At 58.0% G+C, this 57,671-nt stretch carries 51 protein-coding genes (2 of these 51 only partly in view); 20 read left to right on the top strand and 31 right to left on the bottom strand.

The annotated features are described in order from the left end of the window. Together KIK84_RS01610 and KIK84_RS01605 are read left to right on the top strand one after the other, a co-directional pair. Positions 1-1,025, top strand: partial view of a PAS domain-containing sensor histidine kinase gene (locus KIK84_RS01610; protein WP_214121233.1) — the 3' portion only. 844 nt of this gene lie to the left of the window's left edge; only the last 1,025 of its 1,869 coding nucleotides appear in the window; its start codon lies beyond the left edge, outside the window; the stop codon is at positions 1,023-1,025. Positions 1,026-1,140: 115 nt separating this feature from the next. Next, on the top strand, positions 1,141-2,229 hold the full coding sequence (locus KIK84_RS01605) for a PA0069 family radical SAM protein (protein ID WP_349815891.1): 1,089 nt from the start codon (positions 1,141-1,143) through the stop codon (positions 2,227-2,229). Positions 2,230-2,236: 7 nt separating this feature from the next. Here KIK84_RS01605 and KIK84_RS01600 read toward each other — a convergent pair whose 3' ends face one another. Next, positions 2,237-3,670, bottom strand: coding sequence for a hypothetical protein (locus KIK84_RS01600; protein ID WP_214121231.1), 1,434 nt, complete (start codon positions 3,668-3,670; stop codon positions 2,237-2,239). Positions 3,671-3,725: 55 nt separating this feature from the next. Between KIK84_RS01600 and KIK84_RS01595 the strand changes: the two genes are divergently transcribed. Then, the gene (locus tag KIK84_RS01595; RefSeq protein WP_214121230.1) at positions 3,726-4,538 is read left to right on the top strand and encodes a YdcF family protein; all 813 of its coding nucleotides are present in this window, start codon (positions 3,726-3,728) and stop codon (positions 4,536-4,538) included. A gap of 167 nt (positions 4,539-4,705) precedes the next feature. Further along, a complete protein-coding gene (locus KIK84_RS01590) occupies positions 4,706-7,615 on the top strand; it encodes an HD domain-containing phosphohydrolase (RefSeq protein WP_214121229.1) in 2,910 nt (969 codons plus the stop codon). 7 nt (positions 7,616-7,622) lie between these two features. Here KIK84_RS01590 and KIK84_RS01585 read toward each other — a convergent pair whose 3' ends face one another. Next, positions 7,623-8,924 carry a hemolysin family protein gene (locus tag KIK84_RS01585; RefSeq protein WP_214121228.1) on the bottom strand — a complete coding sequence of 434 codons (1,302 nt, stop codon included), beginning with the start codon at positions 8,922-8,924 and terminating at the stop codon, positions 7,623-7,625. Positions 8,925-8,948: 24 nt separating this feature from the next. On the opposite strand from KIK84_RS01585, the gene KIK84_RS01580 reads away from it, so the two are divergent. Beyond that, positions 8,949-9,803: a symmetrical bis(5'-nucleosyl)-tetraphosphatase gene (locus tag KIK84_RS01580; RefSeq protein ID WP_214121227.1), complete on the top strand. Its 855-nt coding sequence runs from the start codon at positions 8,949-8,951 to the stop codon at positions 9,801-9,803. Here the strand turns inward: KIK84_RS01580 and KIK84_RS01575 are convergent. The 10 genes from KIK84_RS01575 to KIK84_RS01530 form a co-directional block, all read right to left on the bottom strand. After that, positions 9,784-11,223, bottom strand: coding sequence for a DEAD/DEAH box helicase (locus KIK84_RS01575; RefSeq protein WP_214121226.1), 1,440 nt, complete (start codon positions 11,221-11,223; stop codon positions 9,784-9,786). The genes KIK84_RS01580 and KIK84_RS01575 overlap by 20 nt on opposite strands. Before the next feature lie 540 nt (positions 11,224-11,763). Next, positions 11,764-12,746 (bottom strand): IS5 family transposase gene (locus KIK84_RS01570; protein ID WP_214121225.1). Its coding sequence is split into 2 segments (ribosomal slippage): positions 11,764-12,167 and positions 12,167-12,746, totalling 984 coding nucleotides; the frame shifts between segments, so codons are not numbered across the junction. 53 nt (positions 12,747-12,799) lie between these two features. Then, entirely contained in the window at positions 12,800-13,834 is a 1,035-nt protein-coding gene (locus KIK84_RS01565) for a hypothetical protein (RefSeq protein WP_214121224.1), read from the bottom strand. 5 nt (positions 13,835-13,839) lie between these two features. After that, positions 13,840-14,412 (bottom strand): dCTP deaminase, encoded by a 573-nt coding sequence (gene dcd, locus KIK84_RS01560; RefSeq protein ID WP_214121223.1) that lies wholly within the window; start codon positions 14,410-14,412, stop codon positions 13,840-13,842. After that, complete coding sequence (gene guaD, locus KIK84_RS01555) at positions 14,409-15,782, bottom strand: guanine deaminase (RefSeq protein ID WP_214121222.1); 1,374 nt, start codon at positions 15,780-15,782, stop codon at positions 14,409-14,411. The genes dcd and guaD overlap by 4 nt, the downstream gene beginning before the upstream one ends. Positions 15,783-15,800: 18 nt before the next feature. After that, positions 15,801-16,898, bottom strand: coding sequence for a BMP family ABC transporter substrate-binding protein (locus tag KIK84_RS01550; protein WP_214121221.1), 1,098 nt, complete (start codon positions 16,896-16,898; stop codon positions 15,801-15,803). Positions 16,899-16,974: 76 nt separating this feature from the next. Next, positions 16,975-18,969 (bottom strand): site-specific recombinase, encoded by a 1,995-nt coding sequence (locus KIK84_RS01545; RefSeq protein ID WP_214121220.1) that lies wholly within the window; start codon positions 18,967-18,969, stop codon positions 16,975-16,977. Positions 18,970-19,181: 212 nt separating this feature from the next. Further along, positions 19,182-19,511 (bottom strand): RNA-binding regulator, encoded by a 330-nt coding sequence (rbp, locus tag KIK84_RS01540; RefSeq protein WP_214121219.1) that lies wholly within the window; start codon positions 19,509-19,511, stop codon positions 19,182-19,184. 54 nt (positions 19,512-19,565) lie between these two features. Then, positions 19,566-19,835 carry a translation initiation factor IF-1 gene (gene infA, locus KIK84_RS01535; protein ID WP_214121218.1) on the bottom strand — a complete coding sequence of 90 codons (270 nt, stop codon included), beginning with the start codon at positions 19,833-19,835 and terminating at the stop codon, positions 19,566-19,568. A 7-nt stretch (positions 19,836-19,842) separates the two neighbouring features. After that, positions 19,843-20,109, bottom strand: coding sequence for a DUF6566 family protein (locus KIK84_RS01530; protein WP_214121217.1), 267 nt, complete (start codon positions 20,107-20,109; stop codon positions 19,843-19,845). A gap of 391 nt (positions 20,110-20,500) precedes the next feature. Here KIK84_RS01530 and KIK84_RS01525 point away from each other — a divergent pair, with 391 nt between their 5' ends. From KIK84_RS01525 to KIK84_RS01500, 6 genes are read left to right on the top strand one after another with little or no spacing between them, the layout of a single operon-like run. Further along, complete coding sequence (locus tag KIK84_RS01525) at positions 20,501-21,526, top strand: ABC transporter substrate-binding protein (protein ID WP_502757534.1); 1,026 nt, start codon at positions 20,501-20,503, stop codon at positions 21,524-21,526. Between the two features lie 11 nt (positions 21,527-21,537). Next, positions 21,538-22,356 (top strand): ABC transporter ATP-binding protein, encoded by an 819-nt coding sequence (locus KIK84_RS01520; protein WP_214121216.1) that lies wholly within the window; start codon positions 21,538-21,540, stop codon positions 22,354-22,356. Then, a complete protein-coding gene (locus KIK84_RS01515) occupies positions 22,353-23,117 on the top strand; it encodes an ABC transporter permease (RefSeq protein WP_214121215.1) in 765 nt (254 codons plus the stop codon). Before KIK84_RS01520 ends, KIK84_RS01515 begins: the two co-directional genes overlap by 4 nt. Next, the gene (locus tag KIK84_RS01510) at positions 23,114-23,983 is read left to right on the top strand and encodes an urease accessory protein UreD (protein WP_214121214.1); all 870 of its coding nucleotides are present in this window, start codon (positions 23,114-23,116) and stop codon (positions 23,981-23,983) included. Before KIK84_RS01515 ends, KIK84_RS01510 begins: the two co-directional genes overlap by 4 nt. Positions 23,984-24,027: 44 nt before the next feature. Continuing rightward, positions 24,028-25,824, top strand: a complete 1,797-nt coding sequence (locus KIK84_RS01505; RefSeq protein WP_214121213.1) for a heparinase II/III domain-containing protein — start codon at positions 24,028-24,030, stop codon at positions 25,822-25,824. Positions 25,825-25,866: 42 nt separating this feature from the next. Continuing rightward, positions 25,867-27,507 (top strand): response regulator, encoded by a 1,641-nt coding sequence (locus KIK84_RS01500; protein ID WP_214121212.1) that lies wholly within the window; start codon positions 25,867-25,869, stop codon positions 27,505-27,507. Here the strand turns inward: KIK84_RS01500 and atzF are convergent. The 8 genes from atzF to KIK84_RS01460 all read right to left on the bottom strand — a co-directional run bounded on the left by atzF (position 27,480) and on the right by KIK84_RS01460 (position 37,868). Beyond that, positions 27,480-29,291: an allophanate hydrolase gene (gene atzF / locus KIK84_RS01495; RefSeq protein ID WP_250207673.1), complete on the bottom strand. Its 1,812-nt coding sequence runs from the start codon at positions 29,289-29,291 to the stop codon at positions 27,480-27,482. The two genes, KIK84_RS01500 and atzF, sit on opposite strands and share 28 nt — an antisense overlap. Beyond that, positions 29,288-32,914 (bottom strand): urea carboxylase, encoded by a 3,627-nt coding sequence (gene uca / locus KIK84_RS01490; RefSeq protein WP_214121211.1) that lies wholly within the window; start codon positions 32,912-32,914, stop codon positions 29,288-29,290. Before uca ends, atzF begins: the two co-directional genes overlap by 4 nt. 86 nt (positions 32,915-33,000) lie before the next feature. Then, positions 33,001-33,669: an urea amidolyase associated protein UAAP2 gene (locus KIK84_RS01485; protein WP_214121210.1), complete on the bottom strand. Its 669-nt coding sequence runs from the start codon at positions 33,667-33,669 to the stop codon at positions 33,001-33,003. Between the two features lie 2 nt (positions 33,670-33,671). Then, positions 33,672-34,403 carry an urea amidolyase associated protein UAAP1 gene (locus KIK84_RS01480; RefSeq protein WP_214121209.1) on the bottom strand — a complete coding sequence of 244 codons (732 nt, stop codon included), beginning with the start codon at positions 34,401-34,403 and terminating at the stop codon, positions 33,672-33,674. Further along, a complete protein-coding gene (gene nikR / locus KIK84_RS01475; protein ID WP_214121208.1) occupies positions 34,400-34,912 on the bottom strand; it encodes a nickel-responsive transcriptional regulator NikR in 513 nt (170 codons plus the stop codon). The genes KIK84_RS01480 and nikR overlap by 4 nt, the downstream gene beginning before the upstream one ends. A 5-nt stretch (positions 34,913-34,917) precedes the next feature. Next, a complete protein-coding gene (locus KIK84_RS01470; RefSeq protein WP_214121207.1) occupies positions 34,918-35,829 on the bottom strand; it encodes an ABC transporter ATP-binding protein in 912 nt (303 codons plus the stop codon). A 62-nt stretch (positions 35,830-35,891) separates the two neighbouring features. After that, positions 35,892-36,836 (bottom strand): ABC transporter permease, encoded by a 945-nt coding sequence (locus KIK84_RS01465; protein ID WP_214121206.1) that lies wholly within the window; start codon positions 36,834-36,836, stop codon positions 35,892-35,894. 33 nt (positions 36,837-36,869) lie between these two features. Further along, positions 36,870-37,868 carry an ABC transporter substrate-binding protein gene (locus KIK84_RS01460; protein ID WP_250207672.1) on the bottom strand — a complete coding sequence of 333 codons (999 nt, stop codon included), beginning with the start codon at positions 37,866-37,868 and terminating at the stop codon, positions 36,870-36,872. Between the two features lie 319 nt (positions 37,869-38,187). Between KIK84_RS01460 and pelA the strand changes: the two genes are divergently transcribed. Then, on the top strand, positions 38,188-39,774 hold the full coding sequence (pelA, locus tag KIK84_RS01455) for a pectate lyase (RefSeq protein ID WP_214121205.1): 1,587 nt from the start codon (positions 38,188-38,190) through the stop codon (positions 39,772-39,774). Positions 39,775-39,831: 57 nt separating this feature from the next. Here the strand turns inward: pelA and urtE are convergent, their stop codons facing one another. The 9 genes from urtE to KIK84_RS01410 all read right to left on the bottom strand — a co-directional run bounded on the left by urtE (position 39,832) and on the right by KIK84_RS01410 (position 48,243). Then, positions 39,832-40,524, bottom strand: a complete 693-nt coding sequence (gene urtE, locus KIK84_RS01450) for an urea ABC transporter ATP-binding subunit UrtE (RefSeq protein WP_214121204.1) — start codon at positions 40,522-40,524, stop codon at positions 39,832-39,834. Position 40,525: 1 nt separating this feature from the next. Then, positions 40,526-41,407, bottom strand: coding sequence for an urea ABC transporter ATP-binding protein UrtD (urtD, locus tag KIK84_RS01445; protein ID WP_214121203.1), 882 nt, complete (start codon positions 41,405-41,407; stop codon positions 40,526-40,528). Next, positions 41,404-42,528 carry an urea ABC transporter permease subunit UrtC gene (urtC, locus tag KIK84_RS01440; RefSeq protein ID WP_214121202.1) on the bottom strand — a complete coding sequence of 375 codons (1,125 nt, stop codon included), beginning with the start codon at positions 42,526-42,528 and terminating at the stop codon, positions 41,404-41,406. The genes urtD and urtC overlap by 4 nt, the downstream gene beginning before the upstream one ends. Then, the gene (gene urtB / locus KIK84_RS01435; RefSeq protein ID WP_214121201.1) at positions 42,525-44,108 is read right to left on the bottom strand and encodes an urea ABC transporter permease subunit UrtB; all 1,584 of its coding nucleotides are present in this window, start codon (positions 44,106-44,108) and stop codon (positions 42,525-42,527) included. The genes urtC and urtB overlap by 4 nt, the downstream gene beginning before the upstream one ends. Before the next feature lie 104 nt (positions 44,109-44,212). Beyond that, entirely contained in the window at positions 44,213-45,478 is a 1,266-nt protein-coding gene (gene urtA, locus KIK84_RS01430) for an urea ABC transporter substrate-binding protein (RefSeq protein ID WP_214121200.1), read from the bottom strand. Between the two features lie 156 nt (positions 45,479-45,634). Continuing rightward, positions 45,635-46,375, bottom strand: coding sequence for a DODA-type extradiol aromatic ring-opening family dioxygenase (locus KIK84_RS01425; RefSeq protein ID WP_250207721.1), 741 nt, complete (start codon positions 46,373-46,375; stop codon positions 45,635-45,637). 82 nt (positions 46,376-46,457) lie between these two features. Continuing rightward, entirely contained in the window at positions 46,458-47,030 is a 573-nt protein-coding gene (locus tag KIK84_RS01420) for a YceI family protein (RefSeq protein WP_214121198.1), read from the bottom strand. A gap of 53 nt (positions 47,031-47,083) precedes the next feature. Beyond that, positions 47,084-47,653 carry a YceI family protein gene (locus KIK84_RS01415; protein WP_214121197.1) on the bottom strand — a complete coding sequence of 190 codons (570 nt, stop codon included), beginning with the start codon at positions 47,651-47,653 and terminating at the stop codon, positions 47,084-47,086. Between the two features lie 26 nt (positions 47,654-47,679). Continuing rightward, positions 47,680-48,243, bottom strand: coding sequence for a cytochrome b (locus KIK84_RS01410; protein ID WP_214121196.1), 564 nt, complete (start codon positions 48,241-48,243; stop codon positions 47,680-47,682). A 121-nt stretch (positions 48,244-48,364) separates the two neighbouring features. Here KIK84_RS01410 and KIK84_RS01405 point away from each other — a divergent pair, with 121 nt between their 5' ends. Continuing rightward, positions 48,365-50,101 (top strand): type IV pilus assembly protein FimV, encoded by a 1,737-nt coding sequence (locus KIK84_RS01405; protein WP_214121195.1) that lies wholly within the window; start codon positions 48,365-48,367, stop codon positions 50,099-50,101. A 15-nt stretch (positions 50,102-50,116) separates the two neighbouring features. Here the strand turns inward: KIK84_RS01405 and KIK84_RS01400 are convergent, their stop codons facing one another. Next, positions 50,117-51,124, bottom strand: a complete 1,008-nt coding sequence (locus KIK84_RS01400; RefSeq protein WP_214121194.1) for a D-2-hydroxyacid dehydrogenase family protein — start codon at positions 51,122-51,124, stop codon at positions 50,117-50,119. 122 nt (positions 51,125-51,246) lie between these two features. On the opposite strand from KIK84_RS01400, the gene ribBA reads away from it, so the two are divergent. Genes ribBA through tolA form a run of 7 tightly spaced genes read left to right on the top strand, consistent with a single transcriptional unit; the run spans position 51,247 to position 56,628 of the window. Beyond that, positions 51,247-52,362 (top strand): bifunctional 3,4-dihydroxy-2-butanone-4-phosphate synthase/GTP cyclohydrolase II, encoded by a 1,116-nt coding sequence (gene ribBA / locus KIK84_RS01395; protein ID WP_214121193.1) that lies wholly within the window; start codon positions 51,247-51,249, stop codon positions 52,360-52,362. 25 nt (positions 52,363-52,387) lie between these two features. Further along, entirely contained in the window at positions 52,388-52,861 is a 474-nt protein-coding gene (gene ribH / locus KIK84_RS01390; protein ID WP_214121192.1) for a 6,7-dimethyl-8-ribityllumazine synthase, read from the top strand. Beyond that, on the top strand, positions 52,862-53,365 hold the full coding sequence (gene nusB / locus KIK84_RS01385; protein ID WP_214121191.1) for a transcription antitermination factor NusB: 504 nt from the start codon (positions 52,862-52,864) through the stop codon (positions 53,363-53,365). Positions 53,366-53,380: 15 nt separating this feature from the next. Then, on the top strand, positions 53,381-54,568 hold the full coding sequence (locus KIK84_RS01380) for a pyridoxal phosphate-dependent aminotransferase (protein ID WP_214121190.1): 1,188 nt from the start codon (positions 53,381-53,383) through the stop codon (positions 54,566-54,568). A gap of 14 nt (positions 54,569-54,582) precedes the next feature. Beyond that, complete coding sequence (gene tolQ / locus KIK84_RS01375; protein WP_214121189.1) at positions 54,583-55,281, top strand: protein TolQ; 699 nt, start codon at positions 54,583-54,585, stop codon at positions 55,279-55,281. Positions 55,282-55,287: 6 nt separating this feature from the next. Next, on the top strand, positions 55,288-55,725 hold the full coding sequence (locus tag KIK84_RS01370) for a biopolymer transporter ExbD (protein WP_214121188.1): 438 nt from the start codon (positions 55,288-55,290) through the stop codon (positions 55,723-55,725). Positions 55,726-55,749: 24 nt separating this feature from the next. Beyond that, the gene (gene tolA, locus KIK84_RS01365) at positions 55,750-56,628 is read left to right on the top strand and encodes a cell envelope integrity protein TolA (protein ID WP_214121187.1); all 879 of its coding nucleotides are present in this window, start codon (positions 55,750-55,752) and stop codon (positions 56,626-56,628) included. On the opposite strand, the gene dnaE is transcribed toward tolA, so the two are convergent. Then, positions 56,625-57,671: the end of a DNA polymerase III subunit alpha gene (gene dnaE / locus KIK84_RS01360; RefSeq protein WP_214121186.1), read on the bottom strand. The gene runs 2,517 nt beyond the window's last position; only the last 1,047 of its 3,564 coding nucleotides appear in the window; the start codon falls outside the window, past its right edge — the gene reads right to left on this strand; the stop codon is at positions 56,625-56,627. The genes tolA and dnaE overlap by 4 nt on opposite strands.

Below are 57,671 nucleotides of genomic sequence, written 5' to 3'. Positions count from 1 at the left end.
TGGACGCCATCTTCAACCTCAGCCCCGATGGCTTTGTGATGTTCGACGCCGACGACAACTTGGCCTTTGTGAATCCGGCCTTTGAGCGCATGACGGGCTGGGTGGGTAGCTCACCGGACATGGTGGGCAGCAGCTACACCTTGCGCGACTTTTCCGCATGGCTGTACGACCTGTGCGACGCCAAACACACCACCGTGCAAGCCATGGACACCCCCAACTGGCAAGCCCGCTTGCACCTGCTGCGCCCGCAAGCGCGGGTGCTGCAAGCCCAGTCCCAGCGCAAGGTCGATGGCCGGGGCGAGACCATTTTTTATTTCCGCGATGTGACGCACGAAGACGCCGTGGATCGCATGAAGAGCGAGTTCCTCACCGCAGCCGCCCACGAACTGCGCACCCCCATGGTGAGCATTTTTGGCTTTACCGAGCTGCTGATACGCCGCAAATACTCGCCCGAGCGCCAAGCCGACATGCTGGAGACCATCCACAAACAATCGGGCCTCTTGGTCAAGATGATCAACGAGTTGCTGGACTTGGCGCGCATCGAATCGCGCCGGGGCATGGACATGCACATCACCCCCCACCCCATCGCCGAGGTGGTGCAGGCCAGCATCCAAGCACTGCTGCTCAAGGAAGGCGACCGCCAAATCAGCGTGGAAGAACTGCCCGACCTGATGGTGCTGGCAGACCCCGAAAAAATGACCTTGGCCCTGAGCAACCTGCTGAGCAACGCGCTGAAATACTCCCCCAACGGCGGTGAAGTGCACTTGCGTGTAGGCCTGCAAGACAACGACGGCAAGCTCTACGCCATGGTGGAGATCAAAGACCATGGCATAGGCATGACCCCCGAACAACTGGCCCGCGCCTTCGAGCGCTTTTACCGCGCCGACGCCAGCGGCAACATACCCGGCACGGGTTTGGGGCTGAGCTTGGTCAAAGAGATCGTGGAACTGCACCAAGGCTTTGTGGAATTGGACAGCACCTATGGCCAAGGCACCACGGCCCGGGTACACCTGCCCGTGAAATAAGGGAGTACCCACAAGGCGGCACAAATACTGTATATAAAATCAGTACATGTGCGCCGCACCCCGTCACCCCACAGCCAAGCCAGCATCCGCCGCAGTCGCCCCCACAACCGCCCCTGTGGCCGAGGTGGTACTGCCCACCCCCAGCCTGAAAGGCAGGGGCAGCGCGGTGCAGCACGCCCATCGCTTTGCCAGCGAACAGCGCGCCCCCTGCGACGACGGTTGGCAAAGCTGGGACGCCCTGTGGCCCGAGCAAACTGGCCCCACCAGCACTGAAGTGCGCTGGGAAGACGCGCGCAGCGCCATCGTGCGCAACGACTCCCCCGACCTCGCGTTTGACCAATCCATCAACCCCTACCGGGGCTGCGAACACGGGTGCAGCTACTGCTACGCGCGCCCCACGCACAGCTATTTAGGGCTGTCACCGGGTTTGGACTTTGAGCGCATCATCATCGCCAAGCGCGGCTTGGCCGACCGCCTGCGCGACGAACTGTGCAGCCCCAGCTACCAGCCTCGGCCCATCGTCATCGGCTCTGCCACCGACTGCTACCAACCCATAGAGCGCGAGCTGCGCATCACCCGCAGCGTGCTGGACGTGCTGCAGCAAGCCCACCACCCGCTGGCGCTCATCACCAAATCCAGCGCGGTAGAGCGCGACTTGGACGTGCTAGCCCCCATGGCCCATGCAGGGCTGGCTGGCGTGTACCTGACCATTACCACGCTGGACGCAGACCTGGCCCGCCGCCTAGAGCCCCGCGCTGCCAGCCCACAGCGCCGCCTGCGCACCGTGCAAACGCTGGCCCAGGCCGGGGTGCCAGTAGGCGTGAGCGTGGGGCCGCAAATACCTTTCATCACAGAAGACATGGAGCAGGTGCTGCAAGCCGCCGCCCAAGCCGGTGCGCGCAGCGCCTTCTACACCGTGCTGCGCCTGCCGTGGGAGCTGAAAGAAGTGTTCCCGCAGTGGCTAACCCAGCACTACCCCGAACGCGCCCAGCGCGTCATGGCACGCCTGCGCGAACTGCACGGCGGCCAAGACTACAGCCACCAGTGGGGCCAGCGCATGCGCGGCCAAGGCCTGTGGGCCGATCTGCTGCGCCAACGTTTTCACAAAGCCTGCGAACGCTATGGCCTGAACCAAACCCGCACCCCGCTGGACGTGGGCCAGTTCAGGCCGGGGGAGCTGCGGGGGCAAGGGAGTTTGTTTTAGACACCTATCAGTTCTTTTCTTTTTGCAATTCGTCTTGGGCATCTAAGCCTGTATCGACTTGCTTTCTTTTTTCCTCCAAAAGCTTTTCGCTCTTTTCTGAAAGCTTTTTAGCCATGGATGAAAACCCGGGTATTTTGGCTAATCGCTCAACTGATGCTGCAAGCTTCGCACTATTTTCCAAAGCCTCCATTAATGGATGATCAGACTTCTGATAATCTGTAATAAGCTTTCCTGGATTTTCAGAGCTTACATGCAACAAATTAAAAAGCAATTTTTCACGAAGCTCATTCTTAACACTATCACTTTGTGAAAGATCACTAATTTGCTTAGAAAGGCCTGAAAAAGTTTTCCCAAGAACAGATTTATGAGTATATTCCTCAATCAATCTTTTAGATAAGTTTATCTTTTTATTTGCTGAATGAGCCAACCAAAGAATAGGAACATAGATTGGCATCATCAGAACAATCATTTTTGGAGTATCTTCAACAACCTTTAGTATATCAATGCCTTTACCAACAACAAGAAAAAAATCTACAGCAATAGGAATAAAAGAAATACATATCAAACCAATAACACACTTTATAAAAACTGCCGCATTTCTTTTTTGCTCAACAACCTCCTCTCTTTTCTTCTTATCGTAGGCATGACTAAGACCTGTAGCCAATGCCCCAGGCAGCAAATCCTCCAATTGTCGCAGAGTGTTTTTATATTCTTCACGCGATGCAGAAATAAAAGAGGAGAAATCTTTATTTGAAGAAATTTTTAAATCCTTAAAATCCTTCGAAAGATTTTGAAAACCTTCCATTAAATCATCAAAAGATTTCTTCAACTCATCCTTTAACCCATCAACATGCACATCCTCACCATCTTCATTTTTTGTATCATGCCCTATTATTTCTTTATAAACAACATCAATAAATGAATTTTTCTTTTGTGCAAATGCCAACTGCGACTGAACATTATTATAAATATCATTTATTTTTTTAGCATCTTCATTCGCAGTTACTTTGCACTCTTCTAGGCTTTTCTTTATTTCATCCAGTGCAGACAATTCAGATTGAAGAGCATCAATTTCTTTTAACTTACCAGCAACTTGATCATGCTGCCCATCAATTACATGAACCAAATTATTTGATTTTATGAGATTATCTTGAATTTGCCCTTCTTTCTCTTTAGCACTCGAACTTATACTAGCAATTGCCTTAAGCAAAGATGCAAACGCTGATTTTTCTTTTTTCAAGGATGATAAAAAATCGTTTACTTCATTTTTTCTAGCATCTATTTCGGAAGAAAATTGCTCTATAGAGTTTACAGACAGAAAAATATTATTAACCCTTTTCTCCAGCAAAACAATTTTTTCATCAAGAGCATCAGCTGCAGAGCCAGCAATCTTCTCTGGAGTTGATAAATCATTCCCATGAATATACTCATCAGTTGGCATTAGTCCCCCTTATTAATAAAGTAAAACTACAATACCATACTTTATAGCTAACGTCATGCTTCTCCACACCCTCACCCACTACCTCGGCGCTTTGCTTGAACCCATAGCCGCTGTCACAGCCCTGCTGGTGCTGGGCTGTGTGCTGCAGTGGCTGGGGCGCAGGCCGCAGCGCAAACGCTTGGCGCTGTGGGCTTGGCGCATGCAGGTGGTGGGGGTGGTGGCTTTGCTGCTGTTGGGCTGGCAGGCGGTGCCGCAGTACGGGCTGTACTGGCTGGAGTCGCGCTATGCGCTGCCCGCTACCACGCCCGATGCGGCCAGCCTGCGCCAGTACCGGGGCGTGGTGGTGCTGGGCGGTGGCACAGCCAGTGGGCGGCTGCAAGCGCAGCACCCGCAGCAGGTGCTGTTCAATGAAGCGGGCGAACGGCTGGTGGTCTCGGCCCTGGTAGCCAAAGCCCACCCCCAGCTCACGCTGCTGTACACAGGGGGTGAAGGCGATCCGCTGGGTATAGGGCCCAGCGAAGCGGAGCGTGCACGCCAGTTTTACCAAGCCATGGGGGTGCCAGCACAGCAGGTGGTGTACGAAGGTCAATCGCGCACCACCTATGAAAACGCCTTGCGCAGCGCGGAATTGCCGGGCATAGACCGCCAGCAGCCGTGGCTGTTGATGACATCCGCATGGCACATGCCCCGGTCTATGGCCACTTTCCAGAAAGCCGGCTGGAACGTGACCGCCTACCCGGTGGACTACCAAGGCGATGCACAGTTTGTATGGTACGAATACAGCCTCATTGGTGGCGCTAACAGTTGGAGCACACTGGCGCACGAACTACTGGGCATATTGGCCTACAAGTTGCAGGGCAAGGCCTAGGTATTGGCAGCTTTGCCAGCAGATTAGACTTTCTGGTCATTTGCACCAGCGATTGAATCCGGTATATTGGCTCCAACACCTGTTTCGTGTTGCATTTGTGCTCTACACCGTGGGACACCGATGCGATCATGGATCACTCTGCATGGCGGTCTACCTTTACATGCCCAATGCCTCTAGCACCACACTCCCCCTCAACACATACTCTTCGTAGCCACCGCATTCATGGGTTACCGATAAAGTTTGGTGTTTCAGGACTTGTTGTTGCAGGCATGATTTTTTTGGCTGCTGTTCTGGTATCGGTCGGTTGGTGGGGTGGACGACAAATATTGTTGGATATGGCCGAACGCTCTGCTCTTGATTCGGGCCGCATCATGACCGAGCGCTCGCGCAGCATCATTGAACCGCCTATCGCTGCATTGCGACAACTCGCGTTCGATCCAATCACGCAGGCAAAAAACCTCCAAGAGCGATTGGCCCGCATAGGGGCGTTTTCTGCCACGCTGGTGGCCAATCCTCTGGTATCGGCCGTGTACGTGGGCTACCCCAATGGGGACTTTTTTTTGATCCGATCATTGCTTAGGCAAGAACAGCGCACCGTTGTAGCGGCCCCTTCTGGGGCGCATTTTCTTGTGCAGACGGTGACGCTGCAACCTGCTGGTAAACGCCAAGGGCAATACCGCTTTTACGACAAGAATCTTCAGTTACTGCAACAGCGTGAAGAACCCCAGTACCGATTTGATCCACGCACAAGGCCTTGGTATGCGGTGGCCAATAGGGCGTTGGCCCCTTCTGTCTCGCCTCCTTACATTTTTTTCACCACCCGACAGGTGGGCATAAGCCTGTCACAACTCGCCCAAACCAGTGACGCTGTAGTGGCCATAGACATGGCCCTTGATGACATTGCCACGAACCTGAGCAATCTGCGCCTGACCCCACACAGCGAACTGGCTCTGGTGGATGAGGCCAACAAAGTGATTGCCTATAGCGACATGGGCAAAGTGCTAGAGCAAAAAGGGGACACATTTTCTTTTCGCAGTCTGGATGAATTAGGGGTGGCCAGCCTGAGCAAGTTAGTGTCAAAGAACCGACGCAATGACCAAGACGCTCTCTATGAGATAGACAACAAAGAATGGTTGGGCTTGTCGATCCCGTTTGACGTTATCAACGATCACCCCATGCATCTGCTGATCGCAACCCCAGCAGACGAGTTGCTAGGGCAACTGGCACACAATCGCAAGACACTGGTCACGCTGGCCGCTTTGTTGGTCATTGCCTTCTTGCCGTTGGGCTGGTGGGCTGGGCTACGGATTGGTCGCAGCATTGAGCGAATAGCTAGCCAAGCACGGGGCATGTCCCGATTTGACTTCAGCAAATCAAGCAGCAATCGCAGTGCACTGCGGGAAGTCAATGTGCTCTCTGAGATGGTTGACAACGTGAGCCAGACCGTGGAGGCGTTTCTGGACATCAGCGCCATTCTGAGCACCAAACCCGATGTGGAAGAAATGCTTGAGCAGGTCTTGGAGAAGTTCATCCTCGCTACGCGCTGCAATGGGGGTGCCGTCTACTTATGGAATGGCAAAACACAGCAAATGCAACGTTGCGCGATGTATGGTGACTCCAACGGGCTGAGCGATACCGTGGAATATTCGCAAGAGCTGGCATCGCAACCTATATACCAAGGTGTAGATGGCAATCACCTGCGTATGGAGTTGGTTTTACGCGGACGCAGCGGTTCATTGGAAGGCTTGTTGGTGTTATTGCATGACACCGATGCTGCGCACGAAGACCCTCGCTTTTTGGGCTTTGCACAGCGTCTCTCGGGCATGCTGGCCGTAGCGATCGAAACTCGCCAACTGATCGTGTCGCAAAAGGAACTGCTGGAATCCATCATTCGCCTGATGGCCGATGCTATCGATGCCAAAAGCCCCTACACAGGCGGTCACTGTGAGCGGGTGCCTCATCTGGCTGTTATGTTGGCAGAACGCTTGGAGACCGAACAGCAAGGCCGCTACGCAAGTTTTCACATGAACGATGACGAGCGGTACGCATTCCGACTGGCTGCTTTGCTGCACGATTGCGGCAAAGTGACCAGCCCGGAACACATTGTCGACAAGGCCACCAAACTCGAAGTGATTTACAACCGCATCCACGAAATCAGGATGCGCTTTGAGGTGTTGTGGCGTGACGCCGAACTCGAACTGCTTCGCCCAATTTCGCGCAATCTGCCGCCGCAACAATGGATGGCTATGCGCCAACAACTCGATACCCGGCATGCACAGTTGCAAGAGGAATTTGCCTTCGTAGCGCAATGCAATGTGGGCGGTGAAGCCATGTCTGCGCACGCTATTGAAAGGCTACAAAAGATCGCGCAACAGTCTTGGCAACGGCATTTCGATGACAGTTTGGGCTTGTCCGCTGAAGAAGAACGACGCCTTGCTACCACCCGAGGCAATACAGTCCCCCCAACTTTACCCATCACCGAACGCTTGTTGGCAGATCGCCCTGAGCATCTGATCGCCTGGGACGATGAACATCGCCCCGCAGTAGAGCGCAACAATCCCCGCAACACCCTTGGCTTTGATATGGATCTGCCGCTTTACCGACAGAACATGGGGGAACTGTACAACTTGACAATTCAACGCGGCACACTCACTGCGGAGGATCGTTTCGCTGTCAACAACCACATCGTGCAGACGCTGGTTATGCTCAAGAGCCTGCCGTGGCCAGAGTCACTCCAGAGTGTCCCCGACACTGCTGCCAATCACCATGAAAAAATGGATGGAACCGGCTATCCAAGAAGGCTGCACGCCGGTTCTTTGCCTCTGCAAGACCGCATCATGGCACTGGCCGATGTCTTTGAAGCTTTGACAGCCGCAGATCGGCCCTACAAACCGATGAAGACACTTTCAGAGGCACTGCGCATCATGGCCCGCATGTGCCGAGATCAGCATCTCGATACCGAGTTGTTTCGGTATTTTTTGCGCAGCCAACTGTGGCGCGTCTATGCCAGCGAGTTCCTCAAGCCAGCCCAAAACGATGCGGTAGATATAACCGCCATAGAGGCCCTGTTGAACTAGCTGGCCCTTACGCCTGCACGTCGTGCCAAGCGCGCACTTGATCCACGCGGCGGCCTTGTAGCTGCACCACCTCAAAGCGCCAGCCGGCACAGACGATTTGCTCGCCCTGCTGCAGCATGCGGCCACTCTCAGCCAGCAGCAGACCTGCCAGCGTGTTGTAGCGGCCGCGCTCTTCGTCGGGCAGCTCGCGTTCTATCTCCAGTCGGGCTTTGAGTTCGCCAATGGGCATGGTGCCATTGAGCAGCCACGAACCGTCGTCTTGCAAGGTGGCCCAAGCGTCTTCTTGTTGGTCAGGGCGCAGCTCCCCGGTAATGGCCTCCAGCACGTCGTGTGGGGTCAGCAAACCTTGCAGCACGCCGTATTCGTCCACCACGTACACCATGCGGGCCGCCTGCTCGCGGAACTGCTGTATCAACTCCATGGCGCTGAGGGTTTCGGGCACAAACACTGCAGGCTCGGCCACGGCCTCCAGCGACAAGCCAGGGTTGGTTTGCACATCCAGCAGGCGCGCCATGCTCACTTGGCCCACCACCTGCTCAAGCGACTGGCGGCACACGGGATACCACGAATGCACGTCTTTTTGGGCATGGTGGCGTATGTGATCCAAGGCTTGGTGCACGGTCAGGCTGGCGTCCATCCACGCAATGTCTTCACGCGGGCGCATGATGCTGGTGAGCGAGCGGTCATCCAAATGGAATACGTTGCGCACCATTTGGTGTTCGTGCGCTTCGATGATGCCCGCATCCACGCCTTCCTCTAGGCTGGCGGAGATTTCGGCTTCGGTGACGGTTTGACCAGCATTGGCGTTGATGCGCAGCAGTTTGAGGATGGCCTGTGTGCACATAGCCAACAGGCGCACAAAAGGACGCGCTACCTTGGCCACCCACGCCATAGGGCGAGAGACCAGGCGGGCTACGGGTTCGGGGTACATCTGGCCAATGCGCTTGGGCACCAGTTCACCAAACACAATGGTGGTGAAGGTGATGATGGTGACCACAATGGCCGTGGCAGTGATATCGGCAGTGCGCTCTGACAGCGGGGCCACGTGCTGCAGCCAGTTGCCCAAGCTTTCGCTGAAGGCGGCTTCCCCCACAATACCGTTGAGCATGCCAATGGACGTGATACCCACCTGCACGGTGGACAAGAATTGGGTGGGCTGATCCAGCAAAGCCAGTGCAGTGGCAGCACCTTTGTCGCCATCGTCAGCCATGGCTTGCAAACGCACTTTGCGGCTGGCGGTGAGCGCCAGTTCAGACATGGCAAATACACCGTTGAGCAAAGTCAGCACCACAATCAGCAGAAAATCCATACACCCTTTTTACAAAACAAAGACATGGCAATGTACCTGATTGGCGACCTGCAGGGCTGCGACAGCGCACTGCAACGGTTGCTGGACAAGCTGGACTTCTCCCCCAGCCGCGACACCCTCTACCTGCTGGGTGACTTGGTGAACCGTGGCCCAGAGTCTCTGGCTGTGCTGCGCCGACTGATGGCGCTGGGCGATGCGGCGCGCTGCATTCTGGGCAACCACGACCTGCACCTACTGGCCGTGAGCCAAGGCGTACGCCGCCCGCACCGCAGCGACACGCTGGACGACATACTGCAAGCCAGCGACCGCCCCGCCCTGCTGGACTGGCTACGCCAGCAGCCCCTGGCTCGGCTGGAACACGTAGGCAACACCCCGCTGCTGATGGTGCATGCTGGCGTATTACCCAGCTGGACTGCTACAAAAACGATAGCGCTTGCAGCAGAAGTAGCAAGCCTTCTGGCCGGAAATGATGGCATGGCGCTGCTGCAGCACATGTATGGCAACCAGCCCGACCGCTGGAGCGACGCACTAGCAGGCCCAGACCGTTGGCGCGTGATCGTCAACGCGCTCACGCGCATGCGTTTTTGCAGTGCCGAGGGGGTGATGGAGTTCCACGCCAAGATGGGCGCAGATGAGGCCCCCACTGGCTACCTGCCGTGGTTTGACGTACCAGAACGTGCCACCCGCGACGTGGCGGTAGCCTTTGGCCACTGGTCTACGCTGGGATGGTTAAACAAGCCCAATGTGTTTGCACTGGACAGCGGCTGCGTGTGGGGTGGTTGCCTCACCGCCCTGCGCTGCTGGAACGCAGGGGGAGCACTGCACACCGAAAAGATTGATGTGCAGTGCGAAGGCGCTGCTACGCCTGGGGCGGAGTGAAACTGTCAGCTGGTTTGAACAGCGCAGCCACTTTGCGCTTGGGTTTGATGTTGGGCGACAAACGGCCCGCTGCAGCGCTGCGGGTATTGGCCGGGGCAGCCTCCCAAGCGGGTTGGGCGTCGCTGCTGCTGGGTTCGTAGGGTTTGGTAAAGAAAGGGTCGAGCGACTTGGCTGGCATGCGGTAGCCGCTGTTGGCACGGCTGCTGCTGGTGTCATCCTCGCTGCGCTCGGTGCGGGCAGGCTTGCCCGAGAGGCGGCGAATGCGGTCACGCGGGGTTTCCAGCCAGTCCATCTCCAGCACGGTGGCTTTGATCTTGATGAGTTTTTCCACCTCGGCCAGCAGCTTGGTATCACCACCGTCCACAAAGCTCACGGCCAAGCCCGACGCACCTGCACGGCCTGTGCGGCCAATGCGGTGCACGTAGTCTTCGGCGTTGAAGGGAATGTCGATGTTGAACACGGCAGGCACGTCTTTGATATCCAAGCCACGTGCCGCCACGTCGGTACAAATGAGCAAATCGACCTCACCCTTTTTGAACGCGTCCAGCGCTTTGAGTCGCTCGTCCTGCGATTTGTCGCCGTGCAGGGCCGCCACTTTGTAGCCGTCGCGCTCCAGATTGCGCGTCAGGCGCGAACAACCGAGCTTGCTGTTCACAAACACAAAAGCTTGTTTGATCTGCTCGCGCTGCACGATATCGAGCAAGGCAAAGCGCTTGTCGTCCTCATCGACCTTGTAAAACTTTTGCGTCACCGTGGATGCCGTGGCGTTGGAGCGCGCCACTTCGATGGTAATGGGGTCTTGCAAGTAGCTGGAGGCCAAGCGCTTGATCTCGGGCGAGAACGTGGCGCTAAACAGCAGCGTGGTGCGCTGCTTGGGCAGGTAGCTCAGGATGCGTTGCAGGTCGGGCAAAAAGCCGATGTCCAGCATGCGGTCGGCTTCGTCCAGCACCACATATTCCACTTGGTTGAGCACCACGGTTTTGGCTTCGATGTGGTCGAGCAAACGGCCCGGCGTGGCCACCAGCACTTCAATGCCAGTTTTGAGCTCAGCCGTTTGCGGTTTCATGTCCATGCCGCCAAAGACCACCGCACAGCGCAGGTTGGTGTACTTGGAGAACAGCTTGATCTGCTGGGCCACTTGGTCGGCCAACTCGCGGGTGGGCAGCAGCACCAAGGCACGCACGGGGTGGCGCGCTGGCGAGGTGGAGCTGCTCTCGTGCTGCATCATGCGTTGCAGCAGTGGCAGCGCAAAGGCCGCCGTTTTGCCGGTGCCGGTCTGGGCTGCGCCCATCACGTCACGTCCCGTGAGCACCACGGGAATGGCCTGCGCCTGGATGGGCGTCATGGTTTGGTAGCCCATCTCGGCAATTGCGCGTTGAATGGGTTCGGCCAAGGCCAGATTGGAATAAGAGTCTGTCATGCGTCTGCGTAAGGTTGATACCGGGGGAGCCCGGATGCAACGCCCACAGCGCGCACAAGGCTCGGCCTCGTATTATCGCACCCCGTGCAATTGCAGCAGCGTTAACCCTAGTGAGTGGCATCATTTCTGCACTCTCTAAGGCCATCCTGTCGCGAATTGAAATGTTTGCGGAACTGACTGTGATGGCTGGTGCACACCACGAATAGCCCTACCGGGGTGTCATCCACGTCAGCCGAACGCTGAAGATGGCGCAAAAGACCGCGGAGGCAGCCTTGGATGCCAACTACTACGAAAGTTCAAGCATTCAGTGGTGCAGGTGGGATGCAAGTTTTCACGCCTTGAACAGCCTCAAACCTTCGAGAACACATGAAAGCAGCGGTCAACAAAGCATCTAGGGATGGTCTGCATAAGCCCCGCCACAATGCGAGTTGATGCCTGAATCTTCACATGGCGAAACCAGCGTTGAATTTGCCGCTGATTTCCCGCTCATTGGGCTCTTTGAGCCCCGTTTTCGGCTCCTTACCCATGCTGCAGGCGCACTCATGCTTGCAGCCCCTGCACCATTCGCTTGCGCGCCATCCACAGGTTGGACATCGCAAACATCACCAGCAACTGATTGGTGTTCTTGGCTAGGCCACGGTAGCGTACCTTGCGATACCCAAACTGGCACTTAATCACTCGAAACGGATGCTCCACCTTGGCACGGATGCTGGCCTTGAGTTTTTCCAGTTGCTCGCGCAATGCGTTCACAAGCTTGCTCTTGTCCATGACCTTGCGCTCACTGGGCGTCATGGCTATGAGCCAGTCCACTTCGGGATGCTGATCCTGGATTTCTTCACGCTTATGAACTCCCCGGTAACCGGAGTCGGCAAAGACAACTTCTTCCTCGCCATGCAGCAAGGCATGTGCCTGTGTGATGTTGTGCGCGTTGGCCGCTGTGGTCGGACGGTGTGTACCAAACCAGAATCAGCGTCCACACCAATGTGCGCCTTCATGCCAAAGTGCCACTGGTTGCCCTTCTTGGTTTGGTGCATCTCCGGGTCTCGCTCACCGCTGTCGTTCTTGGTCGAGCTGGGGGCGGCAATTAAGGTGGCATCGACTACGGTGCCTGTCTTGAGCATCAAGCCACGGTCAATGAGTTTGGCGTTGACGCTGGCCAAAATCTGTTGTCCCAGCCCGTGCTCTTGGAGCAGGTGTCTGAAGCGAAGAATCGTGCTCTCGTCGGGTAAGCGGCTGATGCCAGCATCCAGATGGGCAAACTCTCGGTACAGCGGTATGTCGTGCAAGGCCTCTTCCATGGTCGGGTCGGAGTGACCAAAGAACTGTTGCAGCAAGTGAATGCGCAACATCACTTGGGTGGGAAACGGCGGTCTGCCTGTCTTGCCCTCGGGTACATGCGGTGCAATCAGTGCCAGTAGCTCAGTCCAAGGAATCACCAGATTTATTTCCTCTAGAAACTCACGCTTGCGCGTGCGCTTGGTCACAAGCTCGAATCCGGTGTGGGCAAGGCTCATTTGTTTCATGGCTCTACTGTCTCATAGCGGGCAGGCACAGGGGGGAGTTTTGCAGACGTTCCCTAAGGTTTTTGGCAGTTTAATAATTCTTGCCCCCCAAAAGGGATAACCATGCTTTGATATTCCTTTTTCATTTCAGAATCAACTTCATTTCTCCAGCGCTTATACCCACGCTTAAAATAATTAAAAGAAAAAACAAGATCAACATAGTCAACAGAAATATATCTATTTGAATCACCATCAACAGGGAAGTATCGCTTAACATCGTTCGAAATAATTTTATCACCGCACACTATAGATTTTTGCGCATCAAAACGCAAAGCAAAGTCCAGCGAAGACATTTTTAAGAAATCATACTGAAACAAGAATGGAATTGTATAAACCCAAACCACAGATGAAAAAAAACACCACATCAATCGATCCATTACCAGGGACTTAATAATTTTTCTCCAACCCACCTTCTCACTCGGCAACAAAAAAACCCTAATCAAAAACAATATCTCAAAAAGAATAACAAAAATGGAAAAAACAAACCAAAAACCCAAAAACAAAAACAAAACACCTATTACTACAGAATAGAAATTTACAGAGGCAATTAGAGCAGAACTTGAAACACCAAGAAAAACATTTAACTCACTCGCCGCCTCTCCTCTTGCATGCCAAAGTATAGGAGCAATTAAAAACGAACTCAAAAGCGAGAGTGACGTCAAAAACAAACCATTAACATTTTTTAAAAAATTAAATGAGATAAAGAAAACAGAAGACAAACACAACAAAAAGCAACAGTACAATATAAAAACAAAATATTCAAAATCAGCAACTATTGCTCCACAATAACAAAATAGAACAATATAAGAAAATTGAAATAAACCAGACAGAAACAAAAGAAATAAAGATGGAATAAATTTATCGAAAAATAAGTCAAATCGATTAACAGTTATTAAAAAATCATAAGAAAAACTAGTTTTCCGAATCCATCTTCTACAATCAACCAGAAACCAAAATATTTTTTCTAAAGACCAGACAAAAAGGCACATTAGAAAAACAAAAAGCGCTCCGAGGAGCGCTGTAAAAAGCAAAGCCAGTATTTCAAGCATTCGTTTTACGCCTTGGGCAGCGTCACACCGTGCTGGCCTTGGTATTTGCCGTTGCGGTCGCGGTAGCTGGTTTCGCAGACATCGTCTTTGTCGCTCTCAAAGAACAGCACCTGCGCGCAGCCTTCGCCCGCGTAAATCTTGGCGGGCAGCGGCGTGGTGTTAGAGAACTCCAGCGTCACGTAGCCTTCCCACTCGGGCTCGAACGGCGTGACGTTGACGATGATGCCGCAGCGCGCATAGGTGCTTTTGCCTAGGCACACGGTCAGCACGTTGCGTGGAATGCGGAAGTACTCCACCGTGCGGGCCAGCGCAAAGCTGTTGGGAGGGATGATGCAGCTATCACCATGAAAATCGACAAAGCTTTTTTCGTCGAAGTTTTTCGGATCCACCACGGTGCTGTGGATGTTGGTGAAGACCTTGAACTCGGGCGCGCAGCGGATGTCATAGCCATAGCTGCTGGTGCCGTAGGAGATGACCTTGCGGCCTTCTACATGGCGCACTTGGCCAGGCTCAAACGGCTCGATCATGCCGTGTTCCTCGGCCATACGGCGAATCCAGCGATCACTCTTGATACTCATAACAGCGCAGCTCCTAAAACTGGGGCGGATTGTACGGACCCTACAGGCTTGCCATCCTTGTAGGCAATGTGGGTGTGCTCCACCAAGCGGTCGTCCCCCAGCACGATGAGGGCGAACAGCCACTCCTCCACGCTGCGGGCCTGCGCCGTACGGCGCGCCAGCAGCGGCGTGGCTTGGGGGTTGAGCACGATGAAGTCGGCCTCGCAGCCGGGCAACAAGTTGCCCACTTGGCCCTCCAAACCCAAGGCTTGGGCGGCACCCGCCGTGTGCTGCCACCACAACTGCGGCGGTGTGAGCGACAAACCCGGCTTGGCCGGGTGCTGGGCACTGGCCTGCACGGCAGTGCGCCCCACGTAATAGGCTGCCAGCATGGTGTGGAAGGGGCTGAAGCTGGTGCCCCCGCCCACATCGCTGGCCAGCCCATGCAAATAGCCCATGCGGTGGGCTCCTTCGTAGTCAAAAAAACCGCTGCCCAAAAACAAGTTGCTCGTAGGACTGATGGCAGCAGCCGTCTGGCGCTCGCGCATCAGGGCGCGGTCGTCGTCGTCAAAGTGGATGCAGTGGGCGTAGACGGCGCGCTGGCGCATCAACCCCAGCTCGGCATAGGTTTGCAGGTAGCTGCGGTGCGCGGGAAAGAGTTCGCGCACCCACGCGATTTCGTCCACGTTCTCGGCCACATGGCTTTGTATCCATACATCGGGGAACTGGGCTGCCAGCTCGCCCGCACCGCGCAGCTGCGCCTCGGTGCTGGTGGGCGCAAAACGCGGCGTGATGGCATAGCCCAAGCGGTCCACGCCGTGCCACTGGCGTATCAGCGCCTCGGTCTGCTGCAAGCTGTCCTGTGTGCCGTGGAGCAAAAAGTCAGGCGCGTGGCGATCCATCAGGCACAGGCCGGTGATGAGGCGCAAGTGCTGCGCCTTGGCCTGTGCAAACAAGGCCTGCACGCTGCTGGGGCTGCTGGTGGCAAACGTGAGTGCCGTGGTAACACCATTGCGCAGCAGTTCTGCTACAAAAAATGTAGCAACCTCAGCAGCATGGGCAGGCTCTGCGAAGCGTTTTTCTTCGGGAAAGGTGTAGTTCTCCAGCCAAGGCAGCAGGCCACTGGCGGGCGAGCCGATCACGTCCACCTGCGGGTAGTGGATGTGCATATCCACAAAGCCCGGCGCAATGACCTTGCCGGGCCAGTGCTGCACGGCTACGTGCGCGTAGTGCTCTTTCAGGTCGCTCCATGCGCCAATAGCGTGCACCACCTCCACGCCACCGGCACCGGTAGTGGTGACCAGCAGGCCATCGGTCTCGAAGTGAACGTGCGGCTGCAAGGCAGTGCTGCCGGAGACAAACCACAACAAACTGGCGCGGTAGGCGTGCATAGGGTCAGGCTTTTCTCTTCAGTGGATAGGTGGGGCTAGCACACCTTGGGCCAACCAGTTCATGGTGGCGATTTGCTCGTCGGTGAGCGATTGCCCTTTGGCGATGACGATGCGACCTGCATTGTCGCGTACATCAGCCCGCGCTGCGAAGGGCAGCAAGCGCCCTTGGGCAATGGCTTGTTGCTGGCGCAGCACCTCTTGCTGCACGGCGACTGGCACCTGCGGGCCAAAGTCGCCCACACGGATCAGGCCCTGCGCCACCCCACCCCACAGGCGGATGGGTTTCCAACTGCCATCGAGCATGGCGCGGGTGCGCTCGGTGTAGTAGAGCCCCCATTCGTGGGTAATGGCCAATATTTGCGCCTGTGGGGCCACAGCACGCATGTCCGAGTGGTAGGCCACGGCCCACTTGCCGCGCTCTTGGGCAGCCACCATCACGGCGTTGGAGCCCGTATGAAAGGCCAACACGTCAGCGCCTTGGTCCATCAGCGTCATGGCGGCATCGCGCTCGCGGCTGGGGTTGAACCATTCGTTGAGCCAAATAACCTTGACCTGCGCCTTGGGATCAACCGAGCGCATGCCCAGCGTGAAGGCGTTGATTCCCTGCAGCACCTCGGGGATAGGGAAACCCGCCACATAGCCCGCCACATGGCTCTTGCTCATGCGGCCCGCGGCGATGCCTGCCAAATAACGCCCCTCGTAGTAGCGGGCGTTGCTGGCCGCGACGTTGGGCGCGGTTTTGTAGCCCGTGACGGACTCGAACTTCACATCGGGGAACTCTTGCGCCACCTTGAGCGTAGGCTCCATATAGCCAAAGCTGGGCGTGAAGATGAGTTTGGCGCCTTGGCGCGCCATGTCGCGGATGACGCGCTCGGCATCCACCCCTTCGGCCACGTTCTCGGCGTAAATGGTCTGCACCTTGTCCCCCAAAGCGGCCTGTACGGCTTGGCGCGCCACTTCGTGCTGGTGCACCCAGCCTGCAGGGGTAATGGGTGCCACATACACAAAGCCCACCTTGACGGGTTCAGCAATGGCTGCGGGAGCAGCAAGGGCAACGGGGGGGTGCACTAGGCAAGACAAAGCGGCCACGAGCGTGGCTGCGAGGTTTTTGTACATGGTAGTCCTCTACATGGCTCCGAAACACAATGAACAAGGCCCGCCGGAGCGTGCGGGCCTTGGGGTGCGATTATGCCTAGTGGCTGTGGGAACTGCTAGGCGGGGTGTTCTGGGCCTCTTGCGGTGGCCAGACAAAATCCCGTGGACGCTGTTTGAAGCGTTGCCACACCGCCCTCAGCAAAGCCCCTCTGTCGTGCACGCGGATGCGGCGCGACTTGAGCGCCACGCGCAGCGCCAAGGAAAAGCTCACCCCCAAATTGGTCAGCCCTATCAAGAACACGCCCAAGCAATACACCAGCGCATCGCCCCAGTAGACCGCAAAGCCCAGCGCTTGGGACGCATAGGCCAAGTTGGCCGCGCCAAAAGTGATGTGCCGAATATCCAGCGGCATGCCCACAATAAAGCCAATGGTGCCCATGCACCCGAGCATGAAGCCAAAGGCAAAGTTGCCCGCCAGCGCGCCCAGGTTGTGCTCCACATAGCGGGCCACAGCGTCCAGCCTGCGCGCTCCCAGCAGTCGGCGCAGCCAGCGCACACGGCGCAAACGGTCGGGCACGCGGTTGTAGATGGCTTTGTTGTCGTAATAGCCCGATATCAGGCCCGCCATGAACAAAAAACACCCTGCTATGGCGGCGTGCACGATGGCCAAGCTGTGCCACGGATGCAGGTCGTGCAGCAGGTGGGCCGCTTTGTCGGCACTGACAAAAGAAGCCCCTTTGTACGCCGTCCAGACCATAGCGACCGACGTGGATACCAACAGTGCTACCAGCACATTGCCCACGATGGCGATGAACTGCGTGCGCGACACTTGTGCAATGGTCTCGGCCAACGCCTCGTAGCGGCCTTGCGCCAGTTTGCGCGGGTCCAAGGCAGCGGCCAGCGTGGCCGCCGTCATGGCCGGCTGCTTGGTGGCGATGGTGAAGCCACACAGGTGGATGAACACAAAACCCAGCCCGTAGTTGAGGCTGTAGCCCAGCGCCTCCCACGCTGGTGCCAAGTGCAGCGAGCCGATGTACATCTTGATGATGGCCATAAAGGCCACGAACACGCCAGCACCTGCAGCGGCGCGAAACATGGTCAAGAACTCGGCGCGGCTGCTGGCTACATAGTGCTCACCGGTTTTGCTGGCGTGCTCGGTGATTTGCAGCGAGAGCAAATCGGTCACGCTGCTAAACAGTTCGCGCACGCTGCCGCGTTGCGACTCGTAGCGCACCAGACTGACAAAAAACCCAATCCCCCCCGATTGACCACGCAGTAACTGCAGCATGGTCTGCATGCGCTCGATCATTTGTTCGGCACGGGTCAACAACCAACTCAGGCGCACGGCAGCACCAGCTTCGTGCGAGAGCTTGCGAATGCGCGCCAGCACCTCGGTGCACTGGGCCAGCAGCACCTCGGCGTGGGCGGCATCGAGCATGGGCTGGCTGGGTTCGCTCAGGCTGGTTTGCCAGCGGTGCAGCACGGTTTCTAGCTCGCGCTGTTGGGCCAAAAAGGGCGAGTCGTACTCCACCAGTTGGGGGTAGTAGCGCACCATTTCTGGCTCCAAACCCACAGCCGCTAAGCGACAGGCCAGTATGCGCAAGGCCTCACCCATTTCAAACTGCACATGGCGCTGCGCCGCAGGCGTACCGGGTTGGTCTTGCAGCACCAGCAGCAAGTCCTGCCACAGCGTCGCAGGCAAGGACTGCAACCACGGTGCATCGTGTTTGTGGGGGAATAACTCGTCGAGCAAATCGCGCAAAAAGCGCTCATCCAAAGCCGGTGGCAGCAAACGGTTGCCCACGCGGTGCCAAAGCTCGCTGAAAAAACCGGTGTTGGACAGGATGCCGCTTTCTGCCAGCAAAAAACTGTGGTCGCGCGCCACCAGCAAGCCGCCAAGGTAGCTGGCCAAGGCTTGGGCCAATTTGGGTTGGCCGCGCAACACGGCAATGAGGGTTTGCATGCGCTCTGTGGCATCGGCCACATCGCCCACGCGCGCGGGGCGCAGGCAGTTCACCAAATCCACCAGTGCAGCTGTGTCACTGGACTGGGGCTGCGCCGCAATGTGTTGAAGTACGTTGTGCAAAGCCATAAGGTCTCTGCCCTCCTTTAGCCTGATTGCGGGGGGATGACCTTAACAGATTTGTACAAAGGCATTGAGACAGCACAGATGCTATCAATTTGATAGCTGCTTCAGCTTACTGGACGGGCTGTACAGCCCGTTTTTATGCAAACTGGCTGCACCGCGCTGGGCAGCCAGAAATCCACCAGGCCTCAGAGAATGAGGCCTGCGCAGACAAGGGCTTAGTAGGAGCGACGGCCACCGCCGTTGAAACCACCACCGCCGTAGCCACCACCAAAGCCACCGCTGCGGGGAGGGCGGCTTTCTTGGGGGCGGGCTTCGTTGACGATGAGGTTGCGGCCTTCAAAAGCCTGCTCGTTGGAGCCACGGATAGCGGCTTGGGCTTCGTCAGCGTTGGACATTTCGACAAAGCCAAAACCTTTGGAGCGGCCTGTATCGCGTTCCATCATGACTTTGGCGGACAAAACAGTGCCAAAAGCGGAGAAGTGTTGGTGCAGGTTGTCGTCACGCACGTTGTAAGACAAATTGCCTACGTAGAGTTTGCTGGTCATATGAATGTTCTTTCTGTCAGTGTGAATAAGAGAGGGGGCCGCGCGCTTACTTATTTAGCGAAAGCGGCGACGTGGGGCAGCCGAAGGGGCGCCGTTGGGACGCGGGGGCAAATGGCGGAAGGTGATGCGGCCTTTGTCAAAGTCATAAGGCGACATCTCCACCGTCACTTTGTCCCCCGCCAAGATGCGGATGTGGTGCTTGCGCATTTTTCCGCCGGTGTAGGCGATGAGGCCGTGGCCGTTTTCTAGTTTCACGCGGTAGCGCGAATCAGGGAGCACCTCGTCAACGGTGCCTTGCATTTCAATCAAGCTTTCTTTGGACATGGTGCTCCTAGTTCGTGGCCATGGAGGCCGGGTGAAAGGCGATTTGCTGCTCCAGCGCGAAGCAGTTGGCTTCTTGCTGCGCGTAGCGCAAGGCAGCGTCTTGGGTGCTGAATTCGGGCACGAAGCGCATCACGCGGTCGTGCGTACTGCGGCCTTGGCCGCGGCGAATGGAGAGTGATGCTGTGAAATGCCCCGCAGGGTTTTGCCGCACAAAGGGCGAGAGCAGGTATTTGCCTACCTGCAAGCAAGTCGTTGTAGTTGTAATGGTGAACATGTTGAAGCGGACACAGGCCACTGCCCGAGCCGCGATGGAGTTGGAAAGCAACCCAGCGTTGAAAAAAAGTGGGTTGGTGTACAGCTCGCCTAAGAGGAAGAAGTTTGACGAGCCCAGTGGCTGGTGAGATCAGCCGGAGGCAGGCTATTAATGCCTTTGGGGGGAGCGATGGGCGCTATTGTACTCGCACACCGTCCAAGCCGCTTGCAAAGACGCAGCGACCCATGTACCACGCAAAAAAAGCAGGACGCAACCGGGTGTCATGTTTTGAAGATTCGTCCATGGCGGGGGCCTGAAACAGGCACCCATCTTGCTTGGTGTAGGCTGTATGGAAAACAAACAGGAGGATTCGATGCACGCACCGCACAAACGCCGCTTCATGGAGCGTTGTATGCACACCGTGGCCAGTGCAGCACTGGCCATTACCACAGGGGCTGGCTTGGGCACAGCGCACGCTGCCGACTTGCTACCCATCAAGTTCCAGCTCGACTGGCGCTTTGAAGGTCCGGCTGCACTCTTCCTGACGCCGCAGGCCAAGGGCTACTTCAAGGCGGCGGGTTTGGACGTGACCATCGACGCGGGCAACGGATCGGGTGGTGCGGTGACCCGCGTGGCATCGGGCACCTACGACATGGGTTTTGCCGACCTGGCTGCACTCATGGAGTTCCATGCCAACAACCCCGACGCCCCCACCAAACCCGTGGCGGTGATGATGGTCTACAACGCCACGCCAGCCTCGGTTATGGCACTCAAGAAATCGGGCATCAAAACCGTGACCGACCTAGCAGGCAAGAAACTGGGGGCCCCCGTGTTTGACGCCGGACGCCGCGCCTTCCCCATTTTGGCCAAAGCCAACAAGATTGGCAGCGTGCAATGGGTCAGCATGGATCCTCCGCTGCGCGAAACTATGCTGGCCAAAGGCGATGTGGATGCCATCACCGGCTTTACCTTCACCTCGCTGCTCAACTTGGAAGCGCGGGGCGTGAAAACCGAGGACGTGGTGGTGCTGCCCTACCCGCAAAACGGCGTCAAGCTGTACGGCAACGCCATCATCGCCTCGCCCAAGTTGATCAAAGAACACCCCGAAGCCGTGAAAGCTTTTCTAAGCGCTTTTGCCAAAGGCATGAAGGACGTGATGGCCAACCCTGCTGCCGCCATTGGCGACGTGAAAGCGCGTGATGGCATCATCAACACCGAGCTGGAAACGCGCCGCCTCAAGCTCGCCATAGACACCGCCATCAACACCGAAGGCGCGCGCAGCGAGGGCTTTGGCAACGTGAGCCTGCCACGCTTGGCGCTGATGGCCAGCCAAGTGGGCGATGCCTTTGCCACCAAAACCCGCATCAACCCCGACGCGGTGTGGAACGGCAGCTTCCTGCCCAGCAAGGCCGAACTGGCCATCTTGCCCAAGCCATAAGACCACACAGCATGGCGTTTATCGAGTTTGACAATGTGTGGCTGGCCTACACGCAAGCCTTGGCTGCGCAAGGCCAGTTTGCAGTGGAAGACATCAACCTGCAGGTGCAGCGCGGCGAGTTCATCGCCATCGTGGGGCCTTCGGGTTGTGGCAAAAGCACCTTCATGAAACTGGCCACCGGGCTGAAAAAACCCACACGCGGCAGCATCCGCATCGATGGGCAGCTGGTCAACGGGCCACTGAAAATTTCAGGCATGGCCTTCCAAGCCCCCAGCCTGTTGCCGTGGCGCACCACGCTGGACAACGTGCTGCTGCCGCTGGAAATCGTGCAGCCCTACCGCAGCCAGTTCAAACAGCGCAAGGCCGAGTACGCTGAACGTGCCCGCCAACTGCTAGCCAAGGTCGGTTTGGCAGGCTACGAGGACAAGTTCCCGTGGCAGCTCTCGGGCGGCATGCAGCAGCGCGCCAGCATTTGCCGCGCCCTGATTCACGAACCACAAATGCTGCTGCTGGACGAACCCTTTGGGGCGCTCGACGCCTTCACCCGCGAAGAACTGTGGTGCACCCTGCGCGACCTGCAGGCCGAGCAGCAGTTCAATGTCATTTTGGTCACCCACGACCTGCGCGAGAGCGTGTTTCTGGCCGACACGGTGTACGTGATGAGCAAAGGCCCGGGCCGCTTTATCACGCGGCGCAACGTGAACCTGCCACGCCCACGCGATTTGGACGTGACCTACACCCCAGCGTTCAGCGACATCGTGCACGAGCTGCGCAGCCACATTGGCGCTGTGCGCCAAGCCCCCACCTCCCCTGCGGAGTCCGCCGCATGAGCCCCTCCCTGTACCGTTGGGCCCCGTGGTTGCTGCTCGCCCTGTTGCTGCTGCTGTGGCAAGGCCTGTGCAGCGCCTTGGCGGTGTCCGAATTCATCTTCCCCAGCCCGTGGCGCATTGCCACCCAACTGTGGGAATTCAAAGCCACCATTGCCCTGCATGCTTGGCGCACCTTTTGGGTCACCTTGGTGGGCTTTGGCATCGCCATCGTGGTGGGGGTGCTGCTGGGTTTTGTCATCGGCAGTTCGCGCTTAGCCTATGCCGCGCTGTACCCGCTCATGACCGGGTTTAACGCCCTGCCCAAAGCGGCCTTCGTGCCCATCTTGGTGGTCTGGTTTGGCATAGGTGTGGGGCCGGCCATCCTGACGGCGTTTCTCATCAGCTTCTTTCCCATCATGGTGAACATGGCCACTGGCTTGGCCACGCTGGAGCCCGAGTTGGAAGACGTGCTGCGCGTGCTGGGTGCACGGCGCATGGATGTACTGCTCAAAATCGGCCTGCCACGCAGCCTGCCCTATGTGTACGGCTCGCTCAAAGTGGGCATTACGCTGGCCTTTGTAGGCACCACGGTGTCCGAAATGACCGCCTCCAACGAAGGCATAGGCTACTTGCTCATCTCCGCTGGATCGTCCATGCAAATGGGCTTGGCCTTTGCAGGCCTGGTGGTGGTGGGCGCTATGGCCATGGTGATGTACGAACTCTTTAGCTTGCTGGAGCGCCACACCACTGCGTGGGCGCACCGTGGACAACATAACGCATGACTTGGCACGCCCGACTCAGCCTGCACTACCAGCAGGATCGCAGCGCTTTGCGCACCCTCGCCCGCTTTAGCCACGACGGCCCGCTGCGCATTTTGCAAAGCCTGTACCCCGAAGGCGATGCCATTTGCCACAACGTCTTGGTACACCCCCCCGGTGGCTTGGTAGGGGGCGATACGCTGGACATTGCTGTGCAACTTGATAGCGGCACGCACGGCCTCATCACCACCCCGGGGGCCAGCCGCTTTTACCGCAGCGACGGCCCACTGGCCACCCAGCGCACCGTGCTGCAGGTGGCAGCCGATGCCCGGCTGGAGTGGCTGCCGCTGGAGGCCATTTGCTTTGACGGCTGCAACGCCCTCAACCACCTGGAACTGCAGATAGCCCCCGGCGGCTGCGTGCTGGGCTGGGACGTGACCGCGTTGGGCCTGCCCCATGCGCAACAGCCCTTTGTGCGTGGCAGCCTGCAGCAGCACCTAGAGCTACCGGGGGTATGGCTGGAACGTGGCCGCATCCAAGCCGACGATGCCTTGCTGATGAACGCCCCCGCAGGCTTGGCCGGGCAGCGCTGCTTGGCCACACTGTTTTGGGCCCAAGGCAGCGATATAGGGCGTGACCAGCGTGAGCAACTGCTGGACAGCGCCCGCACCGCCATAGACGTTGCCCGTGGTGCAACAGCAGCCCCCACCACTGCACCCCAGACCCCGCTGCACGCCGGGGCCACGGCAGTACACCCGCAGGTGGTGGTGGTGCGGGTGCTGACCCCCACGGTAGAGCCAGCCATGCAGTTGCTGCGCCAGATCCGCCGCCAGTGGCGTGCCCAGCACTGGGGCTGTGCTGCCCAAGACCCGCGCATTTGGGCTATGTAGAAGCGGCTAAGCTAGTGCCCCTATCGCCTAGGAAGGAGACAGGCATGCAACGACGTGCACTCTTGACCGCTTTGGCAGCGCTGGCTGCCCTCCCCCCTCTGGGAGCCCAAACAGCCACGACCAACCTGCCTCCCCACCCGCGCCTGCTGGCTACGGATGCCGACTGGACTGGCCTGCAAAGCCGCCGCCAAGCCGATCCCGACCTAGAGGCCTTGGTGCAAATACTGCTGGAACGTGCACGCAAAGACACCAAGCTGCCACCGCGCGAGCGGGTGCTAGAGGGAAAGCGTTTGCTCACCGTGTCTCGCGATGTACTGCGCCGCACCCTGCTGTGGGCGTTTGCGTGGCGCATCACTGGCGATGCGCTCTTTGCCGAGCGCGCCAAAACCGAAATGCTGCAAGCCGCCAGTTTCAGCGACTGGAACCCCAGTCACTACTTGGATGTGGCCGAAATGACCACCGCCTTGGCCATTGGCTACGACTGGCTGCACAGCGTGCTCAATCCCGAAGAACGCCAAACCCTGCGGCGCGCCATCGTGGACAAAGGCATTGCCCAAGCCCGCAATGGCCACAAAACCTTTTCCATGCTCAACAACTGGGGACAGGTGTGCATAAGCGGCATGGTGCTGGGTGCATTGGCCGTGCAAGAAGACGAGCCGCAACTGTGCTCCGACCTGCTGGCTGCCGCACAGAAGAAAGTGCACTTGGCCCTGCAAGCCTATGCCCCAGATGGGGTCTACCCCGAAGGCCCCAGCTACTGGGTCTATGGCACGTCTTACACCGTTCTGCTCGTAGCAGCCTTGCGCAGTTGTGGTTTTGGCGGTATCGACAACTGGGGCCTGTTGCAAGACCCCGGGCTGCTGCGCAGCACCGAGTTTTATGCCCAATCAATCGGCCCCACGGGCAAGCACTTCAACTTTGCCGATAGCAGCGACAGCCAAGAGCTGGCTGCGCCTTTTGTCTATTTGGTGCGCGAGTTGCAGCAACCCGATTGGCTACAGACCAAGCGCACCATGGTGCGCAGCAAACAAGGTGCCAGCGACCGCTTTGCCCCCTTGGCAGCACTGTGGTGGCCCACCAGCCAAGTGACCAGCAGTGCCAACACCACGCCCTTGCAGTTTGTTGGCCAAGGGCCGCAGCCTGTGGCCATTTGGCGCTCCTCGTGGAGCGACCCACAGGCTTGGTGGTTCGCCATCAAAGGTGGTGGTTGCGCGCACAACCACGCCCATATGGATGCAGGTGGCTTTGTGCTGGAAGCCATGGGGGTGCGCTGGGCCACAGACTTGGGCATGCAGAACTACGAAAGCCTAGAGAGCAAAAAGGTCGACCTGTGGAACATGAAGCAAGGCTCGCCACGCTGGCGGATTTTTCGCTTGGGCAACGACGCCCACAACACCCTGATGCTGGATGGGCAACTGCACAACGCTACCGGTATGGCCACGCTCCACACTCCCAGCCCAGAAGAAGCGGTACTGGATTTGAAGCCCGTCTTTTTGCCCGGCCAAGTGCAAACGGCCAGCCGCACAGCACGCTTTGCGGCCCGCAGTGTGCTGCTGCATGACCAGTTAGAGGGCACCAGCGCCGGTTTGCCCGTGCGCTGGGCCATGACCACGCAAGCCCAGATAGAAATACAAGGCGACAGTGCCCTGCTGCACCAGAACGGGCAAACCATGGAACTGCGCTTTAGTGGCAACCCCGTGCGCCTGAGCGTGCGTGATGTCGCCAACACAGGCAACCCACTCGATGCAGCCAACCCCAACACACGCCAACTGCTGGCCAGCGGGAACAGCGATGACCAAGGCCAATGGCAATTGCAGGTGGCCTTTACAGCCCGCAGCTAAGCCAAACAGAACAGCCAACTTTTGCGTAACAATTCAGGAACGATGAACGCTGATACCCACCACCATCACCACTTAGCCGACTGCAAAGCATTGGTTGTGGACTCCAACCCCACGACCCGCTCAATCTTGGTAGCCCAACTGCGGGACTTTGGTCTGGCCGAAGTGTCACAGGCCAACCGTCCTACCGATGCACGCAAACAGTTGGAATACCGACGCTTTGACTTCGTGCTGTGTGAACACCATTTCAATCAAGAAAGCATGTCCGGCCAAGACCTGCTGGACGACTTGCGCCGCAACCAGTTGCTGCCCTTCTCCACGGTGTTTTTCATGATCACGGCCGAGGCCAGCTACTCCAAAGTGGCCGAGGCTGCCGAATCCGCCTTGGACGGGTATTTACTCAAGCCACACAAAGCCTCGCAATTGGCACAACGCCTGAGCGTGGCGCGCCAGCGCAAAGTAGCGCTGCGCGATATCTTTGATGCCATTGAGGCAGAGAACTTCGAACTCGCCGCGCAACTGTGCATGGAGCGCTTTGAGACACGTGGCAAATTTTGGCTCTACGCCGCGCGCATTGGGGCTGAACTGCTGCTGCGCATTGGCAAACCCGATGAAGCCCAAGAGCTCTACCGCGCCGTGGTGGAAGCGCGCACCGTACCGTGGGCCCGCTTGGGCATAGCGCGGGCCGAGGTCGAATCGGGCAACCACAAGCAAGCCATTTCGGCGCTGCAACAACTCATCCGTGACGACTCCAGCTACACCGACGCCTACGATGTCATGGCCCGTGCCCAGTTTGAGTTGGGGCAGTTTGAGGATGCCCTGGCCACCTACAAAATCGCGGCCGATCTGACCCCCAACTCGGTTTCGCGCATCCAAAACCTGGCCCAACTGAGCTACTACCGCATGAGTCCAGCGGAGGTAGAGCCACTGCTCGACAAAACCGTGCGATCGGGCTTGGAGTCCAAGATGTTTGACCCACAGACCTTGGTGCTGCTGGGTTTTTGTCGCCTGCAGTTGGGCGATGCCAAGGGCCTGCGCATTTGCCGCGAAGACTTGGATCGCCTGCTAGAGCGCGACCCCGAATCCATACGCCTGGAGCGCATGCAATTGAGCTTGCAAGCGCTGGAAAAAATACAAACCAACGAGTTTCCGCGCGCCATTGAACTGGTAGAAACGCTGGGACGGCAACTGCGCGACCCCGACTTTGACTTTGAAGCCGCCAGCAACTTGGTGGGTCTGATGGCGCATTTGGCCCACCGCACCATCGAGTTGGAGTCCATGCACAGCCAAGTCGAAGAGCTGGGCATGCGCTTTTGCACCACACGCGCCCTGTCCGACCTGCTGGCCGCTTGCGCCAAGTCCTACCCACCCTACGTGGAGAAGATAGAAAAATGCCAAGCGCAGGTGCTGGAATACGCCGAAGTGGCCGTATCCCTGAGCATGCATGGCAACCCCACCGCGGCAGTGAACAACTTGCTCATCCACGGACGCCGCACGCTCAACACCCGCTTGCTGGACAACGCATTTCAGCTACTCAACAAGCACAAACAAAAAGTGGAAAACTACAGTGCGCAACTGGACGCGGTAGAGCGCTTGCGCAAAGAGCTGGAGCCCCCCCGCTTTGAGCGCCGCCAAGCCGGCGGCTTGGCGATGCGCATTTACCGCCGCAGTGCGGCTAAGAAGTGACGCCACCCCCCATAAGCGCTGATGTCTTCAGCGCCTTCTACTGCCAGCGGGTCGCAAGCAAAACCCTGCACCACCTGACCGCTGGCCAGCTTGACCGGGCCAATGCCCAGCGGCGCGGGGATGCCGGCCACAAAGCTGCCGAACTCGCTCGCGGGTAGCTCCCACACTTCCACTTCGATCGCCACGCCACCGCTGGCCACGTGCAGCATGCCGGGGCGGCGCGGTTCGCTACCGGGCAAGGCGTACAGCTTGTACTCAGGCGCGGACTGGGTGCACTGCAGCAAACGGGCACCGCGCTGGGTAAGCTGCCAGTTCAGCGGCAAACCTTGCAAATGCGCGCCGCACACCGCCACCTGCACCATGCCGTTGGGCATAGCAGGCGCTGCCCATGCGGGTGGCAAAGCTTGCTTGCCTGCGCTGCTAACGCGCGCGCGCTGTAAGCGGCTGCTCAGGTGCAGCAAGGGGCCGTCTTGGTGGGCGGGGGCAAACAGCGTCACCCCCCAGGGCAATCCACTGTGGGCTGCGCTTTGGAAACCCACGGGCACCGAGGTCGCGGCGTAGTCCAGCAGGTTCATGAAGTTGGTGTAGTAGCCCAAGTCCGAGTTGCGGGCGATGGGCTCGCGCAGCATTTCCTCAATAGTGAAAGCCGTGCCCGCCGTGGGCGTGACGATGCAGTCCACCTGCTGCCAGACCTTGTCGCAGCGGCGCTTGGCGTCTTTGAGGCGGTAGCCGTACTGGTAGGCATCGGCGGCGCTCCATTTTTTGGCACCGCCCACAATGGTTTGGATCACGGGCAATGCGGACTCGGGCTGGGCATCAAAAAACGCGCGGATGGCGGCATAGCGCTCGGCCACCCAGGGGCCTTCGTAGAGCAGTTTGGCGGTGTCCAAAAAGGGCTGGAAGTCCAGCTCCACCACCTCGGCCCCTAGGCTTTGCAAGGTGGCCACGCTGTCGGCAAACAGTTGCTGCGCATCGGCATTGCCAAAGAACTGCAGGTCTTGTGCACGCGGCACGCCCAAGCGGAAGTGGCTGGCGCGGCCAAAGTCAAAGCCATGGCCTTGCACGGGGCGCGCATAGCTGTCGGCATCGTCGTACACCGCGGCCACGCGCAGCACGGCCTCAGCGTCTTCAGCGGTGAGGGCGAAGATGGAAATGGTGTCCAGCGAACGGCAGGCGGGCACCACGCCGCTGGCTGACAACCAACCGCAGCTGGGTTTGTGGCCCACCAAGTTGTTGAGCGCAGCGGGCACGCGACCCGAGCCTGCCGTGTCCGTTCCCAGCGAAAAGCTGCAATAACCCAGCGCCACCGACACGGCCGAGCCCGCGCTGGAGCCGCCGGACACATAGGCTGGGTCAAAGGCGTTTTTGCACACGCCATAGGGGCTGCGCGTGCCGTTCAGTCCAGTCGCGAACTGGTCGAGGTTGGTCTTGCCAATCGGAATGGCCCCGGCGGCAATGAGCTGCTGCACCACAAAAGCATGCTGCGCGGGAACAAAGGCATAGTCCGGGCAAGCGGCGGTGGTGGGAATGCCTTGCAGGTCGATGTTGTCCTTGATGGCAAAAGGGATGCCGTACAGCGGCAAGTCTTGGGGCGATTTGCCATCCAGTGCACGGGCATAAGCGCGCAACTCGGCCTCACTCAGGCGGCGAATCCACACCGTGTGCGGGTCGCTGGCGGTGCGCGCCAAGATCGTGTCTATCAGGGCATCGACCGTCAGGCTGCCATCCAGATAGGCCGCGCGCAGGCTGGCTATATCCATGTTCATGTTCATTTCTGTGCTCATACCAGCTCCTTGATCACCAACAAATCCTGTCCTGCCGCCAAACCGGCGGCCTCCTTCACCAGCCACTGACTGACCGTACCAGCCCGGGTGGCATGGATGGGGAATTCCATCTTCATGGACTCCACAATGGCCAGCACATCGCCCGGTTGCACCGCCGTGCCCACGGGGGCCACCACCTTCCACAAGCTGCCCGCCACAGCGCTGGCCACCGCATGGCTGTCCGCTGGCAACTCCAGCGCTGGCGCGGCTGGTGCACTGGCACTGGCATCGTCCACCACCACGTCTTGGCCTGCGGCTTTCCAGCGCTCGCGCTCGGCATCAAAAGCGCTTTGTTGGCGCGCTTTGAACTGGCTGATGCTGCGCTGGTTGTCGGCCAAGAACTGGCGGTAGTCCTTCAGGCGCAGCGTGCCCGGCTCCATCTTGAGCTGGAACTTGCCGCTGATGAAGTCTTCGCGCAGCTTGAGCAGTTCGTCCTGCCCCACGGGGTAGAAACGCACTTGGTCAAAAAAGCGCAGCAGCCAGGGCTGGGTAAAGTCCTGCGTCTTCTTGTAGCGGTTCCACATCTGCACAGTGCGACCGACAAACTGGTAGCCGCCAGGGCCTTCCATGCCATACACGCACATATAGGCACCACCAATGCCCACGGCGTTTTCGGGCGTCCAAGTGCGGGCCGGGTTGTATTTGGTCGTGACCAAGCGGTGGCGCGGGTCGAGCGGTGTGGCCACGGGTGCGCCGAGGTACACATCGCCCAGCCCCATGACGAGGTAGCTGGCCTCAAACACCACCTTGTAGACATCCTCGATGGACTTCAAACCATTGATGCGGCGAATGAATTCGATATTGCTGGGGCACCATGGCGCATCAGGCCGCACGGACTGCATGTACTTCTCAATGGCCAGCTTGGTGGCGGGGTCGTCCCACGACAAGGGCAGCCACACGGTGCGCGAGTCCACTTCCATGTCATCCACGGCGGGCAGCTTGTCTTCCAGTTGCAAGAGTTGCGCAATCAAGCGGTCTTGGTCGACCACGCGCGGGTCGAAATGCACTTGCAGCGAGCGGATGCCGGGCGTCAGGTCGAGGATGCCGCGTAGCTTGCCGCGCGCCATCTGCGCCTTCACCTCGGTCATGAGGGCTTGGATGCGCAAGCGCAGCTCCAAGTCCAGCACCAGCGGCCCCATTTCGATGAGCAAATTGGCATCGCCCGACTGGCGCACCACCACCTGCGGCTTGTCCCCGTCCACAGGCACATGGCGCAACACGGGCGACAAGAGCGGCGCATGCTGGCGTGGCAGGGCTTGCTGGGCGGGCTCTGTCAGGCTGTCTAGCGCAGCGTCTTGGGCGCGCTGCATGGCATTGGCCTGCTCGCGCGTCAGGCGTACAAAGCGCACGGTGTCGCCGGGTTTGAGCTGTCCCATCTTCCACAACTCGGCCTGCACGATGGTGGCGGGGCAGACAAAGCCGCCCAAGCTCGGGCCGTCGGGGCCTAGGATAACGGGCATGTCCCCCGTGAAGTCCACCGCGCCAATGGCGTAGGCGTTGTCGTGGATGTTGGAGGGGTGCAGCCCCGCTTCGCCACCGTCGGTGCGGGCCCACTGGGGTTTGGGGCCAATCAAGCGCACCCCGGTGCGCGAGGAGTTGTAGTGCACCTCCCAGCGGGTGGCAAAAAAGCTGTCGATGTCTTGCGCGGTGAAAAAGTCTGGTGCACCGTGGGGGCCGTAGAGCACGCCAATCTGCCACTCGCGCACCAAGCGCGGCTGCAAGTTGGTAGGCAGTGCTTGGCGTTGGCGGGCGCTGGCCCAGTTGGCTGGGTGCACGCCCTGCAGGTGCAGCACATCGCCCGTGCGCAGGGTGCGGCCACCGTGGCCACCAAACTGGCCCAGCGCAAAGGTAGAGGCCGAGCCCAAATACTGCGGCACTTGCCAGCCACCCTGCACGGCCAGGTAGCTGCGCAAGCCCGCGCCTTCGGCACGGCCCAACTGCAGCACGCTGCCTGCGGGCACGGCCACGGCCTTGTACCAAGGCAGGGTCTTGCCGTTGAGCTGCGCGCCCATGCGGGCACCGGTCAGGGCCACCACGCTGTCGCAGTTAAAGCGCAGCGTGGGCCCGGCAGCGGTGATCTCCAGTGCGGCAGCGCCTTGCGCATTGCCCACCAAGCGGTTAGCCAAGCGCATGGACAGGTTGTCCATGGGGCCCGATGGGGGCACACCAATGTCCCAGTAGCCCACGCGGCCCGGCCAGTCTTGGATGCTGGACTGCACGCCCGGCTCCAGCACGTCCACGCTGTGCGGCTGGTAGTGAAACTGCTCCAGCATGCGCGTGGTCTGCAAGCCCGCCACAAAGGGCCCGTGGTCCAACACCTGCTGCAGATAGTCCTTGTTGGTCTCGATGCCCGCTACTTGCGTGGCCTGCAGCGCCGCTAAGAGCCTGCGCCGTGCGGCCTGCCGGTTGGGGCCGTAGGCAATGAGCTTGGCCAGCATGGGGTCGTAGTTGGGCGGCACGGCCGTGCCTGCCTCCACCCAGCTGTCCACGCGGATATGGGCGGGGAAATCCACCGCCGTGAGCAAGCCCGCCGAGGGTTGGAATTGCTTGTGCGGGTCTTCGGCATACAGGCGCACCTGAATGGCCGCTCCCTTGGGCTTGACTTGCAGGCTGGCCAAGGACGGCAAGTCTTTGGCGGCCAAGCGCACCATCCACTCCACCAAATCCACGCCGGTGCACTCTTCGGTCACGCCGTGCTCCACCTGCAGTCGGGTGTTCACTTCCAAAAAGTAAAACTCCTTGGTCGCCGCGTCGTACACAAACTCCACCGTGCCTGCAGAGCGGTAGTTCACCGCTTTGCCCAGCCGCACAGCCACGTCCAGCAGTTGCTGGCGCTGGCGGGCGCTCAAGCCTGGTGCGGGGGTTTCTTCAATCACCTTTTGGTTGCGGCGCTGTACCGAGCAGTCGCGCTCGCCCAGCGCGATGACTTCGCCCTGCCCGTCGCCAAACAACTGCACCTCGATATGGCGTGCCTGCTGCACGTACTTTTCCAGGTACAGGCCCGCCTCTTTGAAGTTGGCACGGGCCAGCCGCTCGACGGAGGCAAAGGCCTCGGCCAGTTCGCTGGCGCTCCAGATCAGGCGCATGCCAATGCCACCGCCCCCAGCCGTGCTTTTGAGCATGACGGGGTAGCCTATGCGCTGCGCCTCGTCGTGGGCTTGCTGCACGTCACGCAGCAGGCCGCTGCCGGGCAACAGGGGTACGCCGTTGGCCTGCGCCAGTTCGCGTGCGGTGTGCTTGAGGCCAAACGAGCGCATTTGCGCTGCAGTGGGGCCAATGAAGGCGATGCCAGCGTCCTCGCAGGCTTGGGCAAAGTCGGGGTTCTCCGACAGGAAACCGTAGCCAGGGTGGATGGCATCCACTTTCAGACGGCGGGCCTCATCCAAAATTTTGTCGGCGCGCAAATAGCTCTGGGCCGCTGGGGCGGGGCCGAGCAGCACCGCATGGTCTGCCTCCAGCACGTGGCGGGCGTGGGCATCGGCCTCGGAATAGACAGCCACGGACTGGACGCCCAGTTTTTTCAAGGTGCGCTGGATGCGACAAGCAATAGCGCCCCGGTTGGCAATCAAGACCTTTGTGAACATGGACTTTCCTTGTGCAGGCCGTCCTGCGAGGGGAGATAGCACGCCGGGTCGTCCCGGCTGCGGGATAAAGTGATGGGGCGGCAGGCTTACTGCGCATCCCATATGTACAACTGCACCGGCGTGGGGTTGTAGCCATTGCAGGGGTTGTTGAGCTGCGGGCAGTTGGAAATGAGGCAGACCACATCCATCTCGGCACGCATTTCCACATATTTGCCGGGGGCCGATATGCCATCGGCAAAGGTCAATCCGCCTGCAGCAGTGATGGGTACGTTCATAAAAAAGTTGATGTTGGGTGCCAGATCGCGCTTGCCCAGCCCCAAAGCGGCTGCGCCCTTGTCGTGGCAGCTGCAGTAGGCCAAGCCCTGCAGGAAGTTGTCGCGGCAACTGTGCATGTGGCGCTTGTCGATGGCGTAGCGCACGGTGTTGCTCTCGGAGGCGCAGGCACCACCCAGCGTGTCGTGGCGACCGCAGGTATCGGCCACGATGGTGAGCATGACCTGCCCTTCGTTGGAATACAGCTTGCTGCCAGCAGTGAGGTAGAGCGCACCTTGGCGGGCGATGGTGTCGGTGGCGCTGTAGCGTTCCTCGGGCTTGGCGGCGCTGTAAAACAGCGTGTCCACAGCCTGATTGCCTTCCAGATCGAGGATGCGCAAGTACTGCCCTTTGCGGATGGTTTTGATCCACGGCTCGCCAGCCAGGCAAGTCTCGCTCAGCACGGCGTGGCGGGGGTCTAGGGTGCTTTCAACAATGGCCATGGTCAGAGTCCTACGTAACGTTCAGTATTGGTAAAGCCGCGTTGGTTTTCGGGGCGGAAATTGCGGCAGTAGTCGTCAGTTGCCACCGGATCGGCGCGGTAGGCGCTCAGCAGTACGGGGTGGGCGTCGTAGCGCGGGCTGTGGTTGAGTGGGTGCGGCGCGGTGGAAAGGCACACCAGCGTGTTCATCTCAAAGCGCAAATCCACATAACTGCCCGCGCTGCTGTGGCCGTGCACATACTGCAGTTGCCCTGCGTCGTCGGGCTGCACTTTGCTAAACAGGTTGATGGTGGGGCCCAAGTCGCGTGGCCCGAGGCCGTACTTGCCCAGCTCAATGAGCAAGGAATCCCGCCCATTGCGCAGCATGGCGTTGCGGTCTTGTTGGTAGTGGCTATCGCCATAGCGCTGGCGCACCATGTCGGCATCGCTCACACCGCAAAAGCTGTCGTGCCAGCCCACGCTGTCGGCCACGATGGAGGCAAAGATGCGGCCCATATCGGAGTACAAACAGTGCCCCCGGCTGAGCAAGGCCGTGTGCTGGGCCTTGAGGGTGTCGGGCATGTTGTAGCGCTCTAGCTTGTCTTCGGGGTTGAAGAAGTACAGCGCACAGTTGGCGCCGCCCTCTACATCGGTAAAGCGCAGCACGGTACCGCGGCGAATCAGGCCAGACCAGTGGGTGCCCGCAGGCACTTCGTGCGTCCAGAGCAGTTTGTCGTTAGGGATAGGATTTGTCATGCGGAGGTCTCGTCGGATGAACTGGAGGGGCTTGCGGGGTGAACGGGCGGGATGATGGCGGCCATGAGTTGCAGGTGGCCCGTGATCACGCCGCGCTGGGCAATCATTTCGTTGGCGATTTGCTGCAGGTAGTGCGCAGGGCCCTGCAGCAAGATCACTTCCATGATTTGGTTGTGCGTCAGGTGCACGTGCAGCGAGCTGATCACCTCGTCAATGTGCTCGTACTGCAGGTCGGCCAGCTTTTTTTGCAACAAGCGCGTGGTGCGGTCGTACAAGAGGGTGAGCGTGCCCACCATCACGTCGTTGCCCAGCGTGCGTTTGTGCTCGACCAGCTGGTAGTTCACCATGTCGCTGATGGCTTGCGAGCGGCTGTCATAGCCCTTGCTGTTGACCATGTGGTCCAGCTCTTCGAGCAAGGCCGGGGGCAGCGAGATGCTGATGCGGCTCACGGTGCTGCCCTTTTCTTCAAGCAAGGGTTTGCGGGGTTTATCAGTCGGTTTATCCGTCATGGCACTTACTCCACGTTGTCGGCCACATCGGTCATGCGGTAGAGCTGTGGCTTGGGGGTGGACTCTTCTTCGGCGGCCAGTTCGCTGGCGGCTTTGGGCGGGTGAATGAGTGCGTCCAAGCGCTGTTTGGTGGCCAAAAACTCGGCGCTACTGAACTGCTGGGGCGAGCGCGGGCGCGGCACCGGCACTTCGATGAACTCTTGCACCTCGCCGGGGTGGGGCTTGAGCACCAAGATGCGGTCGGCCAAATAGATGGCCTCGTCCAGATCGTGGGTGATGAAGAGGATGGTGATGTCGATGTTGCGCCAGATGTCGAGCAAGTGGCTTTGCATCTTGCTGCGGGTTTGGGCATCCAAAGCGCCAAAAGGCTCGTCCATGAGCAAGATGCGCGGCTGGTTGGCCAAGGCACGGGCAATAGCCACGCGCTGGCGCATGCCGCCCGAGAGTTGGTGCGGGTAGTTATCGGCAAACTTGGTCAAGCCCACCATGTCCAGCCACTGGCGCGCTTCGCGTTCAGCGGCTTCAAAGCCCATGCCATTGGTTTGCAGACCAAACATCACATTGCGCTTGACCGACAACCACGGAAAGAGCGAATAGCCTTGGAACACCATGCCACGGTCACGCCCCGGCCCTTTGACGGGTTGGCCGTCCAGCAGCACATCACCCGCCGACTGTTTCTCCAGCCCCGCCAAGGTGCGGATGAGCGTGGACTTGCCGCAGCCCGATGCGCCAATAACGCAAACGAACTCGCGCCGGTGGATTTGAAAGTTGATATTGCGCAGCGCCTCGGTTTCCCCTTGGGGCGAGGGGTAGCGTTTGTAGAGGTTTTTCACCTCCAAAATCACCTCGCGCTGGCGGATACGGGCAAAGCGCTCGCGCACGGCCTCGCTCTGGTCTAGGTAGCTGGGCAAACTCATGGTGCTCTCTCCTGTCCTGGTGGTCTTGATCGTGGTGGCTTTAGAGGTGCTTGAAGGCCGCTTCAAGCGCGTTTTTGACCCTGATCCCAGGGGAAGAGCTTGCGCCCTAGCCAAGCCAGTACCAAGTCGCTGCCAAAGCCGATCACGCCGATGATGATGATGGCGGCGTACACGTTGTCAAAGTGCTGGTAGCGTGCCTGCTGGGTGATGAAGAAGGTGATGCCCGTGCTGGTGCCAATCAGCTCAGCCACGATGAGGTAAGTCCACGCCCAACCCAGCAAAATGCGCTGGTCCAAATAGAGGTTGGGCAAGATGCCGGGCACCACCACCGTGCTGAGTAACTTGAAGCCCTTGGTGCCCAGTGTGCGGGCAGCTTCCACCAAAGTAGCCTCCAGCTTGCGGGTGGTGTTGGCCACGATAAGCACCTGCTGGAAGAAGGTGCCAATGAAGATGATGGCAATCTTGGGGCCATCGTAAATACCCAGCACCGCCACGGCCAGCGCCCCAAAAGCTGGCGCAGGCAGGTAGCGGAAGAATTCGATAAACGGCTCGGTCAAGCGCGCCAGCGTGGGGTAGGTGCCAGCCAATATGCCCATGGGAATGCCCACAATGGACGAGAGCACAAAGCCCCAGAAAATGACCTGAATGCTGTGCCACAGGCTTTCGTGCAACCACGGCGCATTTTTTTGTTCAGGGGCTGTGGTGAAAGCGGTGTACAGCGCCCGCGCCACCGCATGCGGCGCAGGCAAATAAATGGGGTTGGCAGGCACTCCCACAGGCAAAGCCTGTCCCGCCTGCTGGGCGGTTTGCAGCTGGGTGGCAAATTCTTCTTTGTCCACCAGCATGCCCGCCTCGAAATAGTCCACACTGCCTGGCTCTTGTACCTGCACCTTGGGGTGCCATACAAACGGTACATAGCTGACCAAGCACCACAGCAGCAAGGGCAACACGAACGCCCCCACAGTCAACACGGAGCGATGGCGCCAAAAAGAGGTGAGCGCGTTCATGGTTGTGCCTTGTGCAATGGTTGTGGATCGGGATTACTTGCCTTCGTAGAAGGAAGGGTCCAAGTAGCTTTCCACCTTCTCGGCTTGCTTGTAGACGGTATTGGCCACATTGAACTTGTTCACAAAGTCGGTAGAGCCATAGATGCTCTTAAAGCCAATGCCTTTGGCGTAGATACTTTTGCCTTCAGCCACCGACAGCAAGCGTGTGCCATTGACAAAGGTTTCGTAATCCGCAGGACTCACGCCAGAGCGAGCTGCCATGATCTTGATGGCATCGGTGCGGGTGCTGGGGTCTTTGATATAGGCCACCACCTTGTCCCACACTTGCACCATCTTGAGCAAATCGGCACGGCGACTCTTGGCCACAGCGGGTTTGGCTGCCATGACGTCGTAAATCAAACCAGGCTCATCGGCTGAGGTATAGATGGCTTTAGAGCCGGGCACCGCCTTGAGAGCCTCACCCGCCACCGGTTGCCACACGCCGATAGCAGCAATGTCTTTGGCCGTAAAGACTTGCGGCAACTCATTGGTTTTGGCATTGACCAAGGTAATGTCCGCTTCCTTCAATCCTGCTTTTTTGAGGGCATTGACCAACAACAAATGGTCTACCAAACCGGCTTCTACAGCGACTTTCTTGCCTTTCAAGTCTTGCAAGGACTTGATACCGGGTTTAGCGACGATTTGGTCATTGCCACTGGAGTAGTCGGTAATGAGGAACATCACACTCTTGGCACCACCGGATCCGGTCACCAGAGCATCGCCATTGGTCATCGCCACTACATCGAGTTTGCCAGCAGCAAATGCTTCCATCGATGCGGAGTAGTCAAACCACTCGAACTTGACATCCACGCCCGCTTCTTTGAACCAACCCTTGTCAATCGCCACTTGCCACGCCACCCAACCCGGCCAGTCGCTGTACCCCACTTTCAATGGAGCTGCGTGGGCCGCCAAAGCCCCCACCGACACCAGCGTAACAGCCAAAGCCTTGGCAACGCTGCACACCACTTTTCGCATACCCAAATGAGCCAACATGGTTTGTCCTTTCGATTGCTGAATATTACTAACTACAAATTTGGTAATACCAAAACATCCAAAGCAATACGCATGCCATAGAAAAAATGGCCCTTCGAGTGAAAAAAACACGCCGAAAGGCCCATGCGCACAAAAGAATGGCAAACCGACTGGCCATATGGGTGCAAAAGCCCCAAGTTGATGCAAACCATGCCCAGATGTCTGACGAGGGCCGCATTGAAAGTTAGAAAACAAGGACTAGGGTAATTACTTCTACTGTTTTGCACCTACTGGGGTATAAATAACTCATTACACGTCAGACAACTAGGAGTATTCCCCCATGGCTCACTTTCGTGCGCACAGCGTGGTGCTTGCAGCATGCCTGCTCGCCTGCGGCGTAGTCACCGCCCAAACCTCTGTTTCCAGCACAGCGGCCCCTTCAGGGGTGTCCCCCAGCCGTGCCGATGGTGTTTTGCAAACCATTGCGTTCATCATTGGGGAGCCCAACTACTCTATCGACGGCGGCTACCAAGAGTTGGAAGAAGGCCTGTACACCAAGCCCGAGCTGCTGCCCGGCGATAAGGTGTTTGCGCCAGTGAGTGAAATTTTCGAAGCTTTGGGTGGCCACGCTCACCTGAACCCCGCCAGCAAAACCGCTAACTACACACTCAACGGACGCACGGTTCAAGTCACAGCAGGCGTTGTTGGCGCGCAAGTGGATGGCCAAACCATCAACATGGATGTAGCCCCTGAGTGGCGCAACAACAATATGTGGGTGTCGGTCTGGTGGTTGTTTGACCAATTCGGTGCCTACAGCAAGTGGGACAAAGCCCGCCAGCGCTTCAGTGCATCGCTGGTCTTACCCGTGAGCAAGAAAACAGCCGGCATTGCCAAGGGCGGCCCGGTGATGGAAGCCAACTTGGGCGACCAAAAGCCGGACTTTTGGTCATCCGCGCAAGGCACTACCGTGGCCGATGTGATTGTGGGCTACCAAAACGAAGACGGTGGCTGGCCCAAGGTGGAACGCGATACGTCACTCACCACCCCACTGAACCGCGCAGCACTGAGCGGTTTCAAGATCAAATCCACCATCGACAACGACTCCACCACCAAGCAAATCATTGCTTTGGCACGGGCTTGGAAAGCCAGCCAGCAAGCACGCTTTCGCGACAGCGCGCTCAAAGGCATTGAATACCTGCTGGCAGCCCAACACAAAAGCGGGGGTTGGCAACAGTACTGGCCCAATGCCCAAGGCTACAAAGCCCGCGTGACCTTCAACGACGATGCCGTAGCCAATGTGCTGGAAATCATGCGCGATGTGGCCCTGCGCACTGGCGACTTTGACTTTGTCAGCACCGACTTGGCACGCCGTGCCGACAAAGCGTACAAAGCCGGCGTGGACATGATTGTGCGCACGCAAATCGTGGTCAATGGCAAACGCACTGGCTGGTGTGCCCAGTACGACGAAAACACCTTGACCCCCGCCATGGGCCGTGCATTTGAACTGGCCTCCATCAGTGGTGGAGAAAGCGTGAACGTGATCCGCTTTTTGCTGAGCATTGACAAGCCCACACCCGCGGTGGTGGATGCTATTCAGAGTGCTGTGGCATGGTTGGATGCAGCCAAAGTCACGGGCATCAAGCGCGTGCGCCGCGAAGACCGCACTACGGAATACGGTTTTGACTTTGTGATCGTCAAGGACGACAAGGCCTCCCCCACTTGGGCCCGTTTTTACGACCTGAACACAGGCCGCCCCCTGTTCGCAGGCCGTGACAGCAAGCCCCGCGAGACCTTTGAAGAAGTCTCGTACGAACGCCGCGTGAAGTACAACTGGTACACCAGCGAAGCCCTGCCTTTGCTGCAAAAAGAGTATCCCGCTTGGGTTGCGCGCAACCAGCAAAAGTCGGTACTGACCAGTAGCTACTGATGGCTAAAAGCCGCACCTGCGCAAGCAGGTAGCGGCCTCTGAAGGCTGGGGGCTGGCTTAAATCGCCACCAGCTTGCGCACCTCTTTGGCCTGCATCTCACTGCCTGGGCCACTGGCAATGACAGCACCGCGTTCCATCACCACATAACTGTCGGCCAATTCTTCGGCAAAGTCGTAGTACTGCTCCACCAACAAGATGGCCATGTCACCCCGGTCTGCCAGCATGCGGATGACGCGACCAATGTCTTTGATGATGCTGGGCTGTATGCCCTCGGTCGGTTCATCCAGTATCAACACTTGGGGCTTGGCGGCCAGTGCGCGGGCAATGGCCAATTGCTGCTGCTGTCCGCCCGACAAATCGCCGCCTCGTCTGTGACGCATTTGGTCGAGCACGGGAAAGAGTTCAAACAACTCCGGCGGTATGGGCGTGCTGCCCTTTTGCGTGGCCAAGCCCATGCGCAGGTTTTCTTCTACCGTCAGGCGGGCAAAAATCTCACGCCCTTGGGGCACATAGCCCACACCCGCGCGGGCGCGCTGGTAGGGCGTCATGCCTGCAATGGCTTGCCCACCCAAGGTGATGCTGCCGGATTGGATGGGCACCAGCCCCATGAGGGACTTGAGCAGCGTGGTTTTACCCACACCGTTGCGGCCCAGCACCACCGTCACTTGGCCCATGGCGGCGCTCAGGCTCACATCGCGCAGGATGTGCGAGCCGCCGTAGTACTGATGGATATTGTTTACTTGCAGCATGTCACCGTCCTAAATACACCTCGATCACGCGCTCGTCGGCCTGCACTTCGTCCAGCGTGCCCTGGGCCAGTACCGAGCCGTCGCACAGCACGGTCACGATGTCGCTGATGGTGCGGATAAAGCCCATATCGTGCTCCACCACCATGAGCGAATGCTTGCCCTTGAGGCTAAGAAACAGCTCGGCTGTGCGGGCAGTTTCTTCGTCCGTCATGCCGGCAACGGGTTCATCGAGCAGCAGTAGTTTGGGGTCTTGCATGAGCAGCATGCCAATTTCGAGCCACTGCTTTTGGCCATGGCTCAGCTCCCCAGCAGGGCGCGTGAGATGCTCGGCCAGGTGGATGGTGTGCAGCACCTCGGCCAAGCGGTCGCTCTGGGCGGAGTCCAGTTTGAAAAACAAGGAAGACGGTACGCCTTTGTTGGTCTTGAGCGCGAGCTCCAGGTTGTGCAGCACACTCAATTGCTCAAACACCGTGGGCTTTTGGAACTTGCGGCCAATCCCCAGTTGGGCAATATCGGCCTCGCGGTAGCGCAGCAAATCGATGGTGCTGCCAAAGTAGACCGTGCCCGAGTCAGGGCGCGTTTTGCCCGTGATGATGTCCATCATGGTGGTCTTGCCTGCGCCGTTAGGGCCGATGATGCAACGCAACTCACCGGGGGCAATGTCCAAGCTCAGCCCGTTGATGGCTTTGAAGCCATCGAAGCTGACATGCACGTCCTCCAAGTACAAGATGCGGCCATGGGTCACATCGACCTCGCCCGCTTTGGCGATACGGGCAAAGCCTGCGGCACGCCCGCCCGACTCGGTGTTGCCCGTGCGCTGGGTCTGACCAGCTTGGTAAGCCTGCAAGCGCTCAGCGCCTGCTTGCATGAGTTCGGGGGTCATGACGATTGCCCTCCATGTTTGTTTTTCTTCAGCTTGGCAACCAAGCCCACCACCCCTTGGGGCAAGAACAAGGTGACGGCAATGAACAAGGCACCCAAGCAGTAGAGCCAGAACTCGGGATAGGTGACCGTGAGCCAGCTCTTGGCTCCGTTGACCAAGAATGCGCCCACGATGGGGCCGATGAGCGAGGCGCGCCCCCCCACAGCCGCCCAGACCGCCATTTCAATGCTGTTGGCCGGGCTCATTTCGCTGGGGTTGATGATGCCCACCTGCGGCACATACAAGGCTCCCGCAACCCCACACATCATGGCGCTGATGACCCAGATGGCCAGCTTGTAGCCCAGCGGGTTGTAGCCGCTGAACATGACGCGGCTCTCGGCATCGCGCACCGCTTGCAGCACACGGCCAAACTTGGACGTGACCAACCAGCGTGCGAGCAAGAAAAAGCCCAGCAGCGTGCAGGAAGTCAGGACAAAGAGCAGCATGCGCATGCCCGGCGTGGCCAACGGCACATCGGCAATGCGCTTGAAGTCGGTAAAGCCGTTGTTGCCGCCAAACCCGGTCTCATTGCGAAAGAACAGCAGCATGGCGGCAAAGGTCATGGCCTGGGTGATGATGGAAAAATACACCCCTTTGATGCGGCTGCGGAAAGCAAAATAGCCAAACACCAGTGCCACCAAACCCGGCACTGCCACCACCAGCAGCAGCGTGGCGGCAAAGCTGCTGCTCAGCGCCCAGTGCCACGGCAGTTCTTTCCAGTCCAAAAAGACCATGAAGTCGGGCAAGTCGCTCTGGTAGTTGCCATCGCGCCCGATCTGGCGCATCAGGTACATGCCCATGGCGTAGCCACCCAAGGCAAAGAATAGGCCGTGGCCCAGCGACAAGATGCCGGTATAGCCCCAGATCAAATCCATGGCCAAGGCACAAATGGCGTAGCACATGATCTTGCCTAACAGCGCTACGGCAAAGTCGCTCAGGTGGAACACACTACCCGCAGGCACCCACAGGTTGAGCACCGGGGCCACGCCGCACAACAACACCAAAGCCACCAGCCACGCCGTCCAACCCGAACGCGCCAGCAGCGGCTGGGCGGGCGGCAACACGATTGCAGAACTACTCATGCTTCAGCACTCCGGCCCTTCATGGCAAAGATGCCTTGGGGGCGTTTTTGAATGAACACGATGATGAACACCAACACGGCGATCTTGGCCAATACGGCACCGGCAAAGCCTTCGAGCAGCTTGCCCAAAATGCCCAGCCCCATGGCGGCGTAGACCGTACCTGCCAACTGGCCCACACCGCCCAGCACCACCACCATGAACGAGTCCACGATGTAACCTTGGCCCAAGTCGGGCCCCACATTGCCCACTTGGCTGAGCGCGCAGCCGGCCAAGCCGGCAATGCCTGAGCCCAGAGCGAATGCGTAGGTGTCCACGCGGGCGGTGTTGACGCCCATGCAGGCGGCAATGGGGCGGTTTTGCGTCACCCCACGCACAAACAGGCCCAGCCGCGTTTTGCTGATCAGCAGCGCCACCGCTGCCAGCACCGCGAAGGCAAAGGCCATGATGATGAGGCGGTTGTAGGGCAAAGACAGGTTGCCCAAGAAGGTGATGCCCCCACTCATCCAGCTGGGGTTTTCTACGCCCACGTTTTGCGCGCCAAACACACTGCGCACGAGCTGCATGAGCACCAGACTAATGCCCCACGTAGCCAGCAGCGTCTCCAGTGGGCGGCCGTACAAGAAACGCAGCACACTGCGCTCAAGCACCGCGCCCACCAAGGCCGATGCCATAAACGCCACGGGCAGTGCGGCGAGCAAATACCAGTCGAAAGCGCTGGGCAGGTATTTCTGGAACAAGCCCTGCACCACATAGGTGGCGTAGGCGCCAATCATCATCAACTCGCCGTGGGCCATGTTGATGACGCCCATCAGCCCGTAGGTAATGGCAAGCCCTAACGCCACCAGCAGCAAGATAGAGCCCAGGCTCAAACCCGTGAACAGCGCTCCCAGCTTGTCGCCCCAGGCCAAGCGGGCGTTCACAGCGGCCAGGCTTTTGTTCAGGGCGGCTTTGACCGCCGGGTCGGTTTCGGTTTGCAAGCGCTCACCCAGCAGCGACTTGGCATTGGACTCGGTGCTGTCAGCCAGTGCTTGCGCGGCTTCTATGCGCAGCGCAGCGTCGCGGCTTCCCAGCAAGGCCACCGCGCGCAACTGCTGCAGCACGGCGCGAATATCGGTCTGTTTTTCTTGCGCCAATGCTTTGTCCAGCAAGGACAATTTGCTGTCGTCCAGCTCTTGGCCTTGCAGCGTTTTCACCGCCTCGCGGCGCACGGCCGCCTCAGTGGAGAGCAGTTGCAACCCTGCCAGCGCAGCGTCTATCTCGCCGCGCATGCGGTTGTTGTTGACTACATCTTCGGCATCGGCCGGCACGGCAACGGCAGCACCGCTCACCGGGTCTTTGCCTTGGCCGTCCACTACGATGACAGGTTTTCCCGCCACCAGCTTGACGCTGTCGTTGGCCATGGCCTGCAAGTAGTGCAAGGTGGTGTCATCGGCTTGCGCCAGCGCGGCTTGCAAGGCAGCCACGCGGGCATCGTTGTCACCGCTTGCAATGGCTTTTGCTTCTGCAAGGCTTAAGGAATAAGCTTGGCCAGCTATCAAAAATATAGCAAGCGAAAGAACAAGGTTGCGAATCACTGGCATACGCCCAGGTCTCCTGTGTGGCTCCACCATGGATGTGCAGCAACCGCTGCGATCTCCAACAGACCGCAGCGGTGCTTCTTTAGGAGCTAGATGCGATCCAATGCTTACTTCTTGACAGGCTCGTCAGGCTTGCCAGCATTGCCTTCGATGTAGGGGCTCCAAGGCATGGCTTTGACAGGGCCGGGGGTCTTCCACACCACGTTGAACTGGCCATCGGCCTTGACTTCGCCAATGAACACAGGCTTGTGCAAGTGGTGGTTCTTTTCGTCCATCTTGGCGGTAAAGCCAGAAGGGGCTTTGAAGGTCTGGCCCCCCATGGCGGCAATGACCTTATCCACATCGGTGGACTTGGCTTTCTCCACCGCTTGCTTCCACATGTTGATGCCGATGTAGGTGGCTTCCATCGGGTCGTTGGTCAAAGGCTTGTCTTTGTGACCAGCAATGCCCTTGGCCTTGGCGTATGCGCTCCACTTCTTGATGAACTCGTCGTTGGTAGGGTTCTTCACGCTCATGAAGTAGTTCCAAGCAGCCAAGTGGCCGACCAATGGCTTGGTGTCTACGCCGCGCAGTTCTTCTTCACCCACGCTAAAGGCCACCACAGGAACGTCTTTGGCCTTGAGACCTTGGTTGCCCAGCTCTTTGTAGAACGGCACGTTGGAGTCGCCGTTGATGGTGGAGATCACAGCAGTTTTCTTGCCTTCGGAAGAGAACTTCTTGATCTTGCCGATGATGGTTTGGTAGTCCGAGTGGCCGAAGGGGGTGTACTCCTCCATGATGTCGGACTCGGCAATGCCCTTGCTCTTTAAGAAAGCGCGCAGGATTTTGTTGGTGGTGCGGGGGTACACATAGTCAGTACCCAAGAGCACAAAGCGCTTGGCAGAGCCACCGTCTTTGCTCATCAGGTATTCCACAGCGGGAATGGCTTGCTGATTAGGAGCAGCGCCGGTGTAGAACACGTTTTTGCTCAGCTCTTCACCCTCGTACTGCACGGGGTAGAACAGCAGGCCGTTGAGTTCTTCGACCACGGGCAGCACGGATTTGCGCGACACCGAAGTCCAGCAACCAAAGATGACGGCCACTTTGTCTTGGGTTAGCAACTGCTTGGTTTTCTCAGCAAACAGGGGCCAATTGGAGGCGGGGTCTACCACCACAGGTTCGAGCTTTTTGCCCAAAACGCCACCCTTGGCATTGATTTCATCGATGGCCATGAGCACGGTGTCTTTGAGAACCGTCTCCGAAATGGCCATGGTGCCTGAGAGGCTGTGCAGCACACCTACTTTGATGGTGTCTGCTGCGAAGGCGGGAACCGCAGACAGAGAGGACAGGGCTACGGCAGCAGTCAGTGCCTTGAGCGTAAAGCGACGTTGCATGTGGGCTTCTCCAGAAGTTGAACAGAACCAAACCAGTCTTGCAGCGCTGCCAGCCATGCTGGGCCAGTGGCCCAAGGCTGTCTGTCAGCGTTGAATTGACTGTAGGTTGGCTGCTGGAAATGCCCAATACGCCAGGTGGCGTACATAGCTGGCGTACTACTGAAAGCGGAAACTGGATGCAGTGATGCCGCCGAAAAAGTCTTCCTCGTGGTAAATGCACGTGGCATCGCCCTGCTCTGCCGCACCGACGGCGACCATGAGGGGAATCAGGTGCTCCTCACGCGGATGGCACTGGCGTGCTGCGGGGGCGCTTTCCCACTGCAGCAATTGGGCACTGCGCTCTGCAGGACTGGCAGCCAAAGTGGCCTGCAACCAGTCGTCGAACACTTTCGAGACTTGTTTGGCTGGGGGGCCAAACGCACGCAAATTGTGGAAACTCAGGCCGCTGGCGACGATGAGAACACCCTCATCGCGCAGGGGGGCCAAACTGCGCCCAATGGCCAAATGCTCGGCTGGGTTCAAGCCGCGCTTGAGCGACATTTGCAGCACAGGCACTTGCGCCTGCGGGTACATCACGGCCAATGGCACAAAGCTGCCGTGGTCGTAACCGCGGGTAGGGTCTATGGCCAACGATTGGCCAGCGCTTTCCAGCAAGGTTTTGACGCGCTCAATGCGATCCACCGCGCCGGGTGCCGGGTACACCACCTCGTAAGTGTGGGCAGGAAAGCCGCCATAGTCGTACACCATGCCAGGCTGCGTGCTGCCCGACACGGTGACGTGGAACTCTTCCCAATGCGCCGTCACCATCAAAATGGCTTGGGGCACTTGTGGCAACTGCTGCGGGATGCCCTGCAAGGATCGCGTCAGCATTTGCATAGCAGGAGCCATTTCTGGCATCCAGGGCCAAGGACCACCTCCGTGCGACAAATAGTACGTGGGCAGTCTGGCACTGGACACAGGGACTCCGTTTGAACTGGGTTTATTGCTTCACTGCTTCTACTTGGATGACCAAGCGCACGTTCTTAGGGAAGCCCCATTGCACGCCGTAGTCCATACCAAATGCAGTGCGGTCGATAGTGGCCTCAAAGTCACCACCGCACACTTCGCGCTTGATCATGGGGTTTTCGTAGCAGTTGAACTTGGTAGCCTTCAACACCACGGGGTTGGTCTTACCGTGCAGTGTCAGGTTACCAGCCACTTCGGTGACTTTGTCGCCAGCGAAGGAAAACTTGTCGGCTTCAAACTTGATGGTGGGGTACTTGGCTGCATCAAACAGGTCAGGGCTTTGCAAGTGCTTGTTGAAAGCTTCTGTGCCGGTGTTGATAGACGTGGTATCGACTGTGATGCTGACCTTGCCAGACTTGCCTTTTTCCAGCTGCACAGTGCCTTCTTTCTTGTCGAAACGGCCACGGTTGGTGGTAGTACCGAAGTGGTCGATCTCGAAAGTCACAAAAGTGTGGGTAGGATCAATGGCGTAGTTAGCAGCTTGTGCATGGGCTGCGCCAGATAGAGCCGCTGCGGCCAAAGCGAGGGTGATTGCAGTTTTACGCATGGTTTCTCCTGTGAAACAAAGGGTTGGTTAAAAAATAGAAATAACAACAAAAATCAGAATTTGCCCACACCTGTGAGGGCCAACTTGAACTTGACTTGCACATCGTCAGCGACCATGGACGTATCAGCCCACTCGCCTTCACCGATCTTGTAGGTCAGGCGCTTGATAGCAAAGCTGCCTGTGGCAGTGGTGTTGGCACCGCTCTGGGTCAGCGTCACGGGGACGACCACATCGCTGCTGGCACCTTTGATACTGAGCTTGCCAGCCACTTCAAACTTGCCACCCCCCAAACCTTTGATGCTGGTGGACTGGAAGGTAGCCTGCGGGAATTTGGCTGTGTTGAACCACACGGACTTGGGCAATTCGGCATCGGTTTCTTTCACGCCCAATGTGGCGCTGGCCACATCGACGGTGAAAGCAATCTTGCTGGTAGCAGGTTTGGCGGGATCAAAGTTGAGCTGGGCATCAAACTTTTTGAAGTGCCCTTCAACGGGCACGCCCATTTGCTTGCTAACGAATGCAATCTCGCTTTGGGCTGAAACCAGTTTTTGCTGTGCCATGGCAGGGCTAGCGACTGCAGCGGCCAACGCTGCTACTGAGACCCAACGGTTGAGAGTGGTCATAAATACTCCTGTCAATAAGTAAGCGGTTAACGGCCTAGGCGCATGCGGTTGATCAGGCCATCTTTGTCGATGAAGTGGTGCTTGAGTGCTGCACCGATGTGCAGCAAAGCCAAACCCACGAGGGCAAAAGCACTCAACTCGTGCCAAGGCTTGATCAGCTCTGCCAAGGCTTTGTCAGCGGGCACAAAGTCGGGCAATGGCAGGACGCCAAACACCACGATGGGGAAACCCGCTGCAGAGCTATACGCCCAGCCAATCAGGGGCACCGCAAAAAACAGCACATACAGCATGTGGTGGGTGCCATGGTGGGCCATGCGCTGCCACGCCGGCATGGCCGCTGTGACCGAGGCAGGCAACTCTGGTGGACGGTGCGTCAAGCGCCACACCAAACGCAGTACGGTAAGTGCTAAAAACGTTATACCTACCCACTTATGCCAGTTGTAGAGCTTTAGGCGTGTGGGAGAGAAAGGCAAATCAGCCATGTACAGCCCCATGCCGAATAAGCCAAAAATCACGAGTGCCAACAACCAATGCATCACAATGGCTGGCATGCTGTAACGTTGGATAGAGATAGGTGTTTGCTGTGTCATGGCTGGGGAGTCTAGGGATTCAGATGGCATATTTTTTGAATGCGATTGTTGAGTAAGTTCAAATTAAATGAATGTGGCCAAGCCCATCCACTCCTAATCAGCATGCGAAAATGAAGCCATCATGCAGTTAAGAGTTTTCCAGCCATTTGCAGCCACCCCCTTGGTTTTATGCAGTGCGCTGACCCATGCCGCAGTACTGGGTCCCGTGCAAGGCCCAGTCTATCTGGGGCAAGCACTGAACATCGCTGTGGAAGTACAACTCAGTACCGAGGATGAGCGAAGCCGCTTTTGTCTGGAAAGCGAAATACTGTATGGCGAGACCCGCAAGCACGTAGGCTTGCTTACCCTGCCAAACAGCCTGCCACCAGCAGGACAGCCATTTGCCATACGCATTCAGCATGCCGCATCGGTAGATGAACCTGTAGTGACTGTGGTTTTGCGCGACAAATGTTCGGGAAAAACCACCCGCCGTTACGTTTTGCTGGCAGATCCGCCACCGCATGCGACTGCAACAGCCCAAGCGCCCCTCAAGCCAACGCCGGTTGAGATTTACGCCACCCCTGCAACCACTGTGGCAGCAACACCGCTGCAACCACTGGCAACGCCAAGCGAGTCCACAACCCGCACGCCAGCCGCATCAAAAAGTGCCGCAAAGCCCCCTATTGCCGACACGACCAACAACAAACAAACCGTTAAAAGTACCGCGCCAGCGACTGGGCAACGACCCCGATTGCGCGTTACAGCATTGGATTGGACACTAGAAACAGCACCAGCACTCAAACTCTCTTCCGAGCTTGCAACACCCCCGAGCGAAAACCCTGAACAGCGACTGGCTGCTGCAGCTTTGTGGAAGGCCATCAACCAATCCCCCGAAGACATTCAGCACAATGCGGCGCGCATTGAACAACTGGAAAAAGCCGTCGCCAAACTGGGTGAACAAGACAAGCAAAACCAACAACGCATAGATGCCGTCTTAAACCAACTGGAGGCAAGCCAGCAAGCACGCTACACCAATCCTTTGGTCTATGCCATAGGGCTATTGAGTCTGTCTTTGATAGCCGCCGTAGCTTGGCTATGGCGACAAAATCGCCAACTCTTGTTGGACAAACAGCCTTGGTGGGAAGAGCACACCCGCACCGCATCCGATATACGGCGACAAACACATCTGTCGGATATGCCTGCAGTGTCTTCAAATGCCCCCGCCCTGCATACCGCTGAGACGCTGCCAAGCCAACACATTGAGCTGAGCGATCCCGAATCCGACAACATCACCATCCAACAAAGCCCCAGTGCTTTCACCGCTCCAGCCTCTGTGCAAGCCTATGTGCCAAACGATGCTGCGCCTGATACCGGAGTTTTGTTGTCGGCCGACTTGGACGATTTGCGCCAACAGGCTGATTTCTTCATGGCGCTTGGCGAGCACGATGAAGCAATCGCCATCTTGGAGCAGCAAATCCGAGAGCGGCCCTACTCTGCACCAGGTCTGTACTTGGATCTGCTCAAAGCTTTGCACCTGCTGGGACGTCGTGTGCACTTCGAGCAATACCGCGCCCAGTTTGAAATGATTTTCATGGGTTTGATCCCCTCATTTGAGGAGTGGGGCATGCCACACGATGTGCTGGAAGAGTTTCCAGACGTTTGCCAAGGCATTGCTGTGCGCTGGCCACAAGCAGAAGGATTGGAGTACATCTCAGGATTACTGCGCGTGGGCTCACCCCTCTCGTCACACCGCTTCTCTTTGGGAGCACTGCAAGAACTGCTGTACCTCAATGATCTGCTGCGCTTCATGCTTTATGGAGAGCAAGAGGGTCAACGCATCAGCACATCTTTTGGCAAACTCGATTTGGTGATCGAGTAAGCCAAAGAGCCATCGTCAACGACGCACTTGCAAAGCACCCGGATTAACGATATTGCTGGGCAAGCCTTTGATGAAGTTGACCACGTTATCAAAGGCTGATCCCATCATCAACTCGTAGTTGTCCACCTCTACATACCCAATGTGGGGGGTGCAAATGCAGTTTTCCAAGCGCAGCAAAGCATGGCCTTGCAAAATAGGCTCAGACTCGAACACATCCACCGCCGCACAACCCGGATGGCCTCGGTTCAAGGCTGCAATGAGGGCATCTTTCTCCACCAAATCAGGGTGCGAGGTATTGACCAACAATGCGGTGTTTTTCATCAATGCCAAGTCATCCGAACTCACCACACCACGGGTCTGATCGGTTAAGCGCAAATGCAAGCTCAACACATCGCTGTGGCTGAAAAATTGTTCTTTTGACTCAGCCACTTCCAGCCCTGACGCCGACGCCGCCAAACGTGAGGCGTCACTGCCCCACACCATGACCTGCATGCCAAAAGCTTGCCCGTAGGTGGCTATCCGCTTACCAATCTGGCCATAGCCCCAAATACCCAACTTTTTGCCATGCAAAGTTTGCCCCAAACCAAAATTGGTCGGCATCGCCGCCGTTCGTAAGCCCGATTGCTGCCATGCCCCATGCTTGAGGTTGCCAATGTACTGGGGCAAACGTCGCATTGATGCCATGACCAAGGCCCACGTCAATTCTGCAGCGGCTACAGGATTCTCCGCTCCTTGCGCCACAGCAATACCACGCTCGGTACAGGCCTGCACATCGATATGACTGCCCAAGGAACCAGCCTGAGAAATAAGTTTGAGCTTGGGCAACTTTTCCAGTAATTGGCGGGTAATGTTGGTACGGTCTTTGATCAGCACCAACACATCGGCATCACGCAATCGGATGGAGAGTTGACCTATTCCTTTGACCGTATTGGTGTACACCTTGGCAGCGTAGGGATCGAGCTTGTCTGCGCATTGCAGTTTGCGCACTGCGTCCTGATAGTCATCCAGAATCACGATATTCATAACAGTGATTGTGCCTTTACTTTTACTGCGTGCAAGCCCAAGACCTCACCCGTTGGGCAAAGCGGCGATAATCTTGGGCTACTTGCGTGCCATCCGAGCCTGAAGCCCACGAAAGATTGTCTATGACTGCCCTCCCCCCCGTTGCCATATCCCCCATTCACGAAATCGTTGCCGAGATACAGGCTGGCCGCATGGTTATTTTGGTTGATGAAGAGGATAGGGAGAATGAAGGTGATTTGGTCATTGCAGCCGACCACATCACACCCGAGGCGATCAACTTCATGGCGAAATATGGCCGGGGGCTGATTTGTCTAACCCTCACCCGTGAGCGCTGCGAACACCTGCGCCTGCCGCCCATGGCAGCCCGCAACGGCACGGTTTACAGCACTGCCTTCACCGTATCGATTGAAGCGGCCGAAGGGGTCACCACCGGCATTTCTGCCGCTGACCGTGCCCGCACCGTACAAGCTGCCGTAGCGCCACACGCCAAACCCAGTGATCTGGTGCAACCTGGCCACATTTTTCCGCTGCAAGCAGTAGATGGGGGCGTGCTCATGCGTGCGGGTCACACAGAAGCCGGTTGCGACCTAGCCGCCATGGCAGGTTGCGCCCCCGCTTCCGTGATTTGCGAAATCATGAATGACGATGGCACCATGGCCCGCCTACCGGACTTGCAAGTCTTTGCGGCCCAGCATGGTTTGAAAATCGGCACGATTGCTGATCTGATTGAATACCGCAGCCGCACCGAGTCGTTGATTCAACATCGGGGTAGCAAGAGCCTGCAAACCACCCACGGCACTTTCACCGCCCACCTGTACCAAGACAGTGCTGGCGCTGCCACCCACATGGCATTGGTCTGCGGCCAATGGAATGCTGACGAACCCATCCCCGTGCGCGTGCACGAACCTCTGTCGGTGCTTGATCTCTTAGAAGTAGATCGCACCATGCACTCATGGGATTTGAGCCGTGCCCTGCAATTCATACAACAAGAGCGCAAAGGCGTGGTAGTACTACTCAACTGTGGCGAAAGCACCGACCAACTGGTAGCCCAGTTTGAAGGGACAGCCCGAGCCGCCCAAGCCCCAGCAAGAGGCCGCATGGACTTGCGTACCTACGGTGTAGGGGCGCAAATTCTGCTGCACTGCGGTGTACACAAAATGCGCTTACTTGGCAGCCCACGCCGCATGCCCAGTATGGCAGGCTACAACCTTGAAATCACCGGCTACATCCCTTCCTAACCCCTATTGAACTGGACGAATCACTATGTTTGGTGCTGACAAAGGCCACGCGGCCAACAACGACAAACGCCTCGACGGAGCCAAGCTCCACATCGGTGTGGTGCAAGCCCGTTTCAACGCAGCCATTACCGACATCCTCTGGCAAGCCTGCAAAACCGAATTGCTGGCTTTGGGCGTAGCAGAAAAAGACATCCACCATGTCACCGTTCCTGGCGCATTGGAGGTACCCGTGGCCTTACAAGCGATGGCAGAAAAAGGCTCATACGATGTCCTCATCGCCTTGGGGTGCATCATCCGCGGCGAAACCTACCACTTCGAGCTGGTTGCCAACGAATCTGGCGCAGGTGTTACGCGCATTGCGCTGGACTACCAATTGCCCGTGGCCAATGCCATTTTGACCACCGAGAACGAAGCACAAGCCATTGCCCGCCAGACGGAAAAAGGCGTGGATGCTGCCCGCGTAGCCGTGGAAATGGCGAACCTGCTTGAGGACATTTGAATGAGTGACAACACCAAACCCAGCCAACTCAAATCCAACGGCGGACGCAAAGCCAGCACCAAAAGCCCGCGTACCCGCGCCCGTGAATTCGCACTGCAAGGACTCTACCAACACCTTGTAGGTGGCCAAGGCTTGGAGGTGATTGATCCCTTTACACGCGACTTGTCGGGCTTTAACAAAGCCGATGCAGCGCACTTTGATGCCTTGCTGCATGGATGCGTAGAGCAATCGACCACTTTGGATGAGCGCTTGCTGCCTTGGCTAGACCGCCCCATGGCGGAAATCTCTCCCATTGAACATGCTGCCATGTGGATTGGTGTGTACGAGTTTTTGCACTGCCCAGACATTCCATGGCGCGTTATCATCAACGAAAGCGTGGAATTGACCAAAGAATTTGGTGGCACCGATGGGCATAAATACGTCAATGGTGTGCTCAACCGTGCGGCCCAAGACATCCGCAGCTTGGAAATCGCGGCTGACAAGAAATCGGATAAACCAGCCTGATAGGGCTTGTTTCGTATGCGTATCAGCTCTCGTGCCCAAGCCATTGAGCCGTTTTATGTGATGGAAGTGGCCAAAGCGGCTATCCGCCAAGCCCAAGCTGCCGCCCATAGCGATAAACCCATGGTCTTCCTCAACATTGGGGAGCCGGACTTCACCGCACCACCAGATGTACAACAAGCCGCCCAAGCCACCATAGCCGCTGGTAGTACCCAATACACACAAGCTACAGGGCTACCTGCTTTGCGCGAGCGCATCAGCCAATGGTATGCACAGCGTTTTGGTTTGCACGTGGAAGCTGACCGCATCGTCATCACCGCAGGGGCGTCGGCGGCCTTGCAACTGGCTTGCTTGGCCTTGGTCGATCCGGGGGATGAAATCCTCATGCCCGACCCCAGCTACCCATGCAACCGCCATTTCGTTACAGCCGCTGGTGGGATCACCCGCATGCTGCCCGCTTCTGCTGCGCAACGTTTTCAACTCAGTGCTGAACAAGTAGCCCAAGCATGGACACCCGCCACGCGCGGCATCATGCTGGCTTCGCCATCGAACCCGACGGGCACCTCCATTGCACCCGACGAGTTGCGCCGCATCCATGCCACCGTCCAGTCGCATAGCGGCATTTGCCTCGTCGATGAAATTTATCTGCCACTGAGCTACGACGAGCAATTCGGCCAAACGGCCCTGCACATTGCCGACGACATCATCAGCATCAACAGTTTCTCCAAGTACTTCAACATGACCGGTTGGCGTTTGGGCTGGATGGTGGTGCCACCTGCACTGGTTCCCGTAATGGAGCGACTGGCGCAGCACCTCTTTATCTGCCCGAGCACCGTATCACAGCAAGCCGCTTTGGCCTGTTTCGAACCCGAAAGCTTGGCTTTGTACGAACAGCGTCGGGCTGAGTTCAAACAACGGCGTGATTATTTTGTGCCAGCGCTGGCAGAACTGGGCCTTCATGTCCCTGTGATGCCTGATGGTGCTTTCTATGCTTGGGCCAACTGCACGGAACTTTGCCAGCGTTTGGGCATCTCCAACAGTTGGGATCTGGCTTTTGCGCTATTGGAGCAGGCCCATGTCGCCATCACGCCGGGACGTGATTTTGGCCAGCACCAGACTGAGCAATTTGTACGCTTTTCAACGGCCAATTCGCTGCAACAGCTTGAAACCGCGGTAGATCGCATCCGCACTCTGATCCGCACCTAACCTGCAACACGACTATGAACCAAGACCTGTCGATTGTTCACCTTGTTCTCAATGCCAGTCTGGTAGTACAGGCTGTCATGGCTTTGCTGCTATTGGTATCGGTCAGCAGCTGGGCTTCCATCTTCCATAAAATTTTCACTCTCAAACGCATACGCCGTGAAAACGACGCGTTCGAGCGTGAGTTTTGGTCCGGTGCCTCGCTCAATGATTTGTTCCAAACCGCCCAGCGCAAAGGTGCCAACTGCGGACCAATGGAACGCATCTTTTTCAGCGGCATGCTGGAATACCAAAAACTGCGCGAACGCCGTGTCGCCGACGTTGGCATGCTGATGGACGGAGCCCGCCGCGCCATGCGCGCCAACTTCCAACGCGAAATGGACGAAGCAGAATCGAACCTGTCTTTGCTGGCATCCGTTGGCTCCGTATCGCCTTATGTGGGCTTGTTTGGCACAGTATGGGGCATCATGCATGCCTTCAATGGTTTGGGGGCACTGCAGCAAGTGACCCTCTCTACCGTGGCACCCGGTATTGCCGAAGCCTTGGTGGCCACTGCCATTGGCTTGTTTGCCGCCATTCCAGCAGTGGTGGCGTACAACCGCTTTGCCCGCGATTTGGATCGCATTGCCATCCAGCAAGAGACCTTCATTGAAGAGTTTTCCAACATCCTGCAGCGCAACATCAGCGTGCAGCCCGGTGCCACCAGCAACCGCTAATACACCATGCCAGCCGTAACACACCGCGGTCGTGGCCGCCGAGGCATCAACGAAATCAACATGGTGCCCTTCATCGATGTGATGTTGGTGCTGCTCATCATCTTCATGGTGACAGCGCCCCTCATCACGCCCAGCATGATCGACCTGCCCAGCGTGGGCAAAGCCGCACGCCAGCCCGACCAAGTGATAGAGGTCATCGTCGGCAAGCAAGACAAGCTGGAATGGAAATGGCAACAAAACAAACACCCAGTCGCCCTCAAGGACTTGGTGGACTCCATTGGCCAAGCCCAGAAAGACGCAGCCATAGATCCCAGTCGCTTCGCAGTAGTGATTAGCGCCGACAAAACAATAGCCTATGAATCGGTCGTCAAAGTGATGGACACCTTGCAACGTGCAGGCATCCAGCGCGTCGGTTTATCCGTACAACTCAACACTGGCAACTAAAGGCTCTAGGCCCTCTCGTTCACCATGTTTACCGCGTCTCGCTACGAGCTTCCTCCCCAAAACAAAGGTGTGCCTTGGGGGTCACTGCTGTTGGCTTTTGTAGCCCATGCACTGCTGGTAGCCATTTTGGCTGCAGGCGTAGCCTGGAAACGTGATGCGGTTGTAGTGGGGGTGGAGGCAGAGCTGTGGTCTGCTGTACCGCAAAGTGCAGGCCCGGCTCCCGAAGAAGCGCCACAAGAAAACATACCGCCCGAACCGCAAGAGGAAATCTTGCCCAAAGAAGCAACGCCCCCAGCCCCACCGCCTGCACCTGCCATAGACCAAGCGCAAATTGCCCGCGAGAAGCTGCGTGAACAGAAAAAGGCCCAAGAGCAGCAAGCCGCCTTGGACAAAGCCGCCAAAGAAAAAGCCAGCAAAGACAAAGCAGAGCAGCAAGCCAAAGCTGACAAAGAAAAAGCCGACAAAACCAAACAAGACAAGCTGGCTAAGCAAGCCGAGCAAGATCTGCAACGCAAGGCAGAGCAGCAGCGCAAAGAGCAACTGCAGCGTTTAGCGGGCTTGGCAGGCGGTTCTGGTTCCGGCGCTGCAGGCCCGGGTGGGCGCGATGGCCAAACCAGCGGCCCCTCGGCCAACTACTTGGGCAAAGTGGCAGGTGCCATCAAAGCCAATATCACCTTCACCGACACCCAACGCAGCAGCATTAATGGCAATCCAGGGGTAGATATCGACATCCGCGCCCTGCCCGATGGCAGCATGTTGGATCCTGTTTTGGTTAAATCCAGCGGCAATAAAGCATGGGATGACGCCGTGTTGGCTGCCATAGCCAAAACCCCACGCATCCCACGGGACAGCGATGGACGCGCGCCCAGCCGCATCCCCTTCACCTTCCGCCCCAACGATTAATCGAACACGATCTGCGCTTGGCCTTCGTGGGCCAGCGCACGCCAGTCGGCCAAGGCCGCATCGCTGGGGAAGAACTTGGCCGCATCGCCCAAGTGCAACTCTACTTGCGCACCCAGCAGCTCAGCGCTTTCTGGTGCCATGGCTTGCAATTGCAAACGCACGCCCAGACCACGCACCAATTCACCCGCTTCGGACTCTTCGCGTACGGGAGGAAAGTCTTGCAATAAACGCTCGATATCAGGCCCCGTTTGGTCAGCCTGCAACTGCAGTGCCACACGCAAGTATTTGCCAAATCGGCAACGCGCCTGCTCCAAACTCCATACTTGTTGCACCGTGAACTGCATCCCCCCCGAGAAACGATCGGGCATGGCTTTGCCGATGGTGATGATCAGCTCATCATCCTTGAGCAAATCGCGGTAGGTGTTGAGCAAGGCCTCGTCGGCCCGTGCGTCGATGGTGGCGGATTTGTCATCCAACTTGAACAGCGCCAACTTGCCGCGCTGGCCATTGATGACCCGCAAATCCGACACGATACCGGCTATGAGTTGCGGTTCGCGACTGTCTTGCAATTCGTCAATCGGACGCTTGGCAAAACGACGCACCTCGGCAGCGCAGGCATCAAACAAATGACCTGACAAATAAAACCCGATGGCTGTTTTCTCGTGACCTAGGGTTTCTTTCACACCCCATGGCAAAGCCTGCACCATGTCGGGCTCTTGGGTGCTGGAACCATGGCCATCGTCCATGTCAAAGAGACCCACTTGGTTGGCGTTGGCGGCGCTGGCGGCCGCAAATTCAAACGCCAAATCCAAGCTTTGCAGCATGGCATTGCGGTTGAGATTGATGCAATCAAACGCCCCCGCTTTGATGAGCGCTTCCACGCAGCGCTTGTTCAGGCGTGTGCGCTCGACGCGGCGGGCGAAGTCAAACAAACTCTTGAACGGGCCGTCCTCCCCCGTAGGGCCACGGCCTTCGCGCGCAGCCACGATGGCCTCAATGGCCTGCTCGCCCGTGCCTTTGACAGCGCCCAAGCCATAACGGAT

It is taken from the genome of Curvibacter sp. CHRR-16, assembly GCF_018474005.1.
In the GTDB taxonomy this organism is placed as follows: Bacteria; Pseudomonadota; Gammaproteobacteria; order Burkholderiales; family Burkholderiaceae_C; genus Allorhodoferax.
This window is presented reverse-complemented; position numbering and strand designations above follow the sequence as displayed.

What these genes read in the sequence shown, in the direction of transcription:
- KIK84_RS01380 (WP_214121190.1), top strand. Translation starts at nt 53,381, where the DNA reads ATGCGTATCAGCTCTCGTGCCCAAGCCATTGAGCCGTTTTATGTGATG.
- urtC (WP_214121202.1), bottom strand. Translation starts at nt 42,528, where the DNA reads ATGAGTAGTTCTGCAATCGTGTTGCCGCCCGCCCAGCCGCTGCTGGCG.
- KIK84_RS01460 (WP_250207672.1), bottom strand. Translation starts at nt 37,868, where the DNA reads ATGTTGGCTCATTTGGGTATGCGAAAAGTGGTGTGCAGCGTTGCCAAG.
- KIK84_RS01470 (WP_214121207.1), bottom strand. Translation starts at nt 35,829, where the DNA reads ATGAGTTTGCCCAGCTACCTAGACCAGAGCGAGGCCGTGCGCGAGCGC.
- guaD (WP_214121222.1), bottom strand. Translation starts at nt 15,782, where the DNA reads ATGCACGCCTACCGCGCCAGTTTGTTGTGGTTTGTCTCCGGCAGCACT.
- KIK84_RS01530 (WP_214121217.1), bottom strand. Translation starts at nt 20,109, where the DNA reads ATGTTCACCATTACAACTACAACGACTTGCTTGCAGGTAGGCAAATAC.
- ribH (WP_214121192.1), top strand. Translation starts at nt 52,388, where the DNA reads ATGTTTGGTGCTGACAAAGGCCACGCGGCCAACAACGACAAACGCCTC.
- tolA (WP_214121187.1), top strand. Translation starts at nt 55,750, where the DNA reads ATGTTTACCGCGTCTCGCTACGAGCTTCCTCCCCAAAACAAAGGTGTG.
- atzF (WP_250207673.1), bottom strand. Translation starts at nt 29,291, where the DNA reads ATGAGCACAGAAATGAACATGAACATGGATATAGCCAGCCTGCGCGCG.
- KIK84_RS01565 (WP_214121224.1), bottom strand. Translation starts at nt 13,834, where the DNA reads ATGCTTGAAATACTGGCTTTGCTTTTTACAGCGCTCCTCGGAGCGCTT.
- KIK84_RS01420 (WP_214121198.1), bottom strand. Translation starts at nt 47,030, where the DNA reads ATGCGTAAAACTGCAATCACCCTCGCTTTGGCCGCAGCGGCTCTATCT.
- KIK84_RS01600 (WP_214121231.1), bottom strand. Translation starts at nt 3,670, where the DNA reads ATGCCAACTGATGAGTATATTCATGGGAATGATTTATCAACTCCAGAG.
- KIK84_RS01585 (WP_214121228.1), bottom strand. Translation starts at nt 8,924, where the DNA reads ATGGATTTTCTGCTGATTGTGGTGCTGACTTTGCTCAACGGTGTATTT.
- KIK84_RS01575 (WP_214121226.1), bottom strand. Translation starts at nt 11,223, where the DNA reads ATGACAGACTCTTATTCCAATCTGGCCTTGGCCGAACCCATTCAACGC.
- urtD (WP_214121203.1), bottom strand. Translation starts at nt 41,407, where the DNA reads ATGACCCCCGAACTCATGCAAGCAGGCGCTGAGCGCTTGCAGGCTTAC.
- KIK84_RS01515 (WP_214121215.1), top strand. Translation starts at nt 22,353, where the DNA reads ATGAGCCCCTCCCTGTACCGTTGGGCCCCGTGGTTGCTGCTCGCCCTG.
- KIK84_RS01480 (WP_214121209.1), bottom strand. Translation starts at nt 34,403, where the DNA reads ATGACAAATCCTATCCCTAACGACAAACTGCTCTGGACGCACGAAGTG.
- KIK84_RS01415 (WP_214121197.1), bottom strand. Translation starts at nt 47,653, where the DNA reads ATGACCACTCTCAACCGTTGGGTCTCAGTAGCAGCGTTGGCCGCTGCA.
- KIK84_RS01510 (WP_214121214.1), top strand. Translation starts at nt 23,114, where the DNA reads ATGACTTGGCACGCCCGACTCAGCCTGCACTACCAGCAGGATCGCAGC.
- infA (WP_214121218.1), bottom strand. Translation starts at nt 19,835, where the DNA reads ATGTCCAAAGAAAGCTTGATTGAAATGCAAGGCACCGTTGACGAGGTG.
- KIK84_RS01405 (WP_214121195.1), top strand. Translation starts at nt 48,365, where the DNA reads ATGCAGTTAAGAGTTTTCCAGCCATTTGCAGCCACCCCCTTGGTTTTA.
- ribBA (WP_214121193.1), top strand. Translation starts at nt 51,247, where the DNA reads ATGACTGCCCTCCCCCCCGTTGCCATATCCCCCATTCACGAAATCGTT.
- urtA (WP_214121200.1), bottom strand. Translation starts at nt 45,478, where the DNA reads ATGCAACGTCGCTTTACGCTCAAGGCACTGACTGCTGCCGTAGCCCTG.
- KIK84_RS01550 (WP_214121221.1), bottom strand. Translation starts at nt 16,898, where the DNA reads ATGTACAAAAACCTCGCAGCCACGCTCGTGGCCGCTTTGTCTTGCCTA.
- nikR (WP_214121208.1), bottom strand. Translation starts at nt 34,912, where the DNA reads ATGACGGATAAACCGACTGATAAACCCCGCAAACCCTTGCTTGAAGAA.
- dcd (WP_214121223.1), bottom strand. Translation starts at nt 14,412, where the DNA reads ATGAGTATCAAGAGTGATCGCTGGATTCGCCGTATGGCCGAGGAACAC.
- KIK84_RS01370 (WP_214121188.1), top strand. Translation starts at nt 55,288, where the DNA reads ATGCCAGCCGTAACACACCGCGGTCGTGGCCGCCGAGGCATCAACGAA.
- uca (WP_214121211.1), bottom strand. Translation starts at nt 32,914, where the DNA reads ATGTTCACAAAGGTCTTGATTGCCAACCGGGGCGCTATTGCTTGTCGC.
- KIK84_RS01580 (WP_214121227.1), top strand. Translation starts at nt 8,949, where the DNA reads ATGGCAATGTACCTGATTGGCGACCTGCAGGGCTGCGACAGCGCACTG.
- nusB (WP_214121191.1), top strand. Translation starts at nt 52,862, where the DNA reads ATGAGTGACAACACCAAACCCAGCCAACTCAAATCCAACGGCGGACGC.
- KIK84_RS01595 (WP_214121230.1), top strand. Translation starts at nt 3,726, where the DNA reads ATGCTTCTCCACACCCTCACCCACTACCTCGGCGCTTTGCTTGAACCC.
- KIK84_RS01485 (WP_214121210.1), bottom strand. Translation starts at nt 33,669, where the DNA reads ATGGCCATTGTTGAAAGCACCCTAGACCCCCGCCACGCCGTGCTGAGC.
- KIK84_RS01505 (WP_214121213.1), top strand. Translation starts at nt 24,028, where the DNA reads ATGCAACGACGTGCACTCTTGACCGCTTTGGCAGCGCTGGCTGCCCTC.
- KIK84_RS01465 (WP_214121206.1), bottom strand. Translation starts at nt 36,836, where the DNA reads ATGAACGCGCTCACCTCTTTTTGGCGCCATCGCTCCGTGTTGACTGTG.
- pelA (WP_214121205.1), top strand. Translation starts at nt 38,188, where the DNA reads ATGGCTCACTTTCGTGCGCACAGCGTGGTGCTTGCAGCATGCCTGCTC.
- urtE (WP_214121204.1), bottom strand. Translation starts at nt 40,524, where the DNA reads ATGCTGCAAGTAAACAATATCCATCAGTACTACGGCGGCTCGCACATC.
- KIK84_RS01525 (WP_502757534.1), top strand. Translation starts at nt 20,501, where the DNA reads ATGCACACCGTGGCCAGTGCAGCACTGGCCATTACCACAGGGGCTGGC.
- KIK84_RS01410 (WP_214121196.1), bottom strand. Translation starts at nt 48,243, where the DNA reads ATGACACAGCAAACACCTATCTCTATCCAACGTTACAGCATGCCAGCC.
- KIK84_RS01520 (WP_214121216.1), top strand. Translation starts at nt 21,538, where the DNA reads ATGGCGTTTATCGAGTTTGACAATGTGTGGCTGGCCTACACGCAAGCC.
- KIK84_RS01545 (WP_214121220.1), bottom strand. Translation starts at nt 18,969, where the DNA reads ATGGCTTTGCACAACGTACTTCAACACATTGCGGCGCAGCCCCAGTCC.
- KIK84_RS01425 (WP_250207721.1), bottom strand. Translation starts at nt 46,375, where the DNA reads ATGCCAGAAATGGCTCCTGCTATGCAAATGCTGACGCGATCCTTGCAG.
- tolQ (WP_214121189.1), top strand. Translation starts at nt 54,583, where the DNA reads ATGAACCAAGACCTGTCGATTGTTCACCTTGTTCTCAATGCCAGTCTG.
- KIK84_RS01590 (WP_214121229.1), top strand. Translation starts at nt 4,706, where the DNA reads ATGCCTCTAGCACCACACTCCCCCTCAACACATACTCTTCGTAGCCAC.
- KIK84_RS01500 (WP_214121212.1), top strand. Translation starts at nt 25,867, where the DNA reads ATGAACGCTGATACCCACCACCATCACCACTTAGCCGACTGCAAAGCA.
- rbp (WP_214121219.1), bottom strand. Translation starts at nt 19,511, where the DNA reads ATGACCAGCAAACTCTACGTAGGCAATTTGTCTTACAACGTGCGTGAC.
- urtB (WP_214121201.1), bottom strand. Translation starts at nt 44,108, where the DNA reads ATGCCAGTGATTCGCAACCTTGTTCTTTCGCTTGCTATATTTTTGATA.
- KIK84_RS01400 (WP_214121194.1), bottom strand. Translation starts at nt 51,124, where the DNA reads ATGAATATCGTGATTCTGGATGACTATCAGGACGCAGTGCGCAAACTG.